38 protein-coding genes (1 of these 38 only partly in view) are annotated in these 57,671 nt (G+C 39.7%); 34 read left to right on the plus strand and 4 right to left on the minus strand.

Annotated features, from left to right (window positions below; all coding sequences use genetic code 11):
- Positions 1-558: 558 nt before the first annotated feature.
- The 31 genes from BM043_RS08410 (at position 559) to BM043_RS08565 (ending at position 47,839) form a co-directional block, all read left to right on the plus strand.
- Complete coding sequence (locus BM043_RS08410; protein WP_092790685.1) at positions 559-1,194, plus strand: RNA polymerase sigma factor; 636 nt, start codon at positions 559-561, stop codon at positions 1,192-1,194.
- A 13-nt stretch (positions 1,195-1,207) separates the two neighbouring features.
- On the plus strand, positions 1,208-2,287 hold the full coding sequence (locus tag BM043_RS08415; protein ID WP_245752992.1) for a FecR family protein: 1,080 nt from the start codon (positions 1,208-1,210) through the stop codon (positions 2,285-2,287).
- 151 nt (positions 2,288-2,438) lie between these two features.
- Positions 2,439-5,927, plus strand: a complete 3,489-nt coding sequence (locus tag BM043_RS08420) for a SusC/RagA family TonB-linked outer membrane protein (RefSeq protein WP_092790688.1) — start codon at positions 2,439-2,441, stop codon at positions 5,925-5,927.
- A gap of 11 nt (positions 5,928-5,938) precedes the next feature.
- Positions 5,939-7,366, plus strand: a complete 1,428-nt coding sequence (locus BM043_RS08425; RefSeq protein ID WP_092790690.1) for a RagB/SusD family nutrient uptake outer membrane protein — start codon at positions 5,939-5,941, stop codon at positions 7,364-7,366.
- 84 nt (positions 7,367-7,450) lie between these two features.
- Positions 7,451-8,836: a sulfatase family protein gene (locus BM043_RS08430; protein WP_092790692.1), complete on the plus strand. Its 1,386-nt coding sequence runs from the start codon at positions 7,451-7,453 to the stop codon at positions 8,834-8,836.
- Positions 8,823-10,832, plus strand: coding sequence for a glycosyl hydrolase family 28-related protein (locus BM043_RS08435; RefSeq protein WP_177188442.1), 2,010 nt, complete (start codon positions 8,823-8,825; stop codon positions 10,830-10,832). Before BM043_RS08430 ends, BM043_RS08435 begins: the two co-directional genes overlap by 14 nt.
- A 1-nt stretch (position 10,833) precedes the next feature.
- A complete protein-coding gene (locus BM043_RS08440; RefSeq protein ID WP_143189497.1) occupies positions 10,834-12,963 on the plus strand; it encodes an alpha-amylase family protein in 2,130 nt (709 codons plus the stop codon).
- Positions 12,964-12,972: 9 nt separating this feature from the next.
- Entirely contained in the window at positions 12,973-14,655 is a 1,683-nt protein-coding gene (locus BM043_RS08445; RefSeq protein ID WP_092790697.1) for a sulfatase family protein, read from the plus strand.
- A gap of 7 nt (positions 14,656-14,662) precedes the next feature.
- Complete coding sequence (locus BM043_RS08450; RefSeq protein ID WP_177188443.1) at positions 14,663-15,925, plus strand: SGNH/GDSL hydrolase family protein; 1,263 nt, start codon at positions 14,663-14,665, stop codon at positions 15,923-15,925.
- Positions 15,926-16,084: 159 nt separating this feature from the next.
- Complete coding sequence (locus BM043_RS08455; protein ID WP_245752993.1) at positions 16,085-17,560, plus strand: glycoside hydrolase family 32 protein; 1,476 nt, start codon at positions 16,085-16,087, stop codon at positions 17,558-17,560.
- Between the two features lie 139 nt (positions 17,561-17,699).
- Positions 17,700-18,968 (plus strand): alpha/beta hydrolase family protein, encoded by a 1,269-nt coding sequence (locus tag BM043_RS08460; RefSeq protein ID WP_092790702.1) that lies wholly within the window; start codon positions 17,700-17,702, stop codon positions 18,966-18,968.
- A gap of 383 nt (positions 18,969-19,351) precedes the next feature.
- Positions 19,352-20,872, plus strand: coding sequence for a serine hydrolase domain-containing protein (locus tag BM043_RS08465; RefSeq protein WP_092790703.1), 1,521 nt, complete (start codon positions 19,352-19,354; stop codon positions 20,870-20,872).
- Positions 20,873-21,204: 332 nt separating this feature from the next.
- The gene (locus BM043_RS08470) at positions 21,205-21,417 is read left to right on the plus strand and encodes a helix-turn-helix transcriptional regulator (protein WP_092790705.1); all 213 of its coding nucleotides are present in this window, start codon (positions 21,205-21,207) and stop codon (positions 21,415-21,417) included.
- Positions 21,404-21,733 (plus strand): HipA N-terminal domain-containing protein, encoded by a 330-nt coding sequence (locus BM043_RS08475; RefSeq protein WP_092790707.1) that lies wholly within the window; start codon positions 21,404-21,406, stop codon positions 21,731-21,733. Before BM043_RS08470 ends, BM043_RS08475 begins: the two co-directional genes overlap by 14 nt.
- Positions 21,723-22,685 carry a HipA domain-containing protein gene (locus tag BM043_RS08480; RefSeq protein WP_092790708.1) on the plus strand — a complete coding sequence of 321 codons (963 nt, stop codon included), beginning with the start codon at positions 21,723-21,725 and terminating at the stop codon, positions 22,683-22,685. Before BM043_RS08475 ends, BM043_RS08480 begins: the two co-directional genes overlap by 11 nt.
- Before the next feature lie 549 nt (positions 22,686-23,234).
- Positions 23,235-24,200, plus strand: coding sequence for a bifunctional UDP-sugar hydrolase/5'-nucleotidase (locus tag BM043_RS08485; RefSeq protein ID WP_092790711.1), 966 nt, complete (start codon positions 23,235-23,237; stop codon positions 24,198-24,200).
- Between the two features lie 2 nt (positions 24,201-24,202).
- Positions 24,203-24,739 (plus strand): phage tail protein, encoded by a 537-nt coding sequence (locus tag BM043_RS08490; RefSeq protein ID WP_092790713.1) that lies wholly within the window; start codon positions 24,203-24,205, stop codon positions 24,737-24,739.
- A gap of 7 nt (positions 24,740-24,746) precedes the next feature.
- On the plus strand, positions 24,747-25,313 hold the full coding sequence (locus BM043_RS08495; protein ID WP_092790715.1) for a phage tail protein: 567 nt from the start codon (positions 24,747-24,749) through the stop codon (positions 25,311-25,313).
- A gap of 5 nt (positions 25,314-25,318) precedes the next feature.
- Complete coding sequence (locus BM043_RS08500; protein ID WP_092790717.1) at positions 25,319-25,861, plus strand: phage tail protein; 543 nt, start codon at positions 25,319-25,321, stop codon at positions 25,859-25,861.
- A 177-nt stretch (positions 25,862-26,038) separates the two neighbouring features.
- Positions 26,039-27,001: a type 1 periplasmic-binding domain-containing protein gene (locus tag BM043_RS08505; RefSeq protein WP_143189498.1), complete on the plus strand. Its 963-nt coding sequence runs from the start codon at positions 26,039-26,041 to the stop codon at positions 26,999-27,001.
- Positions 27,002-27,076: 75 nt separating this feature from the next.
- The gene (locus tag BM043_RS08510) at positions 27,077-35,131 is read left to right on the plus strand and encodes an MBG domain-containing protein (protein WP_092790721.1); all 8,055 of its coding nucleotides are present in this window, start codon (positions 27,077-27,079) and stop codon (positions 35,129-35,131) included.
- A gap of 188 nt (positions 35,132-35,319) precedes the next feature.
- The gene (locus BM043_RS08515) at positions 35,320-36,288 is read left to right on the plus strand and encodes a PorP/SprF family type IX secretion system membrane protein (protein WP_245752994.1); all 969 of its coding nucleotides are present in this window, start codon (positions 35,320-35,322) and stop codon (positions 36,286-36,288) included.
- Positions 36,289-36,626: 338 nt separating this feature from the next.
- The gene (locus BM043_RS08520) at positions 36,627-36,878 is read left to right on the plus strand and encodes a GIY-YIG nuclease family protein (RefSeq protein ID WP_092790723.1); all 252 of its coding nucleotides are present in this window, start codon (positions 36,627-36,629) and stop codon (positions 36,876-36,878) included.
- Between the two features lie 513 nt (positions 36,879-37,391).
- Positions 37,392-38,456, plus strand: coding sequence for a class I fructose-bisphosphate aldolase (locus BM043_RS08530; protein ID WP_092790975.1), 1,065 nt, complete (start codon positions 37,392-37,394; stop codon positions 38,454-38,456).
- A gap of 150 nt (positions 38,457-38,606) precedes the next feature.
- Positions 38,607-39,332 (plus strand): HAD family hydrolase, encoded by a 726-nt coding sequence (locus tag BM043_RS08535; protein ID WP_092790727.1) that lies wholly within the window; start codon positions 38,607-38,609, stop codon positions 39,330-39,332.
- Between the two features lie 4 nt (positions 39,333-39,336).
- Entirely contained in the window at positions 39,337-40,137 is an 801-nt protein-coding gene (gene otsB / locus BM043_RS08540; protein WP_092790729.1) for a trehalose-phosphatase, read from the plus strand.
- A 102-nt stretch (positions 40,138-40,239) separates the two neighbouring features.
- A complete protein-coding gene (locus BM043_RS08545; RefSeq protein ID WP_092790731.1) occupies positions 40,240-42,642 on the plus strand; it encodes a glycoside hydrolase family 65 protein in 2,403 nt (800 codons plus the stop codon).
- A gap of 41 nt (positions 42,643-42,683) precedes the next feature.
- A complete protein-coding gene (locus tag BM043_RS08550; RefSeq protein ID WP_092790733.1) occupies positions 42,684-45,890 on the plus strand; it encodes a cation-translocating P-type ATPase in 3,207 nt (1,068 codons plus the stop codon).
- A 220-nt stretch (positions 45,891-46,110) separates the two neighbouring features.
- Positions 46,111-46,698 carry an NUDIX domain-containing protein gene (locus BM043_RS08555; protein WP_092790736.1) on the plus strand — a complete coding sequence of 196 codons (588 nt, stop codon included), beginning with the start codon at positions 46,111-46,113 and terminating at the stop codon, positions 46,696-46,698.
- A gap of 148 nt (positions 46,699-46,846) precedes the next feature.
- The gene (locus tag BM043_RS08560; RefSeq protein WP_092790738.1) at positions 46,847-47,383 is read left to right on the plus strand and encodes a hypothetical protein; all 537 of its coding nucleotides are present in this window, start codon (positions 46,847-46,849) and stop codon (positions 47,381-47,383) included.
- Between the two features lie 228 nt (positions 47,384-47,611).
- Positions 47,612-47,839, plus strand: coding sequence for a hypothetical protein (locus BM043_RS08565; RefSeq protein WP_092790740.1), 228 nt, complete (start codon positions 47,612-47,614; stop codon positions 47,837-47,839).
- Between the two features lie 166 nt (positions 47,840-48,005).
- On the opposite strand, the gene BM043_RS08570 is transcribed toward BM043_RS08565, so the two are convergent.
- Positions 48,006-48,848: an OmpA/MotB family protein gene (locus tag BM043_RS08570; protein ID WP_092790742.1), complete on the minus strand. Its 843-nt coding sequence runs from the start codon at positions 48,846-48,848 to the stop codon at positions 48,006-48,008.
- Between the two features lie 399 nt (positions 48,849-49,247).
- On the opposite strand from BM043_RS08570, the gene BM043_RS08575 reads away from it, so the two are divergent.
- Positions 49,248-52,418 carry a TonB-dependent receptor gene (locus BM043_RS08575; protein ID WP_092790744.1) on the plus strand — a complete coding sequence of 1,057 codons (3,171 nt, stop codon included), beginning with the start codon at positions 49,248-49,250 and terminating at the stop codon, positions 52,416-52,418.
- Positions 52,419-52,492: 74 nt separating this feature from the next.
- Entirely contained in the window at positions 52,493-53,839 is a 1,347-nt protein-coding gene (locus tag BM043_RS08580) for an alkaline phosphatase family protein (RefSeq protein ID WP_092790746.1), read from the plus strand.
- A 43-nt stretch (positions 53,840-53,882) separates the two neighbouring features.
- On the opposite strand, the gene BM043_RS08585 is transcribed toward BM043_RS08580, so the two are convergent.
- Positions 53,883-54,506: a Crp/Fnr family transcriptional regulator gene (locus BM043_RS08585; RefSeq protein WP_092790748.1), complete on the minus strand. Its 624-nt coding sequence runs from the start codon at positions 54,504-54,506 to the stop codon at positions 53,883-53,885.
- A 374-nt stretch (positions 54,507-54,880) separates the two neighbouring features.
- Here BM043_RS08585 and BM043_RS08590 point away from each other — a divergent pair, with 374 nt between their 5' ends.
- Positions 54,881-56,029, plus strand: a complete 1,149-nt coding sequence (locus BM043_RS08590) for a DUF4221 family protein (RefSeq protein ID WP_092790750.1) — start codon at positions 54,881-54,883, stop codon at positions 56,027-56,029.
- An 11-nt stretch (positions 56,030-56,040) separates the two neighbouring features.
- Here the strand turns inward: BM043_RS08590 and BM043_RS08595 are convergent, their stop codons facing one another.
- The gene (locus BM043_RS08595) at positions 56,041-57,393 is read right to left on the minus strand and encodes a sensor histidine kinase (protein ID WP_092790752.1); all 1,353 of its coding nucleotides are present in this window, start codon (positions 57,391-57,393) and stop codon (positions 56,041-56,043) included.
- Positions 57,383-57,671 carry the 3' end of a sigma-54-dependent transcriptional regulator gene (locus BM043_RS08600; RefSeq protein WP_092790754.1) on the minus strand. 1,100 nt of this gene lie beyond the right edge of the window, so the window shows 289 of its 1,389 coding nt (coding positions 1,101-1,389); its start codon lies off the right edge, out of view — the gene reads right to left on this strand; its stop codon occupies positions 57,383-57,385. The genes BM043_RS08595 and BM043_RS08600 overlap by 11 nt, the downstream gene beginning before the upstream one ends.

Here is a 57,671-nt window from a genome sequence, read left to right on the forward strand (position 1 = left end):
GCCGTTGCCCTGAATCCTTGTGTGTTTTTTTAATGTGGATTCAGGGCAACCGCTTTTCGATTTTTTGAAAAAATAGGGGAGAAGGTGCCCTTGAATTCCGGAATAAGTTAGTCCTTTATCCTCCGGGCGGCCAAGAGCTTCCGGCATAAAGCTCTCGCTCAAACCTCAGCTGGTTTATTCCATTTCCTCTTGGCCTTGGTCGGAACAGGGCAGGGGTCATTCCATAATTCATGTTTCACCAAAACGAAAAAATTATGGAAACGGTAAATCAATTAATCAACCTGAATGAAGTGGCTGAAATCACATTGGCCTACCGACACAAACTGAAAGTAAGCCAACTGCCTAAAGTCAGATGTTAGAGAGAGGTGTATGAATTATTGCTTGATTTTGGGATATAGATTCCTAGAATATACAAAGCTGTTTGAGTAGAATTGTTAGTGTTCAACTTGATAGGAAAAATATTTTTTTAAATAATCAATTTTTTTTAAAATATTTTGGGGTCATTTTAACATTTCACCTCCTCTTTATTAAGGAAGGCTGGATAAACCCAATGCTTAAATGAACAATAACCCAAAAATTCCAAATATTGAACATGTTCCAATATATCCACCAGGACATTCGGAATCAATCAAAGTGTATGAAAGTAAGTCCGATTTGGATATCTGGAATGCCTTTAATAACGGGGATGAAAATGCATTCAATTATATCTACAGGATGTATGTGGCAATATTGTTTAAATACGGTTGTCAAATGTATAAGGACCAAAATCATGTTCAGGATTGTATTCAGAACATTTTTATAGATCTGCGGAGAAAAAGAGGGAACCTCAGCGAGGTGCAATCTATCAAATCCTACCTGTTTAAAATCCTATACCGAGAACTGATCCGAAAAACTAAGAAAGAAATTGAGACTGTCAATCACAGTCTGGAAAAAATGAGCCAATCTTTTTCAATTGAATTTTCTCAGGAGACAAAAATCATCGATCTGGAAAACCAAGAAGAGAAAAGCTATCGGATCCAAACTGCTTTAAATAAACTCACCTGCCGACAACGGCAAGCTATTTTGCTACTCTATGAAGAAGGTATGAGTTATAAGGAAATCATGGTAGCCATGGAATTAAATGAGGTGAAATCAGCCAGGAAAGTGATTTACCGAGCTTTGGCCACCTTAAAATCACTACTTATTAAGAATTAGAAACAACCATTAAATGGCTTTAATATCCATCACTTTTATGAAATATCAAGATTACGATATAGCAAATTTTATTACGGATGAGTTTTTCATACAGTGGGTAAAAAACCCGAATGAAAACAATAATCATTTTTGGGAAAAATGGTTAGCTCAGCATCCAGAAAAAAGAGCATTAGTATATGAATCCGCAAGTTTGATTCGCTCGGTTAGATATGGCTATAATCCAGATTTTTCAGATCAAATGTATGTTGAGACTTTTGAACAGATTCTCAAAGCTGAAACTGAATTAAATCATGCAAAACCTATAAGGGTCGCTACAATAACTCCTACCCCGAAAGGGAATTTCTTCTCGTTTTTTCCAATAAGAAATATAGCAGCTACCCTACTGATTTTATTTTGTCTTTGGGCTCAATATGAGGCTTTTCAGTACAATCCTCAATCTTTGGAAAAGACAAATATCCCCATGATTACCCGGTTCAATCCGGCTGGGCAGAAATCCATTATAGATCTTCCAGATGGTACTAAAATCCATCTGAATTCAGAAAGTGTTATCGAATTCCCCCAGAAATTTTCAGATGATCTCCGACTGGTAAGTTTGAAAGGGGAGGCATTTTTTGAAGTGAAAAAAGAGACTAGACCATTTTTGGTTGAAAGCGGAAATGCCAAAATTCATGTATTGGGTACTTCCTTCAATGTCAAGCAAAAAAACAATGAGCCCCTATATGTGGCCTTGGTTACAGGCAAGGTCAGAGTTAATGCCGGAAACGGAGATCAAGTGACCTTAGATCCTGATGAAATGCTCGTCATGGAAAAAGGAGGAGAATTTTACAAAAGAAAGTTCGATCCTTTAAGTGAGCTAGGTTGGAAAGACAATTACCTGATATTTAAAAATACCATTTTTTCTGATGTTATCGATAAGCTGGAAAATTGGTATGGTGTCAAAATAGTAGTGAAAGGGCATATAGATCCGAAATGGACATATTCAGGAGTCTATAAAGGTGAGAAGTTGGAAAATGTACTACGAGGTATTTGTATGACTTCAGGTATGAACTACAAAATAGATAAAAGAAATATAACAATAACCAACCCAAAATAATATGAAAAACCTAAACATAAATACCAGCTAAAAAATAAGGCAGGAACTGTTCTTGGCGGAACAGACTCCTGCCCGTAAAAATGCCTCTTTCAAATTGAGATCCGATGGAGGCATTGGTCCAAGTATTTCAACACTAAAACCACTTAAACTTATGGAAAATAATTTACGAAGACAACTGATTATGCTGTCAAAACGATTAATCTATGCATTCCTGATACAGCTTTTTTTCTGTACTGTCATATTAGCGAACTCAGGAAATGCTCAAAGAAAAAATATTGAGAAAGTGAAGATTTCCATGAAATTACAGGAAAAATCACTGGCTGAGTTTTTTAATCAGGTGGAGTCCAAAACGGATTTTAAATTTACTTATACTGATAATTTAGTTGATTTAAGGCAATCCATTACGGTGGTGGAAAATAATATTTCTCTTTACGATGTTTTGGTAGCGGTCTCCATGCAGACCAATTTGAACTTTGTCCAGGTTAATGAGAATATCCATGTAAAAGTCAAAAAAGAAAACTTAAAAGATAAAGCCGTCGAAGTTGACCAAAATGCAGATATTAATGTACGTGGGGTAGTAAAAGATGGTACTGGGCAGCCTCTTCCTGGGGTAACGGTTTTGGTGAAGGGAACTACAATTGGTACTGTTACAGAATTAGATGGAAGTTACACATTGACTGCCCCAGAGGGAGCTGTTTTGGTTTTTTCCTTTGTCGGATATGTAGTCCAGGAAGTGAGTATTGGAAATCAGTCTGTAATTGATGTGACTTTAAATGAGGATGAAACTTCTTTGGATGAGGTAGTTGTAGTGGGATATGGTACTCAGGATAGACGGTTAGTCACAGGAGCTATTTCCTCAATTAAAAGTGAGGAAATAAATCTTTTACCATTAGCATCATTCGATCAGGCAATGCAAGGAAGAATAGCTGGTGTGCAAGTTTCCCAATCTTCAGGTGCACCGGGAGGTGCTGTGACGGTAAGGGTTAGAGGGTTTGGTTCCATTTCAGCAAGTAATGAACCACTCTATGTAATTGATGGATTTCCTTTTGATGCACAAGCCAATCAGGGTAATACTGGTTTTAGTGCTTCTCAATTCTCTATAAATCCATTATCTACTATTGATCCAAATGACATTGAATCAATAGATGTATTGAAAGATGCTGCGGCTGCAGCAATCTATGGTTCTAGAGGAGCAAACGGAGTAATAATCATCACTACTAAAAAAGGGAAGAAAGGAAGTCCAATCATAGATTTTGGTCATTATACAGGTTGGCAGACAGCAACAAATCTCCCTCCTCTTATGAATGCAAGGGAATATAATGAGATGATGGTAGAAGCCCGGAATTGGGCTTGGGTAGATGGTAATCCTTCAGAAAGATCATTTAATGATCCTGATGATATCCGGCCAGGTAATCTAAGGGTGTCACCATTTTTGCAAGACCCTATAGCTGACACAGATTGGCTGGATGAAATTTTTAGGACTTCAATGATGAGCAACTATAATTTATCCATCCGGGGTGGAAGCGATAATATTAATTATGCCATTTCGGGTGGTTTCTTTAATCAGGATGGTATTATTGAAAGTTCTGGTTTTAAAAGATTTAACCTTAGGGCTAATGTTGAAGTAAAGGCAACTGAGAGATTAAAAATCGGATTTAATTTTTCTCCCTCCTTATCGATGCACGACAGGGTGAGGACTGAGGCCACAGGTAATTTTGTTCAGGGCAGTGTAATCCATACTGCCATCTCTGCGAGACCTTCCTTTCCTGTGTATAATGAAGATGGGAGTTTATTCAATCATAGAGCAGGTGGGACACCTCCTTTTCTTTCAAACCCCTTATTTGTAACGAATGAATTAAGTGAAGATTTGGAAATTCAGCGGTTATTTACCAATGTTTATGGAGAGGGTAAAATAACGGATGACATTACAATAAAAGTGCTTCTTGGTACGGATATCAATAATGTAACCAACCTACAATTTGTCCCAAGATCTCCAAATTGGCCACCTTTTGAAGCACAGGTGGGCAGAGCATATTCCTTCCAGTCACAATCTTTATCGTGGCTTAATGAAAATACGATTACCTACAATAAGAAAATCAATGATCACGAATTCTCAATATTGGGTGGATTTACATTACAGGAGTTTAAGATTAACAGGATGGATGCATCCAGTCAAAATTTCGCCAATAATGCCGTTGAAACAATTGGGGCAGGAACTGTAATCACAAGCGCCTCTCAAAGGAATGAGGAATGGAGTTTGGTTAGTTATCTAGCAAGGACTACTTATAACTATAAGGATAAATATCTATTTACTGGTACTGTTCGTACGGATGGGTCTTCCAGGTTTGGTACAAATACAAAGTATGGGTTTTTCCCAAGTGTTTCACTGGGTTGGAGATTTACTGAAGAATCTTTCCTACCTGAAAACGATATCCTGTCTGATGGTAAATTTAGATTCAGTTATGGTATTTCAGGAAACAATACTATCGGAAACTATTCGAGATTTGCATTGCTGGGTAATACCAGATATGTATTGGGGCCAAATCAACAAGTGGTTGCAGGTCTTTCGCCTTCAAGTATTGCCAATGATGATTTAGGATGGGAAACATCCGAGCAATTTAATATCGGAACAGATCTTTTTTTCGCAAACAACAGAATCGGTCTTCTGGCTGACTTTTATGTGAAAAACACAAAAGATTTACTGTTAAACGTTCCTGTTCCAGTGGCCACTGGGTTTACAAATGCCATATCTAATGTTGGAGAAGTTAGAAACTGGGGCTGGGAGTTTATGTTAAACACAGTAAATTTTGATAGTAAATTCCGCTGGACAACTGATTTCAACGTTTCATTTAACAAGAACGAAATTGTCAGTCTAGGAGGAGCAGGTGAAGGAGGGGTATTATTCCTTGAACCACCTATTTTTGGAATTGGACAAATACTTAAAAATGCTGAGGGACAGCCATTCAGTCAACTGTTCGGTTTTAAAACTGACGGTATTTTCCAAGATGATGAGGATGTGGCTACAAATGGAGAAGCACAGCCCTTCGCTAGGCCCGGTGATATAAAATTTGTTGATATTAACGGTGATGGTAATATTGATGCCGGTGATAGAACAGTGATTGGCAACCCTCTTCCAGACTTTTTTTATGGAATTAACAACCAGTTTTCATATGGCAATCTCGAGTTAGTTGTTTTCTTACAAGGGGTTCATGGGGGTGATATCCTTAATGTTAATAAACAATCCGGGGGTAGTTTAGGTGGTACAACAAATCAGCTTAAAGAAGCAACTGACAGATGGAGGTCAATAGATGATCCAGGAAATGGATTCTACCCCAGAGCCAATTTTAGTGACAGGAATGGCAATTCAAGAATATCTGACAGATGGATTGAGGATGGTTCCTTTTTAAGAATAAAAAATGTAACAATTGCTTACAATTTTTCGCCGACATTCTTAAAACGAATCAAAATTAAAAATGCCAGGATCTATGCCCAAGGAACCAATCTACTCACTATCACAAAATATTCCGGATTTGACCCCGAAGTCTCCTTCAGTAGCAATAATCCCTTATTGCAAGGTATAGATTGGTCTGTTTATCCGTTAAACAGGAACTTTACTGTAGGTGTTAATTTATCATTTTAAACATATCAATAATGAAAAAGATATATAATTTAATTGCTTTCGGACTATTGACATTAAGTTTGGGCTGTGACGATTTTCTTGATAAAAGTCCTACGTTTCAGGAAAATTCGGCTAATTTTTACGTTACAGAAACAGACTTTGTAATTGCTTTAATGGGTGCTTATGATGGTTTACAACAAGTTTATAATACCAATAATGCAGGTGGTTTATGGGTATTTACTGATTTGCGTACTGATATTGCCGAAGTTCGAAGTACAGCAGGTGCTAATTGGGATGCCTATTCAGATTTTATTTTGTTTTCTAACAACCTACATCTGGAAACCCACTGGAATAGAAGTTTTAATGTTATTTATCGTTCCAATGTAATTTTAGAAAGGGTTTTAACTGCAGAATTATCTGATGTTCAAAAAAGTAATATTGAAGCAGAAGCAAGGTTCATACGAGGGCTTGTTTATTTTGATCTGGTAAGATTATTCGGGGAAGTTCCACTTGTTTCAAGACCTGTCAGTATTACTGAATCATATGATATTTTGCGAGAATCTACGGATAATGTTTATGCTCAAATTATTGAGGATTTAGAGTTCGCTTCTTTGTTTTTACCTGATGCAAGAACAGGTAATCAGCAAGGTCTTGCAATCAAATCTGCAGCAGTTGGTTTGCTTGCAAAAGTATATTTAACTCGTGGTGATTACCAAAAGTCAAGTGAGTTATGTAAACAAATTATTGATTCAGGTAATTTCAGATTGCTTGACTCTTATGAAGAGGTATTTAGTTTATCATTCCCTAATCAAGAAAATATTTTTGAGATTCAATATGCTTCAAATTCAAACAATGAAGGAAGTAGATTTTTTCAAGTATTTATGCCTCAAGGCACATTGAATGGTCAAGGGCAAGGATATTGCGTACCTACCCAACATTTTGCAGATAGTTTTGAACAAGGTGATTTAAGGAAAGACTTTATAATTATCAGTGATTTACCGGGTTCAATGTTTCCTGGTACCATGGGATCATATAAATATAGAGACCCAAGTGCGGGCGTTGCAGACGGAGGAAATAACTGGATAGTCCTTCGATATGCTGATGTTTTATTGATGTACGCTGAAGCAATAAATAAGATTGAATTTGGAAATCCTGCTGCATTTAATGCATTAAATGAAGTCAGGAACAGAGCAGGTTTGAGCAGTTTATCAACGCAGGAACTGCCTAATCAAACTTCATTTGATCTTGCTGTAGAAAATGAAAGAAAAATTGAACTTTCGTTTGAAGGTCACAGGTGGTTTGATTTAGTAAGAAGGAATAGGTTTTTGGAAGTGATGAACAATGAGTATAACCATCCTTCAAATGTTATAGTGACTGAAGCATATAACCTTTATCCTATTCCCCTATCGGTGATTAATACCAATTCACGGATCACACAGAATCCTGGTTATGACTTTTAGATAACAACTTCATATAGATAGATTCATAAAAGGACAACTAACCCGGTGATATTCCGGGTTAGCTGTTTTCAAATTAAGCACCTTATGTTGAAACAAATTGCCTTTGGATTGTTTTTGCTTGCCATTCCATTTCAGAATTATGGGCAGGATTCACCAAACGTCATAATTATATTTGTTGATGACCTTGGGTACGGGGATCTAGGAGCGTTTGGACATCCAACTATAAATACCCCCAACATAGATAAATTAGCTTACGATGGGGTAAAACTCACTCAGTTTTATTCAACTTCTCCAGTTTGCTCTCCTAGCAGAGCTGCACTTTTGACTGGGAAATATCCGATAAAAACAGGGATTTATGGCAAAAGAGGTGTGTTCTTTCCTGATTCTGATAAAGGGCTGTCCAGTGAGGAAATGACAATTTCCAGTTTCTTAAAGGATAGCGGATATCAAACTGCCTGTATAGGCAAGTGGCATTTAGGCCATTTACCCGAATACCTTCCCAACTCCCATGGATTTGATTACTATTTTGGAATACCTTATTCCAATGATTTAAGTCCGGCCACGAGTGATTGGGTGGGAGTGACAGATTTTCCACCTACACCTTTGATGGAAAATTTTGAAATTATTGAAAGAGAACCGGATCAGCGCTGGCTTACCAAAAGATATACCGAAAAATCTATCGAGTTTATCGAAAAAAATAAGGATAAAAAGTTTTTTCTGTATCTCGCACACACTTTCCCTCATGTCCCGTTATTCACTTCCCCCAAATTTGAGAATAAGTCTCCAAGAGGGCTGTATGGAGATGTAGTGGAAGAATTGGATTGGAGTGTTGGTGAGGTTATGAAAACACTTCACCGTTTGGGAATCAAGGATAATACTTTAGTGATTTTTACAAGTGATAATGGACCTTGGTTAACCCAAAGACTGAATTCGGGTGATCCTGGAATTTTCAGGAATGGAAAGGGGACTCTTTGGGAAGGAGGAGTTCGGGTTCCCGGGATTATCCATTTTCCTAAGGTCTTAAAACCTAAGACGGTGAATAATAAATTCTACTCCACATTGGATGTTTTGCCTTCGATTATTTCTTTGGTCGACCCTGAAAGATCCCTGCCCCAAGACTTAGATGGAAGTAATTTTTTGGATGAGTTAAATGATGAAAAAACTGTTCATGAAAAAGTGCTTTACTATTACCATCAAGACCAACTATTTGCTATCAGAAGAGGTCCACTTAAGGCTCATTTTCGAAGCCATGACTCCATATACGGAGGCGATAGAAATTACAAAGAATATGATCCACTGCTCCTTTTTAACATTGAACAGGATCCTGGAGAAAAATTCCCGCTTGAAAATTTAGATGATAATATTATTAAAGAGTTTAAGTCACTCTTTGCAAAGCAGGTGAAAAATGTAGTGCCCACTCAAAGTAAGATTGACAGTAAAATTAATGATAATCAAAATGAAGATTTATAGATCATGTAGTATAGTTTTTTTGATACTACTTTTTCCTATTACAGTACTTGGACAAATTGATTATCCATCTGGAAGTGTAGTAAATATTTTGAACTATGGAGCAAATTTAAATGATGGTAAAACTGATGCCACAGAAGCAATAAACAAAGCCATTAGAGAACACGATCTAGACTTGTTTCAAAGAAAAATCATTTTCTTCCCTGAAGGCACTTATTTGCTTTCTTCTTCAATACATATCGACGCTATAAATCAAGAAAAATTAAATGGAAGTGGAAAATCTATAATATTTCAGGGAGCAGGAAAAAACCATACATATTTTAGATTAAGGAATAAAACTTTCACTGATAAAGAAAATCCAAAACCGGTTATATCAACAACAGGTTCTGATTCAGTGGTAGAGGGATATACTAATATAGCATTCATGACAAGTATCTTCGATCTAACAGTAGATATAGGTGAAAACAATCCCGGAGCTATAGGGATTAGATTCATTGCGAACAATCAGGGAGCTATTCGCGATGTTGATATAGTAACTTCAGATAAGGATAATTTAGGCTATACTGCTATAGACATGGAAAGAGCCAAGATTCCAGGTCCTGCTTTAATTAAAAATGTAAATATCAAGGGTTTTGATTATGGTTTAAGGTTTGGGAGTCTCAATTATGGGATGACTCTTGAGGATGTTAAAATCAGGAATTACAAAATGGCTGGCATTTTCAACGATGGCCATATTATAAGCGCCAGAAAATTGAAAACTGAGAATGGGAATGGACCTGCTATCATTAATAAGAACAAAGATGGTTTTTTAATATTTATAGATTCCGAATTCCAGGGGATTGGGCCATCGGGTATTGAAAACTGTGGTGTCCTGAATTTGATAAATGTGGCTTTCTCAGGTTTTGAAAAAATATCAGAAAATATCTACGTAGAAGGAAACTTTATTAAAGAGTTTTCATCACACGATGTAAATAAAATTGGTGATTTTAACCAGAAAAATTTCAAGATTCTGGAAACGCCTGAAGTGATTAGGTCTAATATAAGAAATTGGGTAAATGTATTGGAATTTGGGTATGAGTCAGGAGGAGATGATGCGGGTCCGGCTATCCAAAAAGCAATAGAGTTTATGAATGAACCCGGGAATTCTGAAATGAATGTTTTGTTTTTCCCATGGGCTGAATACAAAATAGAGACACCAGTCAAAGTTTATGGAAATGTCCTGAAAATAGACGGGAATTTCGCATCATTTTTTTCTTCAGAAGAAAAGGATTTGGAGGAAAGCGCCATGTTTGCCATTGAATCAACACATTACCCCGAACTTTTTATTGAAAGATTCAGTGTTGTTCCACAAAACAGGAGGAAAATGTTCCCGGTTTTTTCTAACTCCAGTGATAAGGATCTAGTATTAAGACATATTTACATTGGCCACGGTAAAGCGTATGAAAATAATAATGCAAGTGGTACCCTGTTTATAGAGGATGTATGTGCTCTTAGCCAGGTGTATTACACTAAAGTAGAGGATCCTTTTGAAGAAGCTCAACCTCAATTTGAATTTGGAAATCAAACTGTTTTTGCCAGACAATTAGACACTGAACAGAGATATACTCATCTTCAATCAGACGGGGGTAATCTCTGGATTTTGGGCATAAAAACTGAAGAGCCGGGAGTTGTTATTGAGGCTAAAAATGGAGCTAATGTATGGTTATATGGGGGTACAATACTTCCTTCCTTCAAAGATATTGGCGATCCTATTTTTAAGATTAGTAATTCGGATGCCACAGTGTTTGCAGTGGAGCATATAATTAAACCCAAATACGAAGTTTTGGCATTTTACAACAAAATAATTGAAACAGTGAATCGGGATTCTCCTCCTTTAATAATGTATAAAAATGAATTTTTTCAAAGAAATGAGTTTGGTTCAATAGTTCAAATTATTGTTTCTTCCAAAAATTTTTTAGATAGTGGTACAGTCAGGCCTCAAAGAAAAACACCAATATAAAATGATTCCATCTTTCTATGAAGGTTTGTATTTTGGTAAGATAAAATTGGTGTTTTTCTGCGTGCTGTTTATCAATTTCAGATCTTCACTTTCATTTACTGTTTCAAAGGATTCCATATATAATTTCACCTATCAAGAAGCAACTGCCTCCCTTAAAAATGATATATTAAAATTGACAACAGGAAAAGTTGAAAGGACGCTACTTTGGACTGATATGGGCTTCAGGACAATTGGCTTGCTTGATATTGAAAATAAGATTGAATGGGCTGATTTGAAAAGTAATCACCTTTCGGATTGGGAAAATCCTTTAAAAGAGGGTTTAAAATATAGAGGTTTTATAAAAAATGTGAAGTTTACTGTATCAAATGATGAGAGCTTTTCATCAAATCATTTATTGGTTTCGATTTTGATAGGTTATGGAGATTTACTTGAGATTAAATATGTGTCCAGACTTTATCCAAAAGCTTCGGGAATTTATACGCATCTGGAGATCAGAAAATTGAAAGAGGATACTGAATTATCCTATGCTCTTGATAATACCTTTAAAGAATACTATGGATCTACACAACTTCAAAAATCTATAAGATCAGAATATATACCGATTGATTTTTCTAAACCAACTGACCGTATGTACTGGGGATATAGAAATGACCCAGGGCATACAGTGAATACCTTTAGTATGCTTAGGGAGGAAAAGTTTGCCGGTTTTCCTTTGTTTCAGGCTGAGTGGAATAATTGGGCAAGTGGTATGGTTGTATCTAAAGATAATTTCTCTTTAACCGTAATAAAACAATCCAGTAAAACTTCCAATAATAGTGGCCACGAAACAGGACAGTTTTTCAGTTCTCAGAATGGTTTAGAAGTAACCGGCTGGGGATTAAAACCGGAGGAAATTACTCAAGAGTTTAGAAGTACTTGGCCCACATGGATCATAGTATCCAGTGGAGATCAACCAAGCAGACAGCTATCAATCAAATCCTTTGATAGGTCAGTGTTCCCGATTGACTTAGACCGTGATGCTGTTACCATTATAGATACTTGGGGTAGCGATTTCAGGGAGGATAATCCTACCAAATTGTTCGGAAGAGAAAATTCCCATTTTGATGTTGTGTCAAAGGAAATAGTTAATGCATCTACTCTAGGGATAGATATTGTAAGAATTGATGATGGCTGGCAGAATGGAAAGACCTTTACAACGAACAACTGGTATCCTAATAAAGACATGGGATATGCAGATGACTGGCGTAATGTAAAAGAACTAGCCGATGCACACAATGTAGGTCTAGGGCTCTGGGCAAATATTCGGATGATAAGTAGAGATGAATTGTTTAAAATTCAGAAAGACCTTGAGCCAAAAACTTGGAAGTTCGATTTTGACCTGATCCATAATTGGGAAACATTCGATCAAAGGATGAGGCTTGCTAGAAATTTGGTAAAATCTTCTGGATTCAAAACACAAATTGCATGGTGTCCAGAATATAATGATTCTAGGTATGGTTGGTATAGTAAAGCAAGAAGTGTAGGACCCATGTTTTTCCAGAATATACAAAATAACCTTCCAGAGCATGTCATTTATGTTCCATACGTCTCCCTGAGACATCATTGGAATTTTTCCAAATACTATAATCTTAACAAACTTCAATGTAACATCCAAAATCCCGCTTTGACAAACAAAAATCTGTCAGATGCCCAATTTCATGATATTGGTTATGCTACTGCTATATCCTTAGCAGGGGCTCCGGTTTATTTTATGCTCACTCAGTTACTTACTGATAGGCAAATGGCAAAAACAAAAGAATTATTGGAATTTTATAATGCCGAAAAAAGGGAAATGTTTTCAACGTTTGTTTTTCCTCTTGGCAATGAACCCGATAATAAATCATGGACTGGTTTCCAGCTCCATAATCCGGAAAAGAATTCGGGCTATTTTCTGATTTTCAGAGAACTACACAGTTCTGAATCATCTAAAGAATTAAATGTCTACTTTTTAGATGAAAAGAAATATCAAATAACTGACCTCATTTCCGGCAATCAACCATCACCATCTCAAGGTAAAGGGGATATTATGGAAATAGAAATTCCTGAAGTTGCCTCCTTTAGATTCTTGAGATATAAAATTGTAGAAAATTAAGCCGTCAATATGAATGTTCCTCGAAATAAAAATCTTTTAGTTACACTACTGATTTTCACCCTACTATCTGGGAGATTGAGCGCGCAGGATAGGCCCAATATCCTATGGATTTCGGTAGAAGATATTGGACCCATGTTGGCTCCTTATGGAGACAGTACTGCTTATACACCTAATATCAATTGGCTTGCCAATGAGGGAGTGGTTTATGAGAATGCCTATGCCACTGTTGGAGTATGTGCCCCGAGTAGAAGCAGTATCATCACGGGGATGTATCCGACCAGAATCGGAACTCATAACATGAGGACAGGAGCGCCTTATGGGTTTACACAACCCGAAAATGAAAGCTATAAAACTTATTATGGTCAACGGGATATCTTAAATAGAGAAATTCCACAGTATTCGGCTGTTCCTCCTGAATATGTCAAATGTTTTACCGAGTATTTGAGAGAAGGGGGTTACTTCACGTCCAATAATGATAAATGTGATTATCAATTTAATTCCCCGATCACAGCATGGGATGAAAATGGATCAGATGCCCATTACCTAAACCGGGAAAAGAATCAACCTTTCTTTTCAGTATTCAACAGAATGATCACTCATGAATCCAGAGTTTTCATGAAAGAAAATGATCTTATGTTGGTGGACACATCCAAATTAAACATACCGGGTTATTTTCCCGACATACCCATAGTAAGAAGGGACCTCGGACGGGTTTATTCAAACATTATGGAACTAGATTCTGAAATAGGAGATATTCTAGACACCCTTAGAGCTCATAAACTGTTGAATAAAACAATTATCATTTTATGGTCGGATCATGGTGGCCCATTATTGAGGCAGAAAAGAGCTATTGGTAACTCCGGATTGAGGGTTCCACTCATCATACGATATCCTGACGGACATTTAGCAGGCACCAGGGATAGCTCCATAGTTTCATTGATGGACTTGGGGCCTACAGTATTATCCTTGGCGGGTATAAATCCTCCTTCCTATATGGATGGGAAAGCTTTTGCCGGACCTTTTAAAAGCGTGGCTCCCAGAAAATATTCTTTCGGATCAGCTGATCGCTTCGATGAAGCCATAGATATGAGTAGATCGGTAATAGATGGCCGTTTTGTATATATTAAAAATTTTAGACCTCAGCTGCCTTTACTCCCTAGAATAGCCTACAGGGAACAAGTTAAAATGAACAGTACATTGATAGAAATGAATCAGGCAGGATTACTTTCAGGTGACCATGCGTATATGTTTATGAAAACAAAGCCAGTGGAAGAATTATATGACTTGCTTTCAGATCCATATGAGCTTAAAAACCTAGCCCAACTACCGGGGTACGATAATAAATTAGGTGAATTAAGAAATGCGCTTGCCTCCTGGCAAATGGAAATCGGAGACCTTGGATTTGTTCCTGAATATGACCTCATCCAGATGATGTGGCCGGGACTAAAGCAGCCTAAAACTTCAAAGGTTGTTTTTGTCACTGAAAAAGATTTCCTGCAACTTAAAAGTGATACAAAAGGAGCGAGTATCGCTTATCAGATCAATGAAGAAATAGGAGGGGATAAATGGAGATTATACCATGGCAATCTCAAATCACAAACTATACAAAATATTGTGGCAAGGGCAGTTCGATTGGGATACAAAACCTCTGAAATAACTTCTTGGCATCAAAATGAGAAAACCGGTGAATAACAAATTGATGACAAACAAAACGAAAAAGCTAAATATAGGTGTGTTGCCAATCCTGATTTTTCTGCTTGTTACAGGATCAGTTCAGGCCCAAACGGTAAATGAATTGGTTGGGAGAGGTGGATTGTCAAGTTTTATCAAAAAGGTTAAGACTAATAACCATATCAGTATAGCCTATTTAGGGGGTTCAATTACCGAAGCGCAAGGTTGGAGGGAACATTCCTTTGAATTTTTTAAAGAAAGATATCCTAACACTTTTTTCAATCAAATAAATGCTGCAATTGGGGGGACAGGTTCGGAGTTTGGCGCATATCGTTTACAGGAACATGTTTTGGTCCATCAGCCTGATTTGGTTTTCGTGGAATTTGCCGTTAATGACAATACCGTAGCTGAAGATAAAATCATTCAAGCTATTGAAGGAATTGTCCTTCAGATTAAGCAAAACAATCCTGAGACTGACATCTGTTTTGTATATACTATCATGGAAGGTTTTCTTGAGAATGAAAAACATGGTCAACTTCCTGATTCAAAATTAGCTATGGAAAAAGTGGCAAAACACTACGGTATACCAACCATAAATTTCGGTTATGAGGTAAGTAAAAGGGTGGTTGAAAATTCCTTGATTTTTACTGGTAAGCATTTTTATAAAGATTCCATTCCGGTTTTTAGCGCTGACGGCGTTCATCCATTTTTTGAAACAGGACATGCGATTTATGCTGAAATATTTGAGAGGTCTATGGAAAAGCTCTTATCAAACTATTTACCTGTTGCGGATTCCACCGCAGGTCGTCTCCATCCATCACCCTTGATTATTTCTAGGTGTGTTACACCAGATCCAAAATATCTTGAAGGGAAATGGTCGTCTTTTAATCCGAAAAAAACAGAGGGTTTTGAAAAATTCTCCAGGTTTTTAGATTCCATTTATTTACCATCAGAAGAGAGTGCTTATTTGCAGATAGAATTTAAGGGTACTTCAATCGGTTTTGTGGATATCATAGGTCCCGAGGCTGGAGCCTTGATAATCGAAGTGGATGGAAAGAAGAATTCAAATAAAGTAAGGTTCGACGAATACGGTAATTTTAGACGGATTAGTTATTTCCTCATAGAGGATTTAGAAGATAGGGTACATCAAGTGGTTATAAAAATCGACCCTAAAAAGTTTGATAAAGAAGCCATATTAAATAAAAGAAAGATAAGTGTAAATGATCCGGCTATGTATAAAAATCAGACCTGGCATCTGGGTAAAATTTTAGTCAACGGGGTTCTGCTATAAGTCATGATAGGAATAGGTCAAAAAAATAATGTCGTGGACCAATTATGTTACTTACGGTAAGATTTCTAATAATAAGGAAACATCCTGATTCATAACAATGGGTTACTCAGCAAGTAATATGCCTAGGATTATATTTAAGATTACATTAAATGAATGAGAATGAACTTTAGAAGATCTACCATTATAATGATTTTTATTGCCTGGGTTTTATCTTTTGATACTATGGCCCAAGTTAAAGAGGGGATCTATAATGAAAAGTTTAGGCCTCAGATTCACTTTTCACCTCCTAGTAAATGGATGAATGATCCCAATGGATTGGTGTATTTGGATGGTGAATATCATTTATTCTACCAATACAACCCTAATGGAAATACTTGGGGTCCCATGCATTGGGGACATGCAATTTCAAAGGATTTAGTCTACTGGCAACATTTACCCATAGCACTTTACCCAGATGAGCATGGAATGATTTTTTCAGGATCAGCTGTCTATGATGAAAATAACACTTCTGGTTTAGGGACTGCCGAGAATCCTCCCTTGGTGGCTATATTTACCTACCATGATTCAGAGGCCAAAAAATCAGGAGAAGAAGATGTTCAATCTCAGGGAATCGCCTTCAGTACAAGAGGTAGAAGTTGGACTAAATTCAGTCAAAATCCTGTATTGTCTAATTCGGGAAGACCGGATTTTCGAGACCCTAAAGTTATTTGGGTAAACAATAAATGGGTTATGTCCATTGCGGTGAAGGATAAAATCCAATTTTTCTCTTCTCCCAATTTAATTAATTGGACTTTTGAAAGTGATTTCAATCCAGAATGGGCCAATTATGAAGGAGTTTGGAAATGTCCGGACCTCTTTCCTTTGACTTTACCGAGTGGAGAAGAGAAATGGATCTTATTGGTGAGTGTAATAAGTGGTGGTCCACAAAAAGGTTCTGCCACCCAATATTTCATTGGTGATTTTGATGGTAAAACCTTTACGACCGATCTTTCACAAATTCGATGGTTGGATTACGGTGCTGATAATTATGCTGGAGTGACTTGGTCAAATATACCCGACGCAGATGGCAGAAGAATTTTTATAGGTTGGATGAGCAACTGGTACTATGCACAAAAGACCCCTACTTCTCCGTGGCGGTCTGCCATGACGCTTCCTCGAGAGTTGAAGCTGATTGGAACTGATAAAAAATTTGCTTTAAAGTCTTCTCCTATTGATGAATTAAATAAGCTTAGAAAGACTAGTCAATATAAATATGGATCAGTCATTTCCCTTGAAGAACCATTGGTAGAGCTTGAACTTGTGCCTGAATTGAATGACTTTTCCATTTCTTTTTCCAACATTAAGGGCGAAATAGTAACATTGAACAAGTCTGGCGATGACCTTTCTTTTGATAGGTCCAATTCTGGGAAGGTAGATTTTCAAAACGGTTTTGGGGCCGTCCACCATGTAGCCTTAGAGGGTCTGGACATATATCAGGTCCAGATATTTCTAGATAATTCCTCCCAAGAGATTTTTATCAATGGGGGACAGGTAACGCTGACAAATCTACTATTTCCAAATGAATCTTATGATAAAGTAACCTTGCAGGGTTTTAAAGATAAATTTACACTTCACTACCTATCTTCTATCTGGTAAAGGGAAATTCATCTAATACTTGAGAATATTTTAAGGAGGATATTGGATTTGCACACCCTATATTTAATGAGATGAAAAAAATAATCAAACAGTTAAGAATGAAGCCGGCCGGTGATCTTGCTTATGAAATTGAAAAGACATGGAAAAGAAAATAATTTATTGTGCATCTATATTATTTATTTTAGTTCAATTTAATGGTTTCTCTCAGCGAATACCAAGTAATATTGATGAAGATCAGGTTCCTCCTTTTGTATTAACCCATCCTTTGAAATATGCAGATGGAAAAAAAGTTAAGAATATAAAAGAATGGGAAAACTCGCGAAGACCAGAAATTTTGAATCTTTTTAAAGATCATATTTATGGTGAATATCCGGGAGCTAGTGTTATTGACTTTAAAGTCGTCAAAGAAGATGAGGTTTTTGCAGGAAAGGGCAAAAGAAAACAAGTTCAAATTTATTTAGGGAAATCGAAAGAGCTTTTTTTAAATGTTCTTTTGTACCTCCCCATTAGTAAAGCACCTGTACCGGTTTTTGCTGGACTTAACTTTTGTGGTAATCATTGCACTACTTTTGACTCTTTGATTTTTTTGAACGATAACTGGATTGCCGACAATCATAAAGGGGTGAGTAATAATACGGCTTCAGATAGCTCAAGAGGATCTCAAGCTCACAGGTGGCCATATGAAGAGATTATTAGTAGGGGCTATGGTGTAGCAACATTGTATTATGGTGAATTGGAGCCTGATCATCCTGAAGGATGGAAGAATGGTGTGAGAAGCCTGCTTAAGGAGGAACTTAGGATCGAGCCTGATAAATGGGCTGCGATAGGTGCATGGGCATGGGGCTTAAGCAGGGTACAGGATTATCTGGAAATAGATAAAGATGTAGATGCAAAAAGAACTATAGTTCAGGGACATTCTAGGCTGGGGAAGGCAGCACTTTGGGCCGCTTCTAATGATACTAGGTTTGCAGCTGTTATTTCTAATAATTCTGGAGAAGGGGGTGCAGCTTTATCGAAAAGGTGGTTTGGTGAAACAATTGAACACCTCAACTCTTATTTTCCTCATTGGTTTGTGCAAAAATATAATGATTACAGTGGTAAAGCTGAGGAATTGCCCATTGATCAACACCTGCTTTTAGCCAGTATAGCACCAAGACCAATTTACGTAACAAGTGCTTCGGAAGATCTTTGGGCAGATCCTAAAGGAGAATTTTTGGCCTTAAGAGAAGCAGGAAAAGTTTATAAACTTTATAAAATTGCGGGTCTGGCCATTAAGGAACAACCTCAAGTGGAAATGCCTGTTGGAAAAAAGATTAGATATCACATGAGAAAAGGAAAACATGATATTCAGCTTTATGATTGGATTCAATTTCTGGATTTTGCAGATTATATTTTCAAAGAAAAGTAAGTGAATAGCACCTTCCTACAAAAACGAGGAGGAGTCTAAATTGGTATAATTCTGATCTGAAGGATATTCAACATAAAATTATTATTAGTGAAGAAATATTTTAAAATGGTCAGAATTTTTTTTAAATACTTTCCTTCTAGTCAATATGGAAAAATTAAAAGACTGATTTTTTGTGTAGAATGAAACTGTCTTCCGAGTAAGTTTTTGATAACAGGACAATTTCTATCAGCCCTTTTTAGAGCCCATTGATTTACTTTTGATGTTTGAAATTTTCGATGAAATTTTAAACTCTTTGACAACTGAAGTAATTGAATTTACCGGTAGTTCTACTCACTCAAATTTGAAAAACTATAACTTATAAATAATTATTTTATAAATAAAATATGCTTTACATCACCCAATCAATTATTTCAAATTTCATTAGGAAAATTGGAATTATATTTCCAATTCTTTGTATTTTATCCTGTAAGACAAGTAATGTTAAAAATACTAATGAGAATAAATTCACCAATGATAATTTGGAGTTTTCCCAAAAATTTCATGAAAAAATAGTTGACATTTTTAAGGAAAAAGAATTGGAAGGTGATTTTATTTTTGCAATAGTAGGTGAAAATGGATTGTTGTATTCGAAAGCTATTAACAATAAAATTATAAATGGAGAATCATCCTTCTTAGATAACAATTCTCCAATTTACGTAGCCTCACATACAAAGTCCTTCACTGGTACATTGGCAAAAATTTTAGAGGAGAAAGGAAAGATTGATTTAAATAAATCACTCTCTAACTATCTTCCTGAGTTAAATTTTAAAGATAGTATTGACGTTGATAAAATTTTCATTAAGAATCTTTTGAATCACACACACGGCACCTTTAGCACAACTCTTACCTGGAAGACAGCTTTTTTAGGCTACAGTGGTAACAATTCAGAACTAATAGAGGATTTCAATAATGATTTTTTATATGATCCTTCTGGTAGTTTTAGATATTCAAATGTTGGTCCTATAATTACAGCTATAGCAATAGAAAGTGCAACTGGGAATTCTTGGAAGGATGAAATGAAGGAACACATATTTCAGCCTCTAGAAATGTTCAATACCACGACCAAAGTTTCAGATCTCCATTATGATAGAATCCGTCCCTCTGTAACAGTTTCCAAGGAACATGGGGTCATTGAAACTGGTTTTGATAAAAGTGATATACTAATGCACGCTTCTGGGGGAGTGATTTCAACAGTCAATGATCTCTCTAAATGGCTAAGTGCCAACATCCGGCAAGATAATATTTTGTTATCCCAAGAATCATGGAAAGAATTACATACTTCCAATGTTTCCCAGGACAAGTCTTACTTCACTTATAATCGGAAAGGATATTCCCTTGGTTGGGATATTGCCGAATATCAAGGCGATACTATTTTAACCCGTTTCGGTGGGTTGGCTGGAATAAGTTTCCATATCTCCTTCATTCCTGAGAAAAAAATCGGAATAATTGCCTTTTCTAGTGATAATAGGGCATATATATTACCACATTTAATGGCAAACTATGCGTATAATGAGTTAAATGAGAACTTAGCTGACAGTATTTTTCAAATTGAAAGAATTAATTTTGAAAAAGCCTTTGACAATGAAAATGCGTTAGTGTATCCCAATAAAACCCAGCTTTTAACACAAAATGAAACCAAGCAGCATATACAAGGCTCTTATTTAAGCACATCAGGTTGGCCACCAATTAGTATTAATCAAGAGGCTGATCACTTTATTTTCAACTGGGGTGTCTTAAATGGAAAGATATTTAAAACTGAGGATGGCCATTATACCAGCAACTTAGGCCTTCTTAATAGGGACTTTGAAATTAAAAGTGACACCTTAAAAACTGGATCACTAATTTATATTAAGATCAAGCAGTAATTCCAAAATTACCCAATGAATAAAGTCTTCATGAAAAAATCCATTTTCAAAGCAAGCTCTTCAAATTAATAAGGAATCGATAATATTTTAGGCGATTTCAAACGAAAAAACCACACAAAATTTTAAGCTGGATTTTGGATTGAATTAATCCCGGCTGCCGATTGATGCTCAAATTGTCAGGGGGAAGGTGAAGTAGGTTCTTCGTGATTATTTGAATCCCTTTTTTATACCTGTTCGGGTATAGAATATTAGATACAAATAATAAATATACCCGTTCAGGTATAAATTTAATTTTTTCACTATCTTTATACCCAATCGGGTATAATATATCTATGGAAAAATTAAGTCAGTTCATAAAGGAGAGGCGTAAAAGCCTTGGATTAACTCAAGAAGACCTTTCCTTCAAAGCAGGAGTGGGGTTGCGATTTGTCCGGGATCTTGAGCAAGGAAAAAAATCACTGATGGTTGATAAAGTCAACCAGGTATTATCACTATTTGGCCATGAACTTGGTCCGGTACCAACAGAAAGAAATGAAGACCGCTAAAGTTTATATGCATGACAGATGGGCTGGGAGATTGACGGAAGATGAGGACGGCTACCACTTTAAATATGAAGAATCCTATTTGGGACAAACGGATGCTGAAGCAATCAGTGTAACCTTACCGTTAACAAGTAAAGGATATCATAGCAAGATCTTATTCCCTTTTTTCGACGGACTCATTCCGGAGGGTTGGCTATTGGATATAGCACAAAAAAACTGGAAACTAAACCCAAGAGACAGAATGGGGATACTTCTACAGACATGCCATGACTGCATAGGAGCAGTATCCATTCAAGCTCAGGAAGAAAATGAAAAATAAATGCCTCTATTGTTATAATGAAATTGATTCAGGAGAACTCAATACCAAAGCTGGACTGAAAGGATACCATGAGAAATGCAGTAAGAAGTTCTTCGGAAAAATCACCCCTCCGGAACTGGATTTTGACGAAGATCAAATTTTAGAGCTAGCCGAACAAGTGATCAAAAGTCAAAAAACAGTAACAGGGGTTCAGCCTAAACTATCACTGGGACTTTCGGAAAATTCAACTACACCTGAGCGATTTACAATTGTCGGGCTCTGGGGAGAGTACATATTAAAACCTCAAACGACAAACTATAAAAATCTACCCGAAATTGAAGACTTGACAATGCACTTGGCCGAAATAAGTAGACTGAAAACGGTAGAGCATTCCCTAATCAGATTAAAATCAGGCCAATTGGCATACATTACAAAAAGGATAGACCGTAAAAAAGGTAAGAAATATCATATGGAAGACATGTGCCAAATAACAGAACGGATGACTGAACACAAGTACAATGGATCATATGAGCAAATTGCAAAAGCCATAAAGAAGTATGCTGAAAATCCAGGCTTGGATGTTACAGACTTCTTTGAGCTCGTTATTTTTAGCTTTCTCACAGGAAATAATGATATGCACCTTAAAAATTTCTCATTATTAAAGAAAAATTCTACTTATGAGTTGTGTCCTGCTTATGATCTTTTATCCTCAGAGCTGGTAGTTGAAGATGATAATGAAGACCTAGCTTTAAATTTGAATGGAAAGAAAAAAAAGATAAAAAAGGAGGATTTTGAAATAGCCATGACAGGCGCTGGGCTGGAGCAAAAAGTAATAGAAAACATTTTTAAAAAATATAAAAGACTAATTCCTAAATGGGCCAGATTTATTGATCAAAGTTTTTTAAGTAAATCAATGAAAGAAGAATATAAAGACTTAATTCAACGAAAATCGGTTCAAATTAAACTTGATTAGTGTCGATTTACATTTCCGTTAAGTAACCGAGGTGCGCCTCTCACGCCACCGTTTGTTCTGATGGTCTCCCAGTATCAAGTTCGGGGTAGGCTGTATACGACGTTTCAAAAAGCAAAACCGACAACATTAAATCTTGAACAAATCCAATTCAACGATTCAATAAAATACTGAACCGAGGCCCTTAATTAAACAGTTCTTCGATTCAACAAACTTTCATAATTAACAACACATTAAAGAGCCCTATTTTTTCCCGAAACTAAATTGTACTTTTTAAAGAGGGAAATGATTGAATAAATTTACAAATCTACTTCCTAAAATCAGATTCCCTATTAAATTCAAATTATGGAAGTGTTTATCAATGCTTACTTAAGTTGCTAATAATATGTATTTTATATAAATTATTATGTATTAGGTGTTTAGGAAGTTTTACTTTGTACTACTTACTTATATTTAACTTTTTATTGTTGTATTTTATTCATAATCAAACACTTAAAATATTTTAATCTTTATATTTATTTTTTTTGCATCATACTCCTATATTTATTGCCTATGAGCAACGATTTATTTTCTCAAGGCAATTCCAGAAGGCATTTCTTGAAATCTAGTTCCCTCTTGGGAGGGCTTGCCTTTTTAGCCCCAGCAGCCAAGGTTTTTAGTAACTCAGAGGCTTCGATTGATTTAGTAGACAGTTCTGGTGAACTTCGATTTGTTCACACTACAGGCGTGAAAGGGCAAAATGACCCAGTCTGGAAAGCAGAGTTTGGCGGGTTGAATTCAATTTCCAAAAGTTTAATAGATGAAGATTTTCAAGGTCTGAAAATCGATTCAGGAGATTTTCTCAACTCAGAAGTGTCTTTTTCAGAGAATTTAGAGTTTGTTCAAAACCTTAGAAATTATGGTCTTCATTTAGCGGGGCTAGGAAAAACAGAACTTAATCTGTCCGAGAGTCAACTGATGGAGCTTTCCAAAAAGGCTTCATTTTCATTAGTGAATACCAATTATCGATTCGAAAACACTGATCTGGATCAAGCTATCAAAAAACACCTCATTGTCAATTTTGGCAAATATAAAATGGGTGTAATAGCAGTTTCAGACGAACTGGGTTCTATTTCCAAAAAAGTCAATAATCCTATAGAAACGGCCCTTAGGGAGTCTCAACTACTCAAATACTTATATGCCTGCGACCTAGTGGTCTGTATAGTCAACTTTGAGTTAAAGCATGGTGATGAAAACCAGATAAATAAACTTGCGAAAAAGGCAGAACACATTGATTTTATCTTAGACGCAAATCCTGCGCAAACTAGGCCCGGATTAACCTTGGTAAAAGATCAAGCTGGAGATGAAGTTTTCATCAGCCGTGTTTTAAATTTTGGGAAATATATAGGTGACTTTTCAGTCCGTTTCACCCCGAAGTACGCTAAATGTCTGGTTTCAAACTATTCCAGAATTCCTGCTGTGAAAAATCCTAGACTCGCGGCTTCTTTAATCCATGAACTTTCAAGTCAACAAGTATAAATATGGAACCATTTCTATCAGAAATCTTTCTTTTTTCATTCAATTTTGCTCCAAAAGGATTTGCCTTATGCAATGGTCAATTGCTCCCAATCAACCAGAATCAAGCATTGTATGCTCTTCTGGGAACTACTTTTGGTGGAGATGGCATAACGAATTTTGCTTTGCCTGACTTGAGGGGGAGAGCTTTGGGCCACGTGGGAGACGGTTTTGCACTGGGAGAGCGAGTTGGAGAACAAGCTCATACGTTGAGTATTTCAGAGATCCCCACTCATATTCACCAATCGAATGAATCTACAAGTTCAATCTTGAAAATCAGTTCCTCTTCTTCAGCAAATTCAGGAGATCCAGAGGGTCGTGTTTTTGCTGGTAACAGCAACTTTCCAAATCGTTTCGGTGACAAATTTGACGAAGGACTTGCCGAACAGCCTGGATATGCTTCTGGTAGCGCTGGAAGTAGCCAAGCACATTTGAATATGATGCCTTTTTTAACCCTTAATTATTGTATTGCTCTTCAGGGCATATTTCCATCACCAAATTGATTAAAATATGAGTGGTTCAGATCCTTTTGTTGCAGAAATCTGCATGTTTCCTTTCAATTTTGCTCCAAATGGTTGGGCATGGTGTGATGGGCAATTATTGCCTATATCTCAAAATACTGCATTATTTTCTCTTTTAGGAACTACATACGGAGGTAATGGGACAACTAACTTTGCTTTACCAGACCTTCAAGGCCGGGTTCCTATGCATCCTGGACAAGGCCCGGGACTTTCATTGCACGATTTGGGAGAGATGGGAGGCCAGGCTACGGTTACGCTCCTTGAAAGTGAGATTCCAAGTCACAATCACAATGTTGATATAAATATTCCAGTCGGAGGCACAGCTGATACAGATAGTCCATTGAATGCATTTCCTGCCACTTTTGCTGATGGAGAACAAATAAATGGAAACCCAGCAGTATTGTATTCATCAACCCCAGATGGGACTCTGGGTTCTTTTAATTCTGAAATTAGTTCAAATCCTGCTGGTGGGGGACAGCCTCACAACAATATGCAGCCAACCCTATTTGTTTATTATTGCATCGCTCTTCAGGGAGTTTTTCCACCAAGAACTTAAAAATCATGGCTCAACCATATGTAGGACAAATTAGTATTTTTGCAGGAAATTTCGCCCCTGCGGGGTGGATGTTTTGTGAAGGACAATTATTGCCTATTTCTGAAAATGAAACCTTATTTCAACTCATAGGAACAACCTATGGTGGTGATGGGCAATCAACATTTGCACTTCCTGACCTTAGAGGTAGAACACCTATTCACCAAGGGAATGGTTTTATATTGGCTGAAACAGGAGGGGCAGAAGAAATCAGCCTAAACGTCAATCAAATTCCCCAACACGCTCATACTTTGAAAGGATCCAGTGTGGTAGCATTAGGATCGAATGCAGGTAATTCTTCTGATCCAGTAGGGAAATATCCTGCCATATCACCAGGAGTAAATCTCTATAGTAAATCGGCTAGGGAAAACGTGAATATGGCTAATCAGGGATTGGCTAATTCTTCTATTCTGACTCCTACAGGTGGCAGTCAGCCACATTCTAACTTTCAACCATACCTGGGACTAAACTTTATCATAAGCTTATTCGGTATTTTTCCTTCTCCTACCTAAATGAAAAATATTGGCCTCTTACTTCCCAAATCCAGCACGCATCCAGACATTGGATATGATTTCTTTTTTGGGCTAAAAGCATTTTTTTCCTTTCAGACTGATAGCAACCCCGTTTTTCATACTGCAAATATCGGGTTTGGGATTGATGATGACCTGCTTTATTCGGAAACAGAGAGGATGTTTTTGGAGAAAAATGCAGATGTGTTAGTAGTTTTTGCTGATCACCCTAAAGTAGATAAAATCTTCCCTCTGGCGGCGCAGTTTGGTCGGACTATTATAGTATTAAATTCAGGAGCAAAATATCCTGTTGACTGGCAAGCGCCTGACTTTGTCCTGTTTCTTACTTTGGGAGAAATGTTATCCGCGAAATTAGCGGCTAAAAAGAGCATTAACCTAACTGGAATTATCGAAGGAATTAACACAACCAATTTTTATGATGGCGGATATGGGATAGGAGACGGATTTTATCTAGGACAAGAAAGTGCAGGAGGAAAAGTTGTCTTTAATTTTATAGGCAAGCATTTAGAAGCTGATTTTGATCCACAGCCATTAGTAGACTATCTGTCTGAAAATCAAGGAAAATTTTTGATTTTTTCAATTTACACAGGAAAAATATTACCCCTATTTCTTAAAGCCATAAAAGGGTTTGGCTCAAAAGTAACTTTGGTTTGCAGTCAGGCAATGATCCAAGAAATAGTTGCTAAGGAACATCTCCAAGGAATGTCTTTACCGGAGATTTTTGCCTTTAGTTCACTGAATCCAGAATGGAAAAATCAAGGATTTCAGCCCATCAATGAATACATCAAAAACGAAGTTAAGCGGGATGTTTCTCCTTTCTCCTACTTAGGTTGGGATGCTGGAGAAGTGATAATGCGGCTTTCTTCTAAAATAAATTATACCTGGCCTGAGAAAGTAAAGCAGCTTGAAGATAAAACGATAAAAGGTAGTAGAGGAAATTTAAAATTTCATTCGAAAACCGGACATTTTATCGGGGATCAATATCAGGTCAGATTGCGCGATCGAAAATTAGAAGTTTCAAAGATTGAGCTAAATGAGGTTTTTGAGGAATGGGAGAAATTTATAGAAACCCGTTCTCAACCCCCGCAAGTAGGTTGGTTTAATACCTATTTGTGTTCCTAACAAAGTGAATTTTAAAGCCTGGCCTTTGAAATTATCTAGCTATAGAGGTGATTTTAAGGTCTTTTGCCATACGATATGAAAAATTTGTACAAAAGTCTGGGAGTTTTTCTTACTATCTTCATTCTTGGAGTTAGTCCCTTACATGCCCAATGTATTCTGTTTCCTGGGAATCTGGTTTTTACCGGAGTCAATTTGGATGACGATGGACCAGATGGATCTAATCAAAATGATCGATTTAGCTTTGTTTTGCTTCAGGATGTAAGTGAAGGGCTTGAAATTCATTTTACTGATTTGGGTTGGACTACAGCCAATTCTTTTCAGGCTTCAGATCGAGCCTTGACAGATGGGGTAATCAAGTGGACTGTGCCAACCGGTGGAGTTGAATCCGGGACTCAGATTACAATTGATGCCAAATATAACCTTGCTGCTTCTCTAGGAACTGTAACTGGAGTCACAGCTACCGGAAATGATTCAGGTATTTTCATGGATCTTGGGCTTTCTGGCGACCAGCTTTTTGCATTTACAGGTAGTACCGCCACACCCTCTTTAATTGCGGGTGTTAATTTGAATCAAAGTTGGACTAGCCTTCAGCCAGACAAACTCACCTCTTCAGAATCAAGCCTTCCAGGAGCCATAAATGTTGCAAATGCTCAAAATTTGAGTTTGGTAAGTGGCTTCCAAAATGGATTTAGCAATGCTGTCATTTCTGGAAGCAGCTTTAGTGGACTTTTTTCTGATATAGTTTCCACGTTTAATGTATCATCCAATTGGAGTTTTGATGAAACATACTTACCCGATGCAGTCCCTTCTGAATTTTCGTTGCCAAAATCCCTGACTTTTACAGTCACTCCTTTTAATTTCCTTAATGATCCTAAAGGAACTGCTACTATAACTTATGGTGACAACACACAGTTTGAAGTTACCAAAGTGGACACGAGAAATATCACTTCCTACCAATGGCAATTAAGCACAAATGAAGGAGTTGATTATTCGGACTTGAGCAATGCTGGGATTTACTCAGGAACTACCACATCAACTTTAGTAATCACTAAGCCGCCAGTTTCCAATACCAACTACCGCTATCGCGCAATAGCAATCGATGCTTGTGGAAATGAGGCTATTTCTAATCAAGCAACACTTAGCGTAAATCCAAAATCATTAACGGTTAACTTGATAGGAACAATCGAAAAGGAAAGAGACGGAAATACACAAGCTGCCGTAGCAAATGAAAATTTGGAGCTGACAGGTCTGCTTAGTGGAGATGATGTGGCGGTAGTCAATCCGGGAGCAGGCACTTATGCTTCTGCATTACCGGGTACAAACATTTTAGTAACCGTAACTGGTCTTTCAATCTCAGGAGCTGATGTGGAGAATTATTCCCTTGTTTCTACTTCTACATCAGCCAATATTGGAACTATAGTCGATACTACTCCTCCTGCTGGATATTCTGTTGCTATTGACCAAGACCCAATCAATGAATTGAATGACACTGATATTAGCTTTACACTATCAGGTGCTGAGCTTGATGCAAGTTATACATATACCTTTATCAGTACTGGGGGAGGTACAGCAGTAAGCAGTACAGGCTCTATTACTTCTGCAACACAGCAGATTACCGGAATAGATCTAAGTGGATTAGGAAATGGAACGGTGACAATTTCAGTTACTCTTTCTGATCCTAGTGATAACGAAGGTGAAGCCGTCACGGATACTTCTGTTAAGGCAACTAATTTTCCTCCGGTAGCTATTCCGCCTACAGCGCCAACAGTTCAGGAGGATGATGTTAATGTGACATTGTCAGATGACTTTGCAGTAGCAGATTCTAACGGAGATAATCAAACCCTGACGCTGACAATTACAGGTGGAACATTGACTTTGGGGACTGCCAACATAACTTTTGGTGGAGATGGAAATGGATCAGCAAGCTTTACAGCAGCCGGAACATTGGCTGATATAAATTCAGCTTTGGCAGGTGCTACCTTTACCCCAACGGCAGATTTAAATGGCAGTGACGCTGGAACGATTTCTTTTATAAGCAATGACGGGAAAGCTAATTCCAATACAGCTTCTGTCAGCTTTGATATCACCGCTGTAAATGATGCCCCTGTAAATACAGTTCCTGGGTCACAGAACGTAGATCAAAATAGTACCCTTTTATTTAATGCTGCCAATAGCAATCAAATTTCAATTTCGGATATTGATTTGGGTGCAAATGATATCGATGTTTCACTCACAGCGACCAATGGAAGAATTTCTTTGTCTGCAACCACAGAACTAATATTCACAGAAGGAACAGGGACCAATGATGGAACTTTAAGATTTTCAGGCAGTCTGGTAAATGTCAATAACGCCTTAGATGGACTCACTTTCAATCCCACTGCAGGCTATAATGGTCCCGCAAGTTTAGAAATAATCAGTAACGACCAAGGATCAACTGGATCAGGAGGAGCTCAGACAGATACAGATTTGATTTCCATTACAGTCAATTCCATCAATCCAGTGGTAACTTCTGTAAATTCAAACTATTCAGATGGAGCATACAAAATTGGGGATGATCTTACGATCTCAGTGAATTTCAGTGAAATTGTAACTGTAACAAATGGGACTCCACAATTGACTCTGGAAACAGGAACCACAGATCGGGTAGCAAGTTATTTGACAGGCAGTAATACAAAGACTTTAGAATTCATATATACCGTACAAGAAGGTGATTTTACAAGCGATCTAGACTACTTCAGTAATACAGCCTTAGCCTCAAATGGATCGGAGATTAAAGGCCCGACCTCATTGGATGCCACCTTAACCTTGCCCGAACCAGGAGCCACCAATTCCCTTTCAGCAAATAAAGACATCATCATCGACGGGGTAATTCCAACAGTTACTTCGGTTTCTGTACCGTCAGATGATATTTACGTGGCAGGGGAAACGCTGGACTTTACGGTTAACTTCTCAGAAGCAGTAGTGGTTACGGGTACACCACAGATCAGCTTGACTATAGGTTCAGAAACCCAGCAGGCCAGTTATGTGTCAGGCTCAGGTACTAGTGCACTGGTATTCAGTTATGCAATTGCAATGGGGGATTTGGACTCGGATGGGATCACTTTAGCTGGCAGTATTTCCCTAAACGAAGGAACCCTCCGTGATGCAGCAGGCAACGATGCCAATCTTACCCTTAATGGAGTAGGGGATACGGATCAAGTATTGGTAGATGCATTAGCGCCTACCGTAATAAGTTTGGTTATAGACGACACTTCTCTTACAAGTGGAGAATCAAGCCTTGTTACTATCACTTTCAGCGAAGCGATAGCAGGATTGACTTTGGCTGATTTTACAGTGGCCAATGGTAGCCTTTCAGGTTTAAGTTCATCGGATGGTGGGGTTACCTGGACAGCAACTTTTACTCCAAGCGATGGTATAGAAGATGAAACCAATATAATTACACTTGCCAATTCAGGATTTGCAGACCTGGCTGGAAATACAGGAACAGGTACCACAGATTCCAACAATTATTCGATTGATACCCAGCGTCCGGCCGCAACAATAGTGGTTGCAGATACGCAGTTGACAATTGGAGAAACAAGTCCTGTCACGATTACTTTCACGGAAGCTATATCAGGATTAGCAATTGGTGATTTTACCGTTCAAAATGGTAGCATATCGGGTTTGAGTACTTCTGATGGAGGAATTACCTGGACGGCAACATTGACGCCGAGCACCGGTGTTGAAGATGCCACCAATGTGATAACGCTGGATAATACTGGCTATGTTGATCAGGGAGGAAATGTTGGAACAGGAGTTTCCAATTCCAATAATTATTATATAGATACCCAAAAACCATCGGGCTATTCAGTTTCCATAATTCCTGACAGAATTAATGGAGTAAATCAAAATAACTTTAGTTTCAACTTGATTGATGGAGAAATTGGTTCGGATTATTCTTATTTGATCAACAGTAGCGGGGGAGGAACCCTAGTAACTGGAAATGGCACAGTAAGCTCCGCCAATCAATTAATAGATGGTATAAATGTCTCAGGACTAGCCGATGGTCAACTTACCCTTACGTTGACCCTCACTGATCCTGCGGGCAATGAAGGAGAAAGTGTAACCGATACGGTTGAGAAACTCTTACCTGCAAAATTGACCATACGCTCCGTTCAAAACGGAGATGAAGTTGGGGTTGACGGTCAATTTGAAATAGTCACTGACAATACCTTTGCTGCAAACACAGGCCTAACCCTTGAAATTGGAGGAACCGCAACTCCAGGAGTTGATTTCGAGCCAATAGGCCTTGCACTTGTTTTCCCAGGAAATACTAATTCGATCTGGGTCCCAGTAGAAGTGATAGATGATATAGATGTAGAAGGCGATGAAACAGTCAGTATCCAACTGATAAGCACCGACAATTCCTTGGTCACCATTGGAAATCCTAGCGAAGCTACCCTGACAATTGCAGACAATGATGTGCCAAGGCAATTGACGATCACCCCAGATTTCAACCAGCAGAAAGTATATGGGGATGACGATCCGACGACCTTTAGTTACACCGCCAGCGGATTTGATTCCGGTGATGATAAAACCATCATCCAAGGGTCACTTACCCGAGAGTCTGGAGAGGATGCAGGCACTTATTCCTTTACATTAGGAAACCTGAATGCAGGACCGAATTATGAATTAGTGCTCAATCCGGAAGTCTTTACCATCACGCCGGCACCGTTAACGATCACCGTAGACGCGGGTCAAAGCAAGGTCTATGGTGATGTCGACCCAACCTTCACCTACTCTGCTTCCGGTTTTGAAAACGGAGATGATGAAAGCATCCTAAGCGGAACCTTGACAAGAGCAACCGGAGAGAACATAGGAAACTATGCGATCACCTTAAATAACTTAAGCTCAGGAGATAACTATACGATAGATTATAAAGGAGCTGACTTTGAGATTACCCCTGCTACCCTGACTATCACCGCAGACGCAGGTCAAAACAAGGTCTATGGCAATGCCGACCCAACTTTCACTTACACGGCTTCAGGATTTGAAAATGGAGACAATGAAAGTATTCTGACAGGAACCTTGGCAAGAGCAGCCGGGGAAAATGTAGGAACTTATGCGTTAAACTTGGGCACTATAGCCGCAGGGGGTAACTATACGATAGATTATACAGGAGCAGACTTTGAGATTACTCCTGCCTCCTTGATTATTACCGCAGATGCAGGTCAATACAAGGTCTATGGAGAAGCTGACCCAAGCCTAACTTACACAGCTTCTGGATTTGAAAACGGAGATGACGAAAGTATCCTGTCAGGAACATTGATAAGAGCAGCAGGAGAGAACATAGGAATCTATGCAATCACCCAGGGTAGTCTGAATGCAGGAGACAACTACACGATTGATTACACCGGAGCGGATTTTGAGATCACTGCGAAAACGCTGATGGTCACCACGGACGCAGGTCAAAACAAGGTCTATGGCGATTCAGACCCAACCTTCACTTTCAAGGTTACCGGTTTTGAAGGAGGTGATGATGAAAGTATCCTGACAGGAGCCTTGGTCAGAGAGACCGGAGAGAATGTGGGCAATTACCCAATCAACTTGGGGAGCCTAGATGCAGGGAGCAATTACATGATTATCTTTACAGGTGCGGATTTTGAGATCACTCCTGCCACCCTGACGATCACCGCAGACGAAGGGCAAAATAAGGTCTATGGAGAAGCTGACCCAAGCTTAACTTACACGGCTTCCGGATTTGAAAACGGAGATGACGAAAGTATCCTGACTGGAACATTGGCAAGAACAGCCGGAGAGAATGTAGGAACATATGCGATCAACTTGGGCACGGTAGGCGCAGGGGGTAACTATACGATAGATTATAAAGGATCGGACTTTGAGATTACTCCTGCTAACCTCACTATCACCGCAGATGCAGGTCAAAACAAGGTCTATGGCGATGCCGACCCAATCTTCACTTACTCGGTTAGCGGTTTTGAAAACGGAGACGATGAAAGCATCCTTTCAGGAATTTTGGGAAGAGTAGCAGGAGAGAATGTAGGAACCTATGCTATCAATCAGGGGAGTCTAAGTGCTGGAGGTAACTACTCGATCACCTATAATGGAGCGGACTTTGAGATTACTCCTGCTACCCTGACTATCACCGTAGACGCAAGTCAAAGCAAAATCTATGGCGATGCCGACCCAATCTTCACTTACACTGCTAGCGGTTTTGAAAGAGGGGATGATGAAAGCATCCTGACAGGAGCCTTGGCCAGAGAGACGGGAGAGAATGTGGGCAATTACCCAATCAGTTTGGGCAGCCTGAGTGCAGGAGACAATTATTCGATCGACTTCACTGGAGCTGACTTTGCCATCACAGAAGCCACGCTGACAATCACAGTTGATGCGAATCAAAGCAAGGTGTACGGCGAGGCAGACCCTACCTTAATCTACACAGCTACCGGTTTTGCATATGGCGATGATGAAAGCATCCTGACAGGAACTTTGGCAAGAGCATCTGGTGAGAATGTGGGTGATTATCCGATCAACCTGGGTACGGTCAGCGCTGGCGATAACTATACGATCAACTTTGTAGAAGCGGACTTTACTATAGCCAAGAAAGGCCTGACCATCACAGCAGACGACAAGCAGAAAACTTACGGCGAAGCCAATCCAACCGTGACCTTCACTTATGACGGTTTGGTCAATGGAGACACGGAAGTGGAAACAGAGCCAAGCATCACAACGACTGCTACAGCTGGTTCAAACGTGGGAACTTATCCAATCACCTTAAGCGGAGGAGTGGATCAGAACTATGCAATCACCCTGGTAAACGGAACGCTGACCATTGGTAGAAAGGACTTGACCATCACAGCTGATGACAAGCAGAAAACCTACGGCGAAGCCAATCCAACCCTGACTTTCACTTATGACGGTCTGGTCAATGGTGATATGGAAGTGGAAACAGAGCCAAACATCGCTACTACAGCGATAGCAAATTCAAACGTGGGTACCTATCCAATTACCCTGACAGGTGGAGAAGATCAGAACTATGCAATCACGCTAGTTGAGGGAACATTGACCATTTTACCGGCAGAGCTAGAGATCATGGTAGAAGACATGCAGAAGATCTTTGGAAGGGAAGATCCGGTGTTTATTTATACCATAAGTGGCCTAAAGGCAGGTGATGGTGAAACAGTGGTGACTGGTGAACTGGTTAGAGAGATCGGAGAAGAAGTAGGCTTTTATGAGATCCAGCAGGGCAGCCTGGATGCAGGGGCTAACTATACGATAGTTTATACAGCAGCCGAACTGGAGATTATTCCTGCTGTGCTGTTGATGATCAACAACCCGGAAATTATCCAGACCCAGTGGTCTGTCATGCCGGAACTTCCGGAGACCCTGACTATCCTCACCGCAGACGGACAGGAAGTGGAGATCCGGGTCATCTGGGATGACAGCACTTTGGACCTTTTCAGCAGGGGGATTTACACCCTGTTTGGTGCCTTGCAGCTGCCGGAGGGTATCTTGAACGAATCGGATGAAAAGGCGGTGCTTCAGGTGGAAGTGTTGGCCAAACCGGCACCGACAGACATAACCCTGAACAACGATAGCTTTGATCCGAGTCCGACGGTCTTTTTCCAGGAGGTTGGAGCCTTTACGGTTGTCGACCCGATAGATGACATCCACATCATCGAACTGGTACCTGGAGCGGAGGATAACGAATACTTTGAGATCATAGACGGCATTCTGTTCTGGAGCAGCGCGGATGAGGCTGCAGGCCGCACCGAATTTACGGTATTGGTTCGGGTAACCGACAGAGACGGCAATGTACTGGAGAAAGCCTTCCTGGTCACGCGAACCAGAATCAATCTAGAGAATCTGGAAGTGTACAACACCTTTACTCCAAACGGAGACGGGGTTAATGACACCTGGGGACTTCCTCAGCTGCGCTACTATCAGGGTGTGAGACTACAGGTGTTTGACCTAAGCGGGGAGCGGATCTTCTACTCAGAGGATGCGGATGTAAGATGGGACGGAACTTATCAAGGCAATGAAATGCCAACGGGCGCTTACTCATGGGTGATAGAAGTGATCGAGACAGGGGAGAAGCGGATGGGCGTGTTGAACCTGATCAGGGAATAGGAGGGGAAGGATGAAGTCTGAAGTGAGAAGGATTAAAGTCAGGAAGACCATAGACGGAAGGAGATTGAAGTGAGAAGTTTGAAAGATCTGTAACCTGCTTTCTACAGGTAAGTCCGAAATCGTAAATCAGAAGGCAGTTTGCAGTGAGAATAGAATAGAAATTAGAGACAAGAAAAACAGAGAAACAGATGAATCATACCATGGGAAAAATCAAGCTGGTGCTTTTGGCAGTACTGATCCTGACGGTTCAGGAGTCCTACTCCCAGTCCCGGAAATACATCAGCCAGTTTTCGCACTTTCAGAGCTACTTCAATCCAGGTTTGACAGGCTATGAAGGAAGTACAGTCCGGGGCTTCGTCCGGAATCAATGGGCTGGGATGGAGGGAGCCCCGAAGACTTACTTTTTCAGCACGGAACTGGACTTCGGCCAGTTGTCGGGGGTGGAAGACCCGGAGCTGATGGGAAAGAATGCAGTCTCTGTAAATCTCCTACACGACACCTATGGGGCCTTCCGTGAAACCGAACTGATGCTGGGTTATGCCTCCAGGGTCAGGATCACCGAAAAGCATAACTTAAGACTGGGAGCAGGAATCAACTACCAGCAGATCAGACTGGATGGCAATGCCCTGACAGCAGAGGAGCAGAATGATCCGACTTTGGGCCGATACCTGGGACAGTTTACCGATATGCAGGTGCTGGACTTCAACCTGGGACTGGCGCTGACCCATCAGAATTACTATGTGAGCTATGGCATGCATAGAGTAAACGGAGGAAGGATTACCTCCGGGGATTCCTTTATGGATGGGTACCCGTCCAGCAAAATGATACAGGCAGGGTTTCGAGAGAGACTGAGCCCGAATCTGTCCCTGATCACCAATGCCTTTTACCGAACCCAGAAGAACCTTCCCGACCAGTTGGACATCAACATGAAAGTTTTGCTGATGGACAGACTTTGGGTTGGAGGTGGCCATAGGGTAGACTATGCGACCAATCTCCAGTTTGGGGTGCTTACCGATAGACTACGGCTGGGCTATGTGTTTGAGTTTCCAGTGGCAAGATCCTATCAGTTACCTGGACGGATCCATGAGTTTACGGCAATCTTCCAGCTCTTCGCCAAAGACGAGCGGGACAACCGGGATTTAATCCCGATTTGGTAAGAAAGGTTAGGCTATATAGAAAAAAGGCATTTTTAAAATGATTGTCGGAATACTGATAGTATTCTTATGACTAATTGGGTATTTCTTTACAATGACCTTTGACAAATTATTATTAGTCGAATGAATTTCCTTTTCTATAATCATCCTTTCCTCCTATATTTAACTTATCAACCAGACTCAAAAGGAGTTGAAAAAAGTTAGTGAGCGATTCGGTGAGCTTAATTTGAAATTAGATGATATTTGATTGTTAATCAGTTACTTATACGAGTTGGTTCAAATCCTGTCACCCCGACATTCAAGAAAGCAGTTCTTCGGGGCTGCTTTTTTTTTGAAGTGAAATGGAATATTGTGTTTACATCCTTTACTCTGATCGCCTGGGGAAGTATTATGTAGGCCAAACTGGGGATCTAAGCAAACGTTTGGTCCGCCATAATTCGGGAAGAGTGCGGTTTACTCGGAAAGGAGTTCCTTGGGCATTGATTCATAGCGAGTCATGCGATTCCAGATCAGCGGCAATGGGATTGGAAAAAAGGATCAAAAACCTGGGTGCAAGGCGTTATTTGGGGAGTCTGGGGAGGGAGTCCGGTTAGCGTATCCCGACCGGGGCCAGCATGGTCGTCCTGACAAAGTCAGGATCACCATGATTTGATAATCAGGGAGTTACAAAGAAATTTGTAATTCCTTTTTTTATGCTTGCATAAAAACTCATATATCTAAAAATATAGTATTCATCTGCCCCCGCTGGGTGTAGAAGGATTTTGGTTAGGATAAGCGTAATTTTTCTGTCCTGCTCCCGAAAATTTTTGCGGATCGGCGTTTCGCTAGAAAGCTTTACAAAAGCTTTTCCTAACACTCGATATTGCCTTTATATTCATACAAATTTTTAATTTGCTATAGCTTTAGCTAAAAAACTGATTGATTGAATTTGGATTGCTACTGTTGTGATTTTGGGTTTTTTGGTCGATTTTTAATGATCAAAGCTATTATTCTTTGATTTTTAGTTCATTTTTATTAGTTTATAGGGCTTGATATGATTAATCAGTTCTTACCAGTAAATCTGATTTAGTCACATAATCGAATGTTTAACTTAAGCCTTGAAAATCATGAATATAAGTACCGATAAAATCAAAGAATTGCTTGGCGGAGATGCCGATTCCCTTTTAAACCACGTCAGCAAAACCATAGACAAAAGTCAGTTGCATATGCCAGGCGCGGATTTTATTGACCGGATTTTCGTTCAAACGAACCGGAATTCACAAGTGCTAAATAGTATGGCTAGTTTGTTCAATCACGGTAGGCTGGCAGGTACGGGCTATTTGTCCATTCTGCCCGTAGATCAGGGAATTGAACATTCTGCTGGAAGTGCATTTGCCCCAAACCCGATTTATTTTGATCCGGATAATATTGTCAAACTCGCTCTAGAAGGAGGGTGTAATGCCGTGGCTTCTACTCTGGGCGTGCTGGCTACGGTTTCTAGAAAATATGCGCATAAGATCCCCTTCGTAGCGAAAATGAACCACAATGAACTCCTGACTTATCCCAATAAACACGATCAGATCCTATTTGGCTCCGCAGATGAAGCATGGAATCTAGGTGCGGTGGCTGTGGGAGCCACGATCTATTTCGGTTCTGAGGGGTCGAATAGACAAATTATCGAGATAGCCCAACTTTTTGAGCGGGCACACGAACTCGGAATGGCCACGATCTTGTGGTGCTATACCCGGAATAGTGAATTCAAAAAAGATGGCGTGAATTATGAAACCGCTGCCGACTTGACTGGACAGGCCAATCACCTGGGCGTGACGATTCAGGCCGATATCATCAAGCAAAAAATGCCGACCAACAACGGTGGATTTACCAAAATAGGTTTTGGTAAATCTGATCCGGATATGTATGACAAGCTCAGCAGCGAGCATCCCATCGATCTTTGTAGGTATCAGGTAGCTAATTGTTACATGGGACGCATAGGCTTGATTAATTCTGGAGGGTCTTCGTCCGGAGGAAAGGATTTGGAAGAAGCCGTCAAAACTGCCGTAATCAACAAAAGAGCAGGGGGAATGGGGCTCATTATGGGGAGAAAGGCATTCCAAAGACCGATGAAAGAAGGAGTAAACTTGCTGAATCATGTACAGGAAGTGTATCTAAATAAAGAAATAGATTCGGCATAATCCTTTTCTACCAAATATGGCAACCTTAGGTCTTATCTTTCCACCACTAGTTTGAGATTACCGATAATTGGTTTTTTTCCGAATTCCAATGAAATCATATTTTCTAATGGCCTTGCCGAATAATTCTCAGAACCTACAAACTGAATAACAATGAAGACGTCTTTTAAAGCTGTCATTATGGATATGGATGGGGTCATCACACAGACTACTGAGATCCATACTGAGGCATGGAAAAGGATGTTTGATGATTTTCTCCAAAACGAATATGGTCCAGATTTCAAACCTCTTGCTATCGAGGATTATAAGGAATTCATCGATGGGATTTCTAGGTTTGATGGGGTCAGGAATTTTTTGAAATCCCGGAATATCGAATTGCCAGAAGGATTGGAAGACGATGACTCAGAAAAAAAAACAGTCTATGGTCTTGGAAGACGAAAGAATCACATCTTCCTGAAATTGCTGGAAAAACGAGGTGCAACTAAATATGAAGATGCCTTGGAGATGATCGACTACTGGAAAAAGAAGGGGATGAAGCTCGCGGTCATTTCGGCTAGCCGTAACTGTAAGCACATTTTAAACTCTGTTGGTATATTGGATTTATTTGATGCAAGAGTCGATGGGATTACCCAAAAAGAAGAAAATTTAAAAGGAAAGCCAGAGCCGGACATCTTCTTGAGAGCATGTAAGCTTTTGGAAGTTAGTGTGGGACAAGCTATCGTAATAGAAGATGCTAGAGCGGGGATTCGTGCAGGGAAAAAAGGTCAGTTCCCCTTAGTCATTGGGGTGGACCGATACGGCGATGGGGAGAATCTAAAGGAGGCAGGTGCTGACATGGTGGTCGGTAATCTATGCGAATTAAAAGGTCAATTAATTTAAATCTATGAGAAAAGCGGAAAAACTACCCGATGCAATTCAAAATATAGAAGAGATTTTCAAGCAAATAGGATCAAAGCAACCGGCATTGTTTCTCGATTATGACGGTACTTCCACACCGATCGTACCCAATCCTGAGGATGCGATCCTTTCAGTTCAAGCCAAAAAAATCCTCAAACAACTATCTCAAAAAATCAACGTCAGCATGATCAGTGGGAGGGACAGGGAGGATGTTGCTGCTATGGTTGACCTGAATTCGCTCATTTATGCCGGAAGTCATGGCTTTGATATAAGTGGCCCCAATGGTCTAGAAATGCAATATCAATCTGGAATGAAAGCATTACCTGATTTGGATGAAGCTGAAAAAAATCTAACTAAGAAACTCAAAAATATCAAAGGATGTAAAGTCGAGCGCAAGAAGTTTGCAATCGCAGTTCATTTTCGAAATGTCGATGAGCAAGAGGTAGGCTTGGTAAAAAACAGGGTAGAAGAAGAGCTGAAAAATCAGGATCGATTAAAAAAAGGAACGGGAAAGAAAATCATCGAACTCAAACCGGATTTAGATTGGCACAAAGGTAAAGCACTTACCTGGCTAATGAAAAAACTGGACCTAAATGGAGCCCAATATATCCCCATTTTTATCGGGGATGATGTTACCGATGAGGATGCACAGAAAGTGGTGGAGGAAAATGGGATTGGGATTATAGTAGATCCTATCGACTCTGAGACTTCGGCTACGTATAAACTTAAAGACCCGGAAGAGACTATCCGTTTTTTAGCAAAATTAAACGATCGGCTAAAGGCCTAAAAAGGCAACAAAAAAAGCCAAACGATAAGCCGCTAAAGATCAGATAGAGACTGATCGGATGCGTAATTGCTTCGATTCATTTCTTGACTAAAATGCAATTTTATGAGTAATTTTAATATAGAATATAAAGGGTGGAAACCTGAAGAACAGAAACTCAGAGAAGCCATCTGTACTCTGGGTAATGGCTATATAGCCACAAGAGGGGCGGCAGAGGAAAACAAAAACGACAAGTTCAATTACCCAGGGACATACTTAGCTGGTGGATTTAATCGGGCCAAAACAAAGGTTTCGGATAAAACAATTGAAAATGAAGATTTCGTCAATTTCCCCAATTGGCTCTGCCTGAGTTTCAGACCTGAGGATGGGGAATGGTTGGATCTGGAAAAATTTAAAGTCCTTCATTACAATCAAACACTCGAAATGAAAGTCGGTGTGCTCACCCGTGAATTCCGGGTACAGGACAAAAAGGGCCGACGGACCGCGATTAAAAGCCACCGAATAGTAAGCATGCGGGATCATCACATGGTAGGGCTGACCTGGATATTCCAACCTGAGAATTGGTCCGGGAAGGTCATATTTAACTCCGGATTGGATGGGAATGTGACCAATAACAATGTGGAGCGCTATAAAGAACTTGAAAATCGTCATCTAGAGCCGCTCGAAACTGAAGTGATAAATGAACATTCGATTTTTTTAAGGGTGCAAACCCGGCAGTCAAAAATCACCGTGGCTCAGGCTGCCAGAACCAAGCTTTATCACGAAGACCGAGAGCTCAACCCGCTATCCAATTCCAACCAAAGCGAAGGACAAGTCTGTCAGGAATTTCAGATCAATGTCAAAGCCGGTGAAGAATATACTCTGGAAAAAATAGTGGCAATCTATACGTCGAGAGATGAAGCGATCAGTGAAGCTGGATTAGAGGCTAAAAAGGATATTCGCCGAGTCGAAAGATTTAAGCAACTCTTGTTTAGGCATACTGATGCATATATCAGGCTTTGGCATCGGGGAGATCTGGAGTTTGAGGATGAGGGCAATAACCAGGATCTATTAAGACTCCATATTTTTCACATCATGCAGACCGTTTCAAAAAATAGCATCGGAAGAGATGTGGGGGTGCCTGCCAGAGGACTTCATGGAGAAGCGTACAGAGGACATGTTTTTTGGGATGAGCTCTATATTTTTCCTTTTCTAAATCTTCGTTTTCCGGATATTACGCGGAGTCTGCTCATGTACAGGTATGAGCGATTGGACGAGGCTCGACATGCAGCCAAAGAAGATGGAAAAAAAGGGGCGATGTTTCCTTGGCAGAGTGGGAGCAATGGCCGGGAAGAAAGTCAGGAAATCCATCTTAATCCCAATTCGGGAAACTGGATTCCGGATAATACACATCTCCAGCGCCATATCAATTCTGCTATAGTATATAATATCTGGAATTACTACCTGGCGACAGATGATCAGCAGTTTATGGATTTTTTTGGAGCTGAGATGATCTTGAGTATCGCTCTTTTTTGGGAAAGTATGGTCATTCATAATGAAACCAGGGATCGGTTTGAGATCCATCATGTCGTAGGGCCGGACGAATACCATACCAATTACCCAGACTCCGACGAAATTGGCCTAAATAATAATGCCTATACCAATGTGATGGCTGCTTACGTAATGCAGAAAGCAATCAAAATTTTGGACATTATTGAGAAGAGTAGGAAAAAAGAGCTGCTGGACGAACTGGGACTAACCGATAAAAATCTAGCGCTCTGGAGAGAGATCGGACAAAAAATGTACATACCGTTTCTGGAAGGAGAAATCATCGAACAATTCGAAGGTTATGGTGATTTGGAGGAATTTGCTTGGGATGAATACCGTGAAAAATACGAGGATATCCAACGACTGGATCGGGTACTAGAAAGTGAAGATGATACTCCAAATAAATATAAAGCCAGCAAACAGGCTGACGTTTTAATGCTTTTTTACCTGTTTTCTAAAAATGAAATTCAGTCGATTTTTGAAAAGCTCGGATATGAGTTTACGGAACAAACAATCGGTAAAAACATTGAATATTATAGAAAACGTACCACCCATGGGTCCACCTTGAGCAGGGTGGTATTCTCTTGGATACTGATCAGATATGACAAAAAAAGGTCATGGGAGAATTTCAAGACCGTTTTGGTCAGTGATTTTAAAGATATACAGGGCGGAACTACTCCTGAAGGAATTCACCTTGGGGCCATGGCTGGATCCGTAGATCTTGTCCAACGGGGCTTTTTGGGACTTGAGGTATGTGAGGATGCTTTGTGGGTAAATCCTCCAAGACTCAAATCACTTAAAAAAATCAAATTGAAGATAAAATATCGACGGCACTGGATCTCAATTTTAATAAGTGATCAGAAGGTTAAAATCTCATTTGAAGAAGGGCATGGGAATAAAGTTAATATCGGAGTATTTGATAAAATCCTCGAATTCGAACTAGGTCAGGAAAAAGAATTTTCGCTGCCTCCAGATGCTTAAAAAATCGAAGATCAATCCAATAAATCTTTAATTCTAAATAGATGGCTGAAACGAAAAAAACCAAAAGAATAATTGAAGATGCTTATTTAAAGTCTTCCGATGAAATCCTTGAAGCAATCGACGTAGATCAGGACAATGGTCTTTCGATGGAGAAAGTAGAAAAGAGGAGAGAAGAATACGGGTCCAATATTCTAGAGGAAAACGAGAAAGAGAGCATCTGGGATATCCTTATATCTCAGGTCAATAATCCGATAATTTACCTATTGACAGCGGCGGCCACCCTTGCGTTTATTTTTGGCGATATTCCAGAGGGTATTGCCATAGTGGTCGTCATGATCGTTAATACTGCCATTGGCTTTTGGATGGAATTTAAAGCTCAAAAATCCATGGAGGCTCTCAAGCAAATGGATAAAATAAAAGCGAGGGTAATTCGAGATGGCAAAGAGGAAAAAATCGATGCTGAACAACTTGTCCCAGGAGATATTTTGATTGTGAAATCCGGTGACCTTGTAGCTGCTGATGCCAGAATTTTAGAAGCTATAGAGTTGGGAATAGACGAGTCTCCGCTGACAGGAGAATCAGTTCCGATTAATAAGTCCTCCGAAGTGATGGAGGAAGAAAACCCTATCGCTGACCAGAAAAATATCCTATTCAAAGGAACAGCCGTCACAGGTGGCTTCGGAAAAGCGGTCGTCTATGCCACGGGAATGCATACCGAATTGGGAAGTATCTCCGCCATGGTGGGACGCGAGAAAAAGGATCAAATCCCGCTTAACCAAAAACTAAACAAGCTGACCAAAAGGCTCATTTTTGTCACGGTAGGCCTGGCAGTAGCTTTTTTCATAGTTGGCTGGATTGCGGGAGAGGAAGTATATGAATTGATTCAGACATCCATCGCATGGACCATCGCTGCTATTCCTGAGGGACTTCCGATAGTAGCCAGTATTGCTTTGGCAAGAGGAATGCTTCGATTGGCAGATAAAAATGTGATCGTCAAAAAGCTGGAAGCGGTGGAAACTTTGGGCGAGACTACAGTGATTTTTACCGATAAAACTGGGACATTAACCGAAAACAAACTTACGGTACACACATTGTTTTTTCCGGATGACTATCGAATGGAAGTGGATTGGCGAAGTGGTGACAATCCCAAAATTAAAGAAAAGGAAGGTTCCGAAGCCAATGAAAACTTTAATCATATCCGAAAAATAGCGGTCTTGGCAAACGATGCTAATTTATTTAGTGAGGATGAAATCAACGCTGATTTAGACCAGTCTCAGGAATCAACTACCAATGATTCTGATTCCGTAAGTGATTCTGAGGGAAAGCCTGAAAAAGAAAAAGATCCTAAAGATGAGTCTGCTGAGAACCAAGATTCAGAAAATAATCAAAAGGAATCCAATAATGCTGACTCATATCGGGAGAAAAATATCCGGAAGGGTAGCGATAATAAAACTGATGAGAAAAAAGAAGTAGATGTAGATCTCGATATTAACGAAGGTAAAATTCAAATCAAAGTAGATACATCCGATAGGAGCTCTGATATAAATGTGGATATCGATGTCTCTTCAGACGACAAAAACATCAATGTTCATATAGATTCTGATTCAAATGAAGAAAATGAAAATGAGACTCAAACAAAGAAAAAGGATCAAAAATCTCAAATGGAAAGTGATGAAGGGGACATAGAGGAGGAGGAAGAAGAGACTGAAGCTCAAGAAGAATCGGAGGAGGGTCAAAACAAGCCTAAGGGAGAAGGAGATCCCTTGGAGGTGGCACTTTTGAATTTTGCCTATCGATTTGACCAGGAGAGGTATAAAAAACACCGGGAGCTAGAGCGGAAACTGCATGATCCATTCGATTCTGAAAACATGGTCATGGGGGTGATCTGCAAAGAAGGCGATGGATATTATGTAGCGGGAAAAGGTGCTGCACATGCGATTTTGGATCGTTCTTCAAGTACTCTTCTGAATGGAGAAGTCAAAGAAATGGCTGATGAAGATCGAGAATATTGGCATAAAATCAACGATGACTTAGCCGATGAAGGATTACGGGTTTTGGCTTTTGGTTTTAAGAACACGGAACAACTGCCTCAGGGGGAGGAAGCGGCAGATTTTTTACAAGACCTGACTTTTGTGGGTCTAATCGGATTTTTAGATCCTCCACGAAAGGAAGTAGCTGGCGCTCTCAAAACCTGTCATCATGCGGGAATCAAAGTAGTGATGGTTACCGGGGATCATCCAGGGACTTCAAAAAACGTGGGCAAACAGGTGCATCTCTTCCGGGATGACGAGGATATGGATTCCTTGACTATTTCAGGTCAAGATCTTAAACAAGCACTTGAAGAGGAGGAAGGCTCGAAAATCAGAGAAAAGGTCATATTCTCAAGAGTTGATCCCTCTCAGAAGTTGGCATTGATCAAGCATTTTCAGGAAAAAGGAGAACTGGTTGGAATGACAGGAGACGGCATCAATGATGCTCCCGCCCTCAAAAGAGCCAACATTGGTATTGCCATGGGACAGCGGGGTACTCAAGTCGCACAGGAGGTTTCGGATATGGTCTTGAAAGACGATGCCTTTGGTTCTATTGTAGAAGCGATAGAACAGGGAAGGATTATATTTGGAAACATACGGAAATTTATCATTTACCAACTGTCCTATCATTTAAGTGAGATCCTGATTATCGCTCTGATCAGTTTCACCCTATTCACATTACCACTGCTTCCTTTGCAATTGCTGTTCTTAAATTTGCTTTCCGATGTTTTCCCGGCCTTGGCTTTGGGTGTAGGAGAAGGCAATCCGGGTGTGATGAAAAAACCGCCCAAAGACCCTAACGAACCCATTCTGACCACCCAAAACTGGACTCAGATTGGACTCTATGCGATCATATTGACAATTTGCATTTCTGGAGCCTACTTCTTTTCCCATTATGTATGGGAAGAGTCCGAGGAAATCACAAACAACGTAGCATTTTTCAGTTTGGCATTTGCCCAGTTATTGCATGTGTTTAATATGCGGGAAAATGATGAGCATCTCATATTCAATCAAGTCACCCGAAATAAATACATCTGGATGGCACTTGGGTTATGTAGTTCCGTGCTGATTGCGGCTTATTTTATCCCGGGAATATCGGAGGTTCTTGAATTTAGGGACTTGGACCCACGCCTCTGGGTTTTGATAGCAATTACCAGTTTCTCACCACTGATCATTATCCAGCTGATCAAAATCATCCAGCATAAATGGAAGTCATAAACGAAGAAGGAGAAAATTTTTCTTTAACTAGTGAATTTCAAGTTTTATTGACTTCTAGGAAAGGTTGGAGGTAAGTATTTAATTGCGGCAAAAAATGTTTCTCTTGCATCACCTATTTTAATCGAATGGGATTAAAATATCCAGCAGAGACAAAAAAAATCATGACTTAGGGGGCCCTGTGACATTTTTGAAGAGATATTAGTTTTCATAATGGATAACCATGAAAAATAAACGAGTCAAAAACCTAAAACGAGAATTGCTTTCAGATAATTGGTATCGACTAGAAAAGGTGAGTTTTGACTTCCGGCTAGGAAATGGAAAATGGGAATCCCAAACTCGTGAAGCCTTCGATAGAGGAAACGGAGCCGTGGTGTTGATGTATAATTTGGAGAAAAAGACCGTTATCCTTACCCAACAGTTTCGACTACCCACTTATTTGAATTGCAATGAATCGGGATTTATGATCGAGGCATGTGCCGGATTATTGGACGGAAATAATCCTGAGGATTGCGTACGTAAAGAAGCAGAGGAAGAAACCGGGTACTGCTTGGATCAAGTGGAGAAAATCTTCGAATCGTATATGTCGCCGGGAGCGGTGACCGAAATTCTCCATTTTTTTATTGCCGAATATACGGACGAAATGAAAGTGGGTGGTGGGGGAGGAATATCCAAAGAACAGGAGCGCATCGATGTTTTGGAATTGCCATTCGAAGATTCCTTTAAAATGATTACTGGGGGAGAAATCAGAGATGCCAAAACCATCATGCTTTTACAGCATTTGAAAATCTCTGGGAAAATGACCAAATAAATGATGGGTTTCCTAATATCGTTTAGAAATGAAGATGGATTAGTTTTTTTATTGGTAGTTTTATTTTAATCATAAATAGTTGACGATAAGCTTTTTATTGATGATTTTTCTATATTGTAAAGGAAAATATCTCTAAGTTACTGAAAAGATGGATCAATTTTTAAATCTTCTCCTGCCCGCTTTGATTAGCAGCAGTATCGTGGGTGTTGCGATAGGTTTGATTTTTAAAAAAAGAAATGAGACTATCGCGGCTGAAGTTCGGAATCAATTTGAGCAAAATATGACCATTTTCAAGACTAATTACCTTTGGAAGGAAAAATCGGTCTCCGAATTATTGGGTCAAATTTACATACAGTTTAACCGAACGAATCGGGCATTTAATCGCTACAAAAACACCAATCTCTATCTCGAGGCCAAGGTATTGAAGGATGGGAATGAAAAGATAAGAAACTTGCTATTGGAGAAAGCCCATTTGATCCCTGCCGAACTGATCGATGATGCCAATCAATTGATCGAACACTATGATGTGTGGTTGGAAGAATTTGCTAGGCATCGTGACTCAGAAAACCCCAACCTCGATCAAAAATTCATTTATGCCGGTCCTTTGGGATTTCGATTTCCAAAAAAAGCCGAGGAGAATTTTAAAAATAAATACCATGAATTACGGAATGAATTGTATGCCTAGAGCAAGCTAGAAAAGGGTTTGGAAGTTTTTATTTATTGAAATTCAAGATGTTTAATATTTTTTCTTAATTCATATCAAGGTTATATTTTGTTATATTAGATCAAATAAAAATAGTGCCTAATCTATATTTTATCTAGTTTAATTATAAATAACTATTTTTTCGTCTTTATAAAAACATTTATATGTCTTAATACCGTTTATATATTGAAACCAAAAATAATATAAGTGATGGAAAAAGTTTGTTCGAATTGTAATTATTGGCAGCCTGAAGCACCAGTAGTTGCGCAAAAAGAAAATTATGGAGAATGTAATAAACTGAGCCATTTAGAATCCAAAATGGATCCAGATTACATTATTCCCGTATTAAATGACGGTAAGCCGGTGTCACCTGACACCAAATCGATCGAGTTTATTACCGGTTCGAATTTTGGATGCAATCAGTTTGCGAGCGCATAATATTACGTTTAACCTCTAATTAGAATTTGCCTGTCGGAATTTTTATTCGGCAGGTTTATTTTTTTCCAAAAGGAATAAAAAAAGCAGGCTATATCAAGCCTGCCTTTTTATCAAAGGGAAGCACCGAGATTAGATTGTGGTAGTTGGTGGTGCTCCCTGTTATCGTTTACATCATCGCAAAGAACATATCCAAATCAGGAATCAATACGATTCGGGTTCTGCGGTTTCTTGCCATATTTTCAGGCGTGTCATTTTCAACGATCGGTACATAACTCGCACGTCCCGCCGCGATCATTTTCTCCGGTGCTACTTGGTATTTTTCCTGAAGTTCTCTCACAATTGAGGTAGCTCTTTTAACAGATAAATCCCAGTTATCTTGGACCACGGAATTGGAAATGGATCGTGGATCAGTATGACCTTCGATCATTACCTGAAGACTCGGCTCGGCGTTGATGACCTCGGCTAGTTTTTCAAGTAGTGGCTGTGCTTTTTGATTGATCCGATAGCTTGCTGTATTAAAGAGTAATTTGTCGGAAACCGAAATCATCACGACTGTATTTTCTATACTGATATCGATATCATCTTCCTCATCGCTTTCGGAAGAAATCGACTTTTTGATGTTGTGTTCGATAGCCAGATTTACAGAATCTTCCATCGTTTTAGCCTCAGCCAGTAGTTCTGGATCCACATTTTGGAGGGTTTGCTCCAGTTTGGCTCGTTGATTTTTTGAAACAGGCACGGTTCCGTCAAAACTCAATAAGGAATTATTACTTTCTTCCAACTCCGTGTTGGTGTCTCTTAGGCTATTGATGCGTGCATTGTACTCGGCCACGCGTTGTTCGATAGCCGCCATTTTTTCTTCCAGTTCAGTTTTTTCCTGGTTGATTTCGGCCAGTTCGGTCTGTGTTTTAAACAGATTGCCTTCCAGTTCGGTGTATTTTTTCTTGGATACACAAGAAAAGGTCAGCGTGACTCCCACTAGGGTTACTAGGACTATTGATTTTTTCATAGTAGTAAAAGTTTATTGGTTTATGGGGCAGAAATTGCAAATCTATTGCCAAAGTGAATTTTACGTAAATCTCGCTTGATTTTTTGGTCTTAATCGGAAGCTATTTGAGTTGATGAAGTCGCCTAAAAAATTGAAAAACAAGTTTTTAACTTATGTGGGCTCAATTCTGAAACAAACTATAACCATAGATATAAAAATAAAAAAACAGGATTACTTCTTTTTAGAATTCATCACTGAATTTTTTTCCATGAAAAAAAAAGCCCACTGATTTGAAGTTTTTATTAGCAAATTGTTTCCAATTTTAAGCTTTTGTGAATCTTATATCCAATGTTAATTTTTAACATCTAAGCCCCCTATGCGCGACCTAGTTTTGATCAGAATTTCAACCTGTTCTAAACTATGAGACCAAAAACCTTTACAAAATCATTCGTCTTAATTCTGGCTTTGATGGCCAGTTTGACGATCCACAGTAAAACCTTCGCACAGGCAGTCAATGCTACGGTGTCAGGAAAAGTAATTGACGAAGCGGGAGAGCCCCTTATCGGAGCACAGATCCTCGTAAAAAACGAACTGACGGGTTTTACCGCCTCTACCGTGACTGCTTTGACCGGAAATTATGTGATTTCACAGATTCCACTTGGCACAAACTATTCCCTCAGTGTTTCCTATTTAGGCTATAATTCCAAGTCGATTACCGGAATAGCGCTAAACCAAGGAGATAACTTAAAATTTGATATCGAACTCCGGGAAGAAGCTCAGGAACTCACAGAAGTAAGTGTGATGGCAAATTCCCTCACCAATAGTATTGACCGATTGGGGAGCTCCACGGCTATCACGGCAAAGGATATGACCACCCTTCCGGTAAATGGTCGGAATTTTAGCTCGTTAGTCAATCTTTCGCCAGTATCAAACGGAAATAACCTTTTGGGTCAATTGTTTTCCTCTACTAACTATACCATAGATGGAATGACAAACCGAAGCCCACTTTCTAGTGGATCTACCAACAGAGGTCCATTTTCGATCTCGATGGAAGCTATTCGTGAGTTTGAGGTATCGACCAATGATTATGATGTGACCAATGGCCGAAGTGGTGGTGGAATCATCAGTGCCGTGACCAAGACTGGAACCAATGAAACACAAGGTTCGGCATTCGTTTTCAACCGAGCGGATTGGTTGGCCAGTAAATACGATACCCGTGGGAATGTACGTGAGGATGAATTTTCCATCTTACAATACGGGATGACTTTGGGAGGTGCGATTATCAAAAACAAGCTTCATTACTTTGTCGCTTACGATGGTCAGCGTGACGCAAGGCCGCTTTTTATCGCGGACATCCGTACTCCAGAGGACGAAACCCGCTATAATTTGTCGCAGGAATCGTTGGAGAGATATATGCAGATTTCACGCTCCAAATACGGCGTATCAGAGTCCCAGCAGACGGGAAGTTTTGATCGGGCGAGATATTCTCACACTGCTTTTGCTCGATTGGATTATCAGATCAATTCAAAAAATTTATTATCAGTCAGAAACAACTTTTCTTGGGATTTGAATAGTCAGGGAGTTTCTGATAACTCTCGAATCAATCTTTATGAAGTCTATGGCGATCACCTTTCAAAAGCAAACAGCTTATTGGCTTCACTTCGGACTGTGGTTTCGGAGAATGTAACCAACGAATTGAAAATCCAATATCTGTATACCTTAGACGATGGTCGACCAAGCAGTCAATTGCCAAGCGAAAATATCCCAAGAGCGATAGTAGAGCGGGTAGAATCCTCCGTCAATGATAGAAATGTCAATACGACCATACAGCTTGGTGGGCAGCGATATCTGCCTGAGCGATTCGAATCCCATGTATACCAGTTGGTGAATAACCTTTATTACAGCAGAGGAAAAACCAATTATGTCTTTGGAATGGACTTATTGTTAAATAACCTCACCTCCTTGGCTACCAGTGAATTCAATGGACGGTTTTATTTTACCGGTTTGGATAATTTTGATAATCTGACCCCCTACCGATATGCACGGGAAGTAGCCCTGACAGACCCAACGGTAAACCAAAAGGTTTTTGGTGGAGGTATTTATGGTCAAGCCGATACGGATCTCGGTAATGGGATGAATTTGATCGTAGGCCTTAGAGGAGATTATACTACCTACAAAAATGCCCCAAATTTCAACCAAACGGTTTTGGATGAATTAGGTCTCAGAACCGATGTGAAAACCGGAGGATTTCAAATTCAGCCAAGATTTCAATTTACCTGGGATATCAATGAACGGCAGCGTGACATTCTTAGGGTAGGGGCTGGCGTATTTGGCTCGGCATTGAACAATTATACCGATGTCAACAACCTTCAGTTTGATGGTACAAAAATAGTAGCTGTCGATATTACGGGAGAAAATGTCCCGACTCCTGATTTTAACTCTTATCGAAACAACCCAACTACAGCTCCGGGTGTTGACCTTTTAAATAATCCTGCGATTTCACCAGTGACTACGATCAATATGAACAGTGCCGATCTTAAAGTCCCAACGGTGCACAAGGGGAATGTGATGTACAGCAGGATTATTAATAACCGATTACGTGTGGGCGCTAATTTTATAGCCTCTTTTGCACGGAATAACTACATGTATGTCGACAGAAACATGGTAGATGATCCGTATTTCAGATTGGCAAATGAAGGAAATAGAGGCGTGTTTGTGCCAGCCGAAACGATTAGCACAACCAATGGAAATGCGGATTGGACACAAGGCCGAAAGACAACAGAGCTAGGAAGAGTTTTGGAATTGGTAAGCGAAGGAAGAAACAACACGTACACCATGATTTTGGACGCTACCTATCGCTACTTCAAAGATGGGGAAGTGACATTTAGCTATACCTGGAATGACTCCAAAGACAATACCTCTTTCAACGGAAACGTAGCCAATTCCGCCACTTTGTTTCAAGCAGTGGTAGATGATCCTAGGGACCTTTCAAGAATGACCTACTCCAATGGTCAATATAGAAACAAAGTCGTGTTATACGGTACCCTTCCTTCTTACAAGGGATTCACCCTAGGTGTAAGATATTCAGGATTGGGTGGTACCCGCTATTCCCTCGTGGTGAATGGAAATGTTAACGGGGATTTTGTCAATTCAAATGATCTCGCTTTTGTCTTCGATCCAAATACTCCCGGATTGTCCGAAACCATCAGAGAGGAAATGCAGCAAGTTCTTTCCAATTCCGACAACCTCGCCATGGATTATATCCAAAATAGCTTGGGGCAAATCGCCACTCGAAACGGTGGAGAAAATGGTTTTTATGGAAACTGGGATCTCAGACTTGCCAAAAAACTGTTTTTCGGAAGCGCCAAAAAATCCGGTATCGAATTGGGAGCGGATATATTTAATGTCGCAAACCTGCTAGATCGCGAATGGGGAACAAATAAAATTCTTAGAAATCAAACCTTGATGACGATCCGCAATTTTGATCCTCAAACCCAACAATACATCTATGAAATCAATCCGAATGTAGGAGTGGTTAACCCAGGAGGAACTCCATATCAAATTCAGATTTCAGGAAGAGTGTTTTTCTAATTGAGTTTAAAGTAGAGTTTGGTTTTGCAGAACTTACCAAACTCTACTTTCACCCATTTCACCAACATAAAATTATGATTTTCAAAAAATTACTTCTAGTCAGTACTCTCTTCATCCTCGGGTATTCGGCATATTCCCAAGAAAGACCAGCGAATCACGTGGTCTTAATTTCAATTGATGGCTTTAGACCGGACTTTTATTTGGACAAATCCTGGCCTGCTCCTAACCTTCAGGAAATGGCGAGTGAAGGAGTGAGAGCCTTAGGGGTGACAGGTGTTTTTCCTTCGGTGACTTATCCCTCTCATACCACCATTATTACTGGCCGTAAACCAAAAGACCATGGGATTTATTACAATTCGCCCTTCGAACCAGAAGGCCAAACGGGAAGATGGTATTGGGAAACCGAGAAAATCCAAGTACCGACGCTTTGGGATGCGGTCCGTAAAGAAGGATTAAAAAGTGCCAGTTTTATCTGGCCAGTTTCCGTAGGAGCTCCAATTGATTATAACCTACCCGAGTTTTGGAGTTTGGAGCAGGGTTTTGGACGGATAGAGCCCATGCGAGAAATGGAAAATCCAAAAGGCTTGCTTGCAGAAATGGAAGAAGAAGTCCTTGGAAAGCTCAATGAACGCACTTTTAATGGAGATTATCTCAATAGAGAGGATCGAATCGGGGAAATGGCCGGATACATTCTGGAAACTTATAAGCCTAATTTGATTACGTTACATTTGATTGCCACGGATCACTTTCAGCATGAAGAGGGAAGAGACGGTCCGATGGTCCGAAAATCACTCGCGGCCACCGATCGTGCCATTGGAAAAATCGTCGAAGCTGCTCAACGTGCCGGGATTTTGGAGCAGACTACCTTTGTGATTACAGGAGATCATGGATTTGTCAATATTCATAGCTCACTCTCTCCAAATGTATGGTTGGTGGAAGCTGGATTAATGGAAAATGCCAAAGACCGTGGAGAATGGAAGGCTACTTTTCACACCAGTGGAGCCTCTGCATTTCTTCATTTAGATGACCCCGAGGATACTGAGTCATTGGAAAAAGTGGAACAAATTCTCGATCAGTTACCCGACTCCTACAAAAAGCTTTTCCGAGTGGTCAATCGACAAGAACTCGATGAAATCGGTGCTGATCCCAATGCAGCCCTTGCTTTGGCGCCGATTCAAGGAATTTCCTTTTCCTCTTCTGCTAATGGACCCGCTTTGAAGCCGGCCAGTGGAGGGACTCACGGTTTCTTTCCTGATTTTGATGAAATCGAAACGGGCTTTATTTCCTGGGGAGCAGGAGTCAAAAGTGATGTGGAAATCCAACAAATGGGATTGGTGGATGTAGCATCGGTCGTCAATTACCTCCTGGATTTAAAGATGGATTTGCCCGAGAGTACGTTTTATCCGGGGATAATGAAATAGAAGTGATGAATTTTGCAAAGCCCGAGATTTTTCTTGGGCTTTTTTACGCTTTTTGCCTAGTTCGGCCACTTAGTTTTGGCCGTCCAACCAACTCATCTTTTAGCACCTTGGAGACAGTTTGTCTAGTCAGCCCAGTCAAATCCGCGATGTCTTGATAAGTAATCAGACTCATCAGGTGGTGATTAATTCCCTGAGCATCCGAAATGGTTTCTTGAAAATGAGGAAGAATTCTTTTCACTTTTTCTATCGCATCCAGACTCCTGACCGCAAAAAGCCGATCTTCTGCCCGACACCATCTACTGACCACCTGATAATTAAACCATTCACCTATTTCAGGTATTTCGAGGATGATTTTCTTGAAGAAACTATGATCGTAAGCTCTAAGTCTTGCAGAAGTGAGAGTTTTGGAAAATTCCGAAAATTGCCCGTTGAGGTATTGTAGATTACCGAAAAAATCCCCCGGCTTGAGAATATCATAACATACCTCGTCTCCTTCAGGGGAATAGGCTCCGATTTTTACTGATCCTTGAACAATCTCATAAATAGGAGTGATTCGTTGGGGTGGTTGGTAAAGAAAAACCCCTTTATCCATCTCCAACTCACTTACTTGGTTTCCCAAATGAGCATAATTTTTATTCCCTAGAATTTCAAAAGGAAGATTCTTCATGAGTGGATATTTTAATTAAATTTCCTTATTCCGCAGGGAAGATTCAATCCATTCATAAAGCTTAACGAGTTCTTAATTTTGGATTTATATGGGATTAATATGTCTTGGAGAAAAGCATTGTTTGTGCTGATTTTTATTAGTTTGATGCTTGGACTTTTTATCTTTTCTGATCTGAAAGTTGGACTTCAAAAACATGGAGAATAATTGGATAATTCCCTACAGAATGTGAGCTAGGAGCAGGATTTCTTGGTTTTGAAAAAGGAGAAAAAGTAAAGCAGCGTGGAATAGGACAGTTGAAGTATTTATTTTAGTTTAACTTTTTAAAAAGTTTACTTATGTTTATACACTTTAAGACCATTGAAAATTAATTTGTTATGAAAGTCAGATTTTTACTTCCCTTCCTAGTCTTATTAGCATCTTGCAGTACAGAAAAGACCCAATCCGAAGGACCTGCCGACCAAATCACCGTTTCTTTGGATACCGTTTTGGTGGATTCGGGCGATGAGTTCCTTTTTCTTAAGGATAATCTGTTTATGGCCGAACTTAGCCCTGATAAGAGCTATTTGATTAATTTTAATCGGCAGGATGTGGGTGCCGAGCGGATTGATTTGAATAATCTAAAGTTGGATCAGATCATTCCGCTGGAAAAAGATGGGCCAAATGGCATTCCTCAATATGTTTCTTCCTTTCTGATTACCCCGGAGGAAAATATCTTTATCTGGAATTACCGATTTTACAAAATTTTTGATCAGCAGGGTCAATTGGTCGAGGATTTGGAATTGGAAAAGCTTGCCCCCGAGCTTTTGGAAAGTTCCGAAATTTACCCGAGTAAGTTTTTTCAGGATCCAAAAAATCCTTCCCGGCTAGTTGGGCTGTTTATTAAATGGGAAGAGAATAGCTATTTTATGCTTGATTTTGATCTGGAGTCAGGCGAATACACTGAGATTCCAATCCCCGGTTTGGATAAAACTTCCGATTACCGTGTGGATATTGTGTATGACGGAAATATGGCAGGAAGTTATGGTCCGGGAGTTTATTCATTGCTTGCAGGAAATAAAATACTTATTTCTTCTAATACGTTTAATGAAGTTCAGATGCTCGAAATGGGTGCAGACAGTCTTTCAGTGAAAAGTTGGGATACGCCGCTTTTGGGAGCAAAACGAGCTTATCTGCCTCCCAAACAGGCAGATGGAAAAACCGGCGAAATAGAAGAGGTGGTCAAAAAAGCTGATTCGGATTTTACTTATGGTCCCTTCACATGGGATTCGGAAAACAATCGATTTTACCGGTTTTCGTACAAAAGTTATTTTGAAGAGGAAAAAGACGAATATGGAAGATACATCGCCACTCGTTCGGATGTTTTTCTTAGCGTTTTTGATGAAGATTTAGAACTCATCGCAGAGGCACTTATTCCGGAATTGACCCAAAAACCAAAGAAGCATTTTGTCAAAGACGGCAAAATTTGGATTTATGAAAACATGGACGATGAGTTGGCCTTCGTGCGGGTCGAAGTAGCTTTTTAAGCTGATCTAACTCACCTAAAATTCAAACTGAAAACTGTTCGTCTTCCGGGTTCTGATTCCACGGTCAGACTTCCGCGATGTAAATTCATGATCTGTCTGGAAATCGCCAATCCGATACCTGATCCGGTTTTCTTTGTCGTGTAAAAGGGGACAAAAATCCGCTCCAAGGCCTCGGGTACGATGCCCGAGCCATTGTCCTCTATCTGAATCAAACTTCCCAAATCTCCTTGGCCGATGGCCCGGATTTTAATCTGTCGATCGGCCTGATTAAGTAGGGATTCGGAAGAGTTTTTCAATAAATTGATCAAGATCATTGTGATCTGATCGGCATCGCAGTGGATTTCCAGATTTTCGGGATTGATTTCCTTTTGGACAAAAATCTCTTTGGATTTCAAATCTTCCCGCATCAGATTACAGACGTTTTCAATCAGGCTTGGTACAGAAACCAGCTCTTTTTTGGGTTGGGGAATGTTGGTATAGTCCCGATAGGCATTCACAAAATTGACCAATCCTTTGCTGCGATTCGCGATCGTGTCTAGCCCTTCCTGAATATCCTGAAAACCTTCTTTTTTGATCAGAAATCCTTCTTGCTGCACATAGCTGTCTTCATCGATGATGGTTCTGAGGCTTTCGACCAAACTGGAAATCGGGGTGATCGAATTCATGATTTCATGTCGTAGCACCTTGGTCAGGTTTTGCCATGCTTCCAATTCATTGGATTGTAGTTCGGCGTTGATATTTTGAAAGGAAAGCAAAGTCCAGCTTTGACCGCCCATTTTTAGAGAAGTACTTTGGATGATCAGGGTGATGGAGGGATTGACTTTGAAGGATAGCCGTTGACTCGGCTTCATTTCTGTCACTTCTTTCAAAAGATCGGGCGAAAGCCTTCCCAAGTCACTGATATTTCGAAACTGAGGAATTTGAAGCAAATGCTTGGCGGCATTGTTGATTACGCCAATTTTTCCTTCGGAATTAAAAGAAATGATACCCGTATTGATGTGCTGAATGATCACCTGAAGGAAAAGCATCTGCTCCTCTTTTTCGGCGCGAGTTTGCTTAAATACCTCCATTACTTCGTTAAAGGCTTTGTTGACTTCGCGAAAGGAAGTTCCCATTTTACTGTCTGAGGTAAAGGAGGAAGAGAAATCCGCAAATCGGATAGAATCCAGAAAGCGAGCCAGTTTTTGATTGATTGAATTGACGAAATAGACCATTTCACCAGCCATGACCAAAACTGCAAATCCTAAAAGCAAAGGGGCGAGAACCAAGCCTTGGTTGAGAAAAAGCCAAACTGCCAAGAAAAGCAGTGCGGTGATAGCCAAAATTCTTAAGGATATCCCAACCGAAAATTTCCTATAAACCATATTTTTCCAATCTACGGTAAAGAGAGGATCGTGTCAATCCCAATTCCTCAGCAGCGCGGGTAATGTGTCCGTTATGTTTCTGAAGCGCTTTGCGAATCAGGATTCGCTCTACATCTTCGATGTTGAGATGCTCTAGACTGACATTTTCTTCTGACTTTTCAGGTTGTCCCATTTTTTGAAGAAAAAGGTCTTCGGGCTGAAGAATATTGTGGTTGGACATAATGACCGCACGCTCAATGCTGTGTTGCAGTTCGCGGATATTTCCGGGCCAATGGTAC

The organism is Algoriphagus hitonicola, from assembly GCF_900113375.1.
GTDB classification, from domain to species: domain Bacteria; phylum Bacteroidota; class Bacteroidia; order Cytophagales; family Cyclobacteriaceae; genus Algoriphagus; species Algoriphagus hitonicola.

Excerpts from the sequence above, each read along its gene's own strand:
- BM043_RS08410 (WP_092790685.1), top strand. The coding sequence starts at position 559 with ATGAACAATAACCCAAAAATTCCAAATATTGAACATGTTCCAATATAT.
- BM043_RS08415 (WP_245752992.1), top strand. The coding sequence starts at position 1,208 with ATGGCTTTAATATCCATCACTTTTATGAAATATCAAGATTACGATATA.
- BM043_RS08420 (WP_092790688.1), top strand. The coding sequence starts at position 2,439 with ATGGAAAATAATTTACGAAGACAACTGATTATGCTGTCAAAACGATTA.
- BM043_RS08425 (WP_092790690.1), top strand. The coding sequence starts at position 5,939 with ATGAAAAAGATATATAATTTAATTGCTTTCGGACTATTGACATTAAGT.
- BM043_RS08430 (WP_092790692.1), top strand. The coding sequence starts at position 7,451 with ATGTTGAAACAAATTGCCTTTGGATTGTTTTTGCTTGCCATTCCATTT.
- BM043_RS08435 (WP_177188442.1), top strand. The coding sequence starts at position 8,823 with ATGAAGATTTATAGATCATGTAGTATAGTTTTTTTGATACTACTTTTT.
- BM043_RS08440 (WP_143189497.1), top strand. The coding sequence starts at position 10,834 with ATGATTCCATCTTTCTATGAAGGTTTGTATTTTGGTAAGATAAAATTG.
- BM043_RS08445 (WP_092790697.1), top strand. The coding sequence starts at position 12,973 with ATGAATGTTCCTCGAAATAAAAATCTTTTAGTTACACTACTGATTTTC.
- BM043_RS08450 (WP_177188443.1), top strand. The coding sequence starts at position 14,663 with ATGACAAACAAAACGAAAAAGCTAAATATAGGTGTGTTGCCAATCCTG.
- BM043_RS08455 (WP_245752993.1), top strand. The coding sequence starts at position 16,085 with ATGAACTTTAGAAGATCTACCATTATAATGATTTTTATTGCCTGGGTT.
- BM043_RS08460 (WP_092790702.1), top strand. The coding sequence starts at position 17,700 with ATGGAAAAGAAAATAATTTATTGTGCATCTATATTATTTATTTTAGTT.
- BM043_RS08465 (WP_092790703.1), top strand. The coding sequence starts at position 19,352 with ATGCTTTACATCACCCAATCAATTATTTCAAATTTCATTAGGAAAATT.
- BM043_RS08470 (WP_092790705.1), top strand. The coding sequence starts at position 21,205 with ATGGAAAAATTAAGTCAGTTCATAAAGGAGAGGCGTAAAAGCCTTGGA.
- BM043_RS08475 (WP_092790707.1), top strand. The coding sequence starts at position 21,404 with ATGAAGACCGCTAAAGTTTATATGCATGACAGATGGGCTGGGAGATTG.
- BM043_RS08480 (WP_092790708.1), top strand. The coding sequence starts at position 21,723 with ATGAAAAATAAATGCCTCTATTGTTATAATGAAATTGATTCAGGAGAA.
- BM043_RS08485 (WP_092790711.1), top strand. The coding sequence starts at position 23,235 with ATGAGCAACGATTTATTTTCTCAAGGCAATTCCAGAAGGCATTTCTTG.
- BM043_RS08490 (WP_092790713.1), top strand. The coding sequence starts at position 24,203 with ATGGAACCATTTCTATCAGAAATCTTTCTTTTTTCATTCAATTTTGCT.
- BM043_RS08495 (WP_092790715.1), top strand. The coding sequence starts at position 24,747 with ATGAGTGGTTCAGATCCTTTTGTTGCAGAAATCTGCATGTTTCCTTTC.
- BM043_RS08500 (WP_092790717.1), top strand. The coding sequence starts at position 25,319 with ATGGCTCAACCATATGTAGGACAAATTAGTATTTTTGCAGGAAATTTC.
- BM043_RS08505 (WP_143189498.1), top strand. The coding sequence starts at position 26,039 with ATGTTTTTGGAGAAAAATGCAGATGTGTTAGTAGTTTTTGCTGATCAC.
- BM043_RS08510 (WP_092790721.1), top strand. The coding sequence starts at position 27,077 with ATGAAAAATTTGTACAAAAGTCTGGGAGTTTTTCTTACTATCTTCATT.
- BM043_RS08515 (WP_245752994.1), top strand. The coding sequence starts at position 35,320 with ATGAATCATACCATGGGAAAAATCAAGCTGGTGCTTTTGGCAGTACTG.
- BM043_RS08520 (WP_092790723.1), top strand. The coding sequence starts at position 36,627 with ATGGAATATTGTGTTTACATCCTTTACTCTGATCGCCTGGGGAAGTAT.
- BM043_RS08530 (WP_092790975.1), top strand. The coding sequence starts at position 37,392 with ATGAATATAAGTACCGATAAAATCAAAGAATTGCTTGGCGGAGATGCC.
- BM043_RS08535 (WP_092790727.1), top strand. The coding sequence starts at position 38,607 with ATGAAGACGTCTTTTAAAGCTGTCATTATGGATATGGATGGGGTCATC.
- otsB (WP_092790729.1), top strand. The coding sequence starts at position 39,337 with ATGAGAAAAGCGGAAAAACTACCCGATGCAATTCAAAATATAGAAGAG.
- BM043_RS08545 (WP_092790731.1), top strand. The coding sequence starts at position 40,240 with ATGAGTAATTTTAATATAGAATATAAAGGGTGGAAACCTGAAGAACAG.
- BM043_RS08550 (WP_092790733.1), top strand. The coding sequence starts at position 42,684 with ATGGCTGAAACGAAAAAAACCAAAAGAATAATTGAAGATGCTTATTTA.
- BM043_RS08555 (WP_092790736.1), top strand. The coding sequence starts at position 46,111 with ATGAAAAATAAACGAGTCAAAAACCTAAAACGAGAATTGCTTTCAGAT.
- BM043_RS08560 (WP_092790738.1), top strand. The coding sequence starts at position 46,847 with ATGGATCAATTTTTAAATCTTCTCCTGCCCGCTTTGATTAGCAGCAGT.
- BM043_RS08565 (WP_092790740.1), top strand. The coding sequence starts at position 47,612 with ATGGAAAAAGTTTGTTCGAATTGTAATTATTGGCAGCCTGAAGCACCA.
- BM043_RS08570 (WP_092790742.1), bottom strand. The coding sequence starts at position 48,848 with ATGAAAAAATCAATAGTCCTAGTAACCCTAGTGGGAGTCACGCTGACC.
- BM043_RS08575 (WP_092790744.1), top strand. The coding sequence starts at position 49,248 with ATGAGACCAAAAACCTTTACAAAATCATTCGTCTTAATTCTGGCTTTG.
- BM043_RS08580 (WP_092790746.1), top strand. The coding sequence starts at position 52,493 with ATGATTTTCAAAAAATTACTTCTAGTCAGTACTCTCTTCATCCTCGGG.
- BM043_RS08585 (WP_092790748.1), bottom strand. The coding sequence starts at position 54,506 with ATGAAGAATCTTCCTTTTGAAATTCTAGGGAATAAAAATTATGCTCAT.
- BM043_RS08590 (WP_092790750.1), top strand. The coding sequence starts at position 54,881 with ATGAAAGTCAGATTTTTACTTCCCTTCCTAGTCTTATTAGCATCTTGC.
- BM043_RS08595 (WP_092790752.1), bottom strand. The coding sequence starts at position 57,393 with ATGGTTTATAGGAAATTTTCGGTTGGGATATCCTTAAGAATTTTGGCT.